Annotated in this window: 51 protein-coding genes and 4 pseudogenes; 36 read left to right on the top strand and 19 right to left on the bottom strand. The window is 64.3% G+C overall.

The annotated features are described in order from the left end of the window. Positions 1–331: 331 nt before the first annotated feature. Together ACFX5Q_RS30930 and ACFX5Q_RS30925 are read right to left on the bottom strand one after the other, a co-directional pair. Positions 332–656: pseudogene (locus ACFX5Q_RS30930) on the bottom strand (transcriptional regulator); the annotation flags it as partial. A gap of 30 nt (positions 657–686) precedes the next feature. Next, a complete protein-coding gene (locus tag ACFX5Q_RS30925; RefSeq protein ID WP_404283975.1) occupies positions 687–1,157 on the bottom strand; it encodes an Lrp/AsnC family transcriptional regulator in 471 nt (156 codons plus the stop codon). Between the two features lie 99 nt (positions 1,158–1,256). Between ACFX5Q_RS30925 and ACFX5Q_RS30920 the strand changes: the two genes are divergently transcribed. Continuing rightward, a complete protein-coding gene (locus tag ACFX5Q_RS30920) occupies positions 1,257–2,453 on the top strand; it encodes a diaminopropionate ammonia-lyase (RefSeq protein ID WP_404283973.1) in 1,197 nt (398 codons plus the stop codon). Between the two features lie 12 nt (positions 2,454–2,465). Then, the gene (locus tag ACFX5Q_RS30915; protein WP_404283971.1) at positions 2,466–3,620 is read left to right on the top strand and encodes a M20 aminoacylase family protein; all 1,155 of its coding nucleotides are present in this window, start codon (positions 2,466–2,468) and stop codon (positions 3,618–3,620) included. A gap of 231 nt (positions 3,621–3,851) precedes the next feature. On the opposite strand, the gene ACFX5Q_RS30910 is transcribed toward ACFX5Q_RS30915, so the two are convergent. Further along, on the bottom strand, positions 3,852–4,520 hold the full coding sequence (locus ACFX5Q_RS30910; protein WP_404283969.1) for a GntR family transcriptional regulator: 669 nt from the start codon (positions 4,518–4,520) through the stop codon (positions 3,852–3,854). Between the two features lie 285 nt (positions 4,521–4,805). Here ACFX5Q_RS30910 and ACFX5Q_RS30905 point away from each other — a divergent pair, with 285 nt between their 5' ends. From ACFX5Q_RS30905 to ACFX5Q_RS30875, 7 genes are all read left to right on the top strand, one after another. Then, positions 4,806–6,500, top strand: coding sequence for an IlvD/Edd family dehydratase (locus ACFX5Q_RS30905; protein WP_404283967.1), 1,695 nt, complete (start codon positions 4,806–4,808; stop codon positions 6,498–6,500). Beyond that, on the top strand, positions 6,497–7,423 hold the full coding sequence (locus ACFX5Q_RS30900; protein ID WP_404283966.1) for an amidohydrolase family protein: 927 nt from the start codon (positions 6,497–6,499) through the stop codon (positions 7,421–7,423). The genes ACFX5Q_RS30905 and ACFX5Q_RS30900 overlap by 4 nt, the downstream gene beginning before the upstream one ends. Continuing rightward, positions 7,420–8,343, top strand: coding sequence for a dihydrodipicolinate synthase family protein (locus ACFX5Q_RS30895; RefSeq protein ID WP_404283964.1), 924 nt, complete (start codon positions 7,420–7,422; stop codon positions 8,341–8,343). The genes ACFX5Q_RS30900 and ACFX5Q_RS30895 overlap by 4 nt, the downstream gene beginning before the upstream one ends. A 116-nt stretch (positions 8,344–8,459) precedes the next feature. Then, positions 8,460–9,425 carry a substrate-binding domain-containing protein gene (locus tag ACFX5Q_RS30890; protein ID WP_404283963.1) on the top strand — a complete coding sequence of 322 codons (966 nt, stop codon included), beginning with the start codon at positions 8,460–8,462 and terminating at the stop codon, positions 9,423–9,425. Between the two features lie 15 nt (positions 9,426–9,440). Beyond that, positions 9,441–11,375, top strand: a complete 1,935-nt coding sequence (locus tag ACFX5Q_RS30885) for a sugar ABC transporter ATP-binding protein (RefSeq protein ID WP_404283961.1) — start codon at positions 9,441–9,443, stop codon at positions 11,373–11,375. 32 nt (positions 11,376–11,407) lie between these two features. Continuing rightward, positions 11,408–12,397, top strand: coding sequence for an ABC transporter permease (locus ACFX5Q_RS30880; RefSeq protein ID WP_404283959.1), 990 nt, complete (start codon positions 11,408–11,410; stop codon positions 12,395–12,397). A 46-nt stretch (positions 12,398–12,443) separates the two neighbouring features. Next, positions 12,444–13,436: a Gfo/Idh/MocA family protein gene (locus tag ACFX5Q_RS30875; protein ID WP_404283957.1), complete on the top strand. Its 993-nt coding sequence runs from the start codon at positions 12,444–12,446 to the stop codon at positions 13,434–13,436. A gap of 125 nt (positions 13,437–13,561) precedes the next feature. Here the strand turns inward: ACFX5Q_RS30875 and ACFX5Q_RS30870 are convergent. Both ACFX5Q_RS30870 and ACFX5Q_RS30865 read right to left on the bottom strand, forming a co-directional pair. After that, a pseudogene (locus ACFX5Q_RS30870) lies at positions 13,562–13,663 on the bottom strand (ATP-dependent DNA ligase); the annotation flags it as partial. Positions 13,664–13,852: 189 nt separating this feature from the next. Continuing rightward, positions 13,853–14,278 carry a hypothetical protein gene (locus ACFX5Q_RS30865; protein ID WP_404283956.1) on the bottom strand — a complete coding sequence of 142 codons (426 nt, stop codon included), beginning with the start codon at positions 14,276–14,278 and terminating at the stop codon, positions 13,853–13,855. A gap of 547 nt (positions 14,279–14,825) precedes the next feature. Here ACFX5Q_RS30865 and ACFX5Q_RS30860 point away from each other — a divergent pair. From ACFX5Q_RS30860 to ACFX5Q_RS30825, 8 genes and pseudogenes are all read left to right on the top strand, one after another. After that, positions 14,826–14,975 carry a hypothetical protein gene (locus ACFX5Q_RS30860; protein ID WP_404283954.1) on the top strand — a complete coding sequence of 50 codons (150 nt, stop codon included), beginning with the start codon at positions 14,826–14,828 and terminating at the stop codon, positions 14,973–14,975. Positions 14,976–15,992: 1,017 nt separating this feature from the next. Beyond that, a complete protein-coding gene (locus ACFX5Q_RS30855) occupies positions 15,993–16,241 on the top strand; it encodes a hypothetical protein (RefSeq protein ID WP_404283953.1) in 249 nt (82 codons plus the stop codon). 432 nt (positions 16,242–16,673) lie between these two features. Further along, a complete protein-coding gene (locus tag ACFX5Q_RS30850) occupies positions 16,674–16,970 on the top strand; it encodes a DUF1330 domain-containing protein (protein ID WP_404283951.1) in 297 nt (98 codons plus the stop codon). 184 nt (positions 16,971–17,154) lie between these two features. Beyond that, positions 17,155–19,254: an EAL domain-containing protein gene (locus ACFX5Q_RS30845; protein ID WP_404283949.1), complete on the top strand. Its 2,100-nt coding sequence runs from the start codon at positions 17,155–17,157 to the stop codon at positions 19,252–19,254. A 186-nt stretch (positions 19,255–19,440) separates the two neighbouring features. After that, positions 19,441–20,309: pseudogene (locus ACFX5Q_RS30840) on the top strand (MBL fold metallo-hydrolase); the annotation flags it as partial. Positions 20,310–20,311: 2 nt separating this feature from the next. Beyond that, a complete protein-coding gene (bigR, locus tag ACFX5Q_RS30835; RefSeq protein ID WP_192180030.1) occupies positions 20,312–20,644 on the top strand; it encodes a sulfite-sensing transcriptional repressor BigR in 333 nt (110 codons plus the stop codon). Next, a complete protein-coding gene (locus tag ACFX5Q_RS30830; protein WP_404283946.1) occupies positions 20,641–21,048 on the top strand; it encodes a YeeE/YedE family protein in 408 nt (135 codons plus the stop codon). Before bigR ends, ACFX5Q_RS30830 begins: the two co-directional genes overlap by 4 nt. Then, positions 21,045–21,470 (top strand): annotated as a pseudogene (locus ACFX5Q_RS30825) (DUF6691 family protein); the annotation flags it as partial. The gene ACFX5Q_RS30830 and the pseudogene ACFX5Q_RS30825, both read left to right, overlap by 4 nt. Positions 21,471–21,475: 5 nt before the next feature. Here the strand turns inward: ACFX5Q_RS30825 and ACFX5Q_RS30820 are convergent. From ACFX5Q_RS30820 to ACFX5Q_RS30810, 3 genes are all read right to left on the bottom strand, one after another. Continuing rightward, on the bottom strand, positions 21,476–21,877 hold the full coding sequence (locus ACFX5Q_RS30820) for a DUF5071 domain-containing protein (RefSeq protein ID WP_404283944.1): 402 nt from the start codon (positions 21,875–21,877) through the stop codon (positions 21,476–21,478). A gap of 40 nt (positions 21,878–21,917) precedes the next feature. Beyond that, positions 21,918–22,325 carry a type II toxin-antitoxin system HigA family antitoxin gene (locus tag ACFX5Q_RS30815; RefSeq protein WP_404283942.1) on the bottom strand — a complete coding sequence of 136 codons (408 nt, stop codon included), beginning with the start codon at positions 22,323–22,325 and terminating at the stop codon, positions 21,918–21,920. Between the two features lie 227 nt (positions 22,326–22,552). After that, positions 22,553–22,738 (bottom strand): hypothetical protein, encoded by a 186-nt coding sequence (locus tag ACFX5Q_RS30810; protein ID WP_404283940.1) that lies wholly within the window; start codon positions 22,736–22,738, stop codon positions 22,553–22,555. 279 nt (positions 22,739–23,017) lie between these two features. Between ACFX5Q_RS30810 and ACFX5Q_RS30805 the strand changes: the two genes are divergently transcribed. Next, positions 23,018–23,377 (top strand): SPW repeat protein, encoded by a 360-nt coding sequence (locus ACFX5Q_RS30805; protein ID WP_404283938.1) that lies wholly within the window; start codon positions 23,018–23,020, stop codon positions 23,375–23,377. A 332-nt stretch (positions 23,378–23,709) separates the two neighbouring features. Here ACFX5Q_RS30805 and ACFX5Q_RS30800 read toward each other — a convergent pair whose 3' ends face one another. Continuing rightward, positions 23,710–24,180, bottom strand: a complete 471-nt coding sequence (locus ACFX5Q_RS30800) for an Lrp/AsnC family transcriptional regulator (protein WP_404283936.1) — start codon at positions 24,178–24,180, stop codon at positions 23,710–23,712. Between the two features lie 149 nt (positions 24,181–24,329). Between ACFX5Q_RS30800 and ACFX5Q_RS30795 the strand changes: the two genes are divergently transcribed. Together ACFX5Q_RS30795 and ACFX5Q_RS30790 are read left to right on the top strand one after the other, a co-directional pair. Continuing rightward, the gene (locus ACFX5Q_RS30795) at positions 24,330–25,082 is read left to right on the top strand and encodes a tryptophan 2,3-dioxygenase family protein (protein ID WP_404283934.1); all 753 of its coding nucleotides are present in this window, start codon (positions 24,330–24,332) and stop codon (positions 25,080–25,082) included. Positions 25,083–25,375: 293 nt separating this feature from the next. Then, positions 25,376–25,798, top strand: coding sequence for a DoxX family protein (locus ACFX5Q_RS30790; RefSeq protein ID WP_404283932.1), 423 nt, complete (start codon positions 25,376–25,378; stop codon positions 25,796–25,798). Between the two features lie 23 nt (positions 25,799–25,821). Here the strand turns inward: ACFX5Q_RS30790 and ACFX5Q_RS30785 are convergent, their stop codons facing one another. Further along, complete coding sequence (locus tag ACFX5Q_RS30785) at positions 25,822–26,127, bottom strand: hypothetical protein (protein WP_404283931.1); 306 nt, start codon at positions 26,125–26,127, stop codon at positions 25,822–25,824. 97 nt (positions 26,128–26,224) lie between these two features. Next, positions 26,225–26,494 carry a hypothetical protein gene (locus tag ACFX5Q_RS30780; protein ID WP_404283929.1) on the bottom strand — a complete coding sequence of 90 codons (270 nt, stop codon included), beginning with the start codon at positions 26,492–26,494 and terminating at the stop codon, positions 26,225–26,227. Between the two features lie 512 nt (positions 26,495–27,006). On the opposite strand from ACFX5Q_RS30780, the gene ACFX5Q_RS30775 reads away from it, so the two are divergent. The 5 genes from ACFX5Q_RS30775 (at position 27,007) to ACFX5Q_RS30755 (ending at position 30,036) form a co-directional block, all read left to right on the top strand. Beyond that, on the top strand, positions 27,007–27,462 hold the full coding sequence (locus ACFX5Q_RS30775) for a hypothetical protein (protein ID WP_404283928.1): 456 nt from the start codon (positions 27,007–27,009) through the stop codon (positions 27,460–27,462). Then, a complete protein-coding gene (locus ACFX5Q_RS30770) occupies positions 27,455–27,883 on the top strand; it encodes a hypothetical protein (RefSeq protein ID WP_404283926.1) in 429 nt (142 codons plus the stop codon). The genes ACFX5Q_RS30775 and ACFX5Q_RS30770 overlap by 8 nt, the downstream gene beginning before the upstream one ends. Positions 27,884–27,944: 61 nt before the next feature. Beyond that, positions 27,945–28,313 (top strand): terminase large subunit domain-containing protein, encoded by a 369-nt coding sequence (locus tag ACFX5Q_RS30765; RefSeq protein WP_404283925.1) that lies wholly within the window; start codon positions 27,945–27,947, stop codon positions 28,311–28,313. 285 nt (positions 28,314–28,598) lie between these two features. Beyond that, positions 28,599–28,961: a hypothetical protein gene (locus ACFX5Q_RS30760; RefSeq protein WP_404283923.1), complete on the top strand. Its 363-nt coding sequence runs from the start codon at positions 28,599–28,601 to the stop codon at positions 28,959–28,961. A gap of 319 nt (positions 28,962–29,280) precedes the next feature. Then, the gene (locus ACFX5Q_RS30755) at positions 29,281–30,036 is read left to right on the top strand and encodes a terminase large subunit domain-containing protein (RefSeq protein WP_404283921.1); all 756 of its coding nucleotides are present in this window, start codon (positions 29,281–29,283) and stop codon (positions 30,034–30,036) included. Positions 30,037–30,121: 85 nt separating this feature from the next. Here ACFX5Q_RS30755 and ACFX5Q_RS30750 read toward each other — a convergent pair whose 3' ends face one another. Together ACFX5Q_RS30750 and ACFX5Q_RS30745 are read right to left on the bottom strand one after the other, a co-directional pair. Further along, positions 30,122–30,598, bottom strand: a complete 477-nt coding sequence (locus ACFX5Q_RS30750; protein WP_404283919.1) for a hypothetical protein — start codon at positions 30,596–30,598, stop codon at positions 30,122–30,124. A gap of 165 nt (positions 30,599–30,763) precedes the next feature. Then, positions 30,764–31,135, bottom strand: coding sequence for a nuclear transport factor 2 family protein (locus ACFX5Q_RS30745; RefSeq protein ID WP_404283917.1), 372 nt, complete (start codon positions 31,133–31,135; stop codon positions 30,764–30,766). A 148-nt stretch (positions 31,136–31,283) separates the two neighbouring features. On the opposite strand from ACFX5Q_RS30745, the gene ACFX5Q_RS30740 reads away from it, so the two are divergent. Both ACFX5Q_RS30740 and ACFX5Q_RS30735 read left to right on the top strand, forming a co-directional pair. Next, positions 31,284–31,820, top strand: coding sequence for a hypothetical protein (locus ACFX5Q_RS30740; RefSeq protein ID WP_404283916.1), 537 nt, complete (start codon positions 31,284–31,286; stop codon positions 31,818–31,820). Then, positions 31,762–31,956 carry a hypothetical protein gene (locus tag ACFX5Q_RS30735; protein ID WP_404283978.1) on the top strand — a complete coding sequence of 65 codons (195 nt, stop codon included), beginning with the start codon at positions 31,762–31,764 and terminating at the stop codon, positions 31,954–31,956. The genes ACFX5Q_RS30740 and ACFX5Q_RS30735 overlap by 59 nt, the downstream gene beginning before the upstream one ends. 550 nt (positions 31,957–32,506) lie before the next feature. Here ACFX5Q_RS30735 and ACFX5Q_RS30730 read toward each other — a convergent pair. Next, on the bottom strand, positions 32,507–33,166 hold the full coding sequence (locus ACFX5Q_RS30730; RefSeq protein WP_404283914.1) for a methyltransferase domain-containing protein: 660 nt from the start codon (positions 33,164–33,166) through the stop codon (positions 32,507–32,509). Between the two features lie 64 nt (positions 33,167–33,230). Here ACFX5Q_RS30730 and ACFX5Q_RS30725 point away from each other — a divergent pair, with 64 nt between their 5' ends. Both ACFX5Q_RS30725 and ACFX5Q_RS30720 read left to right on the top strand, forming a co-directional pair. Then, positions 33,231–35,021 (top strand): portal protein, encoded by a 1,791-nt coding sequence (locus ACFX5Q_RS30725; protein ID WP_404283912.1) that lies wholly within the window; start codon positions 33,231–33,233, stop codon positions 35,019–35,021. Beyond that, on the top strand, positions 35,018–35,338 hold the full coding sequence (locus ACFX5Q_RS30720; protein WP_404283910.1) for a hypothetical protein: 321 nt from the start codon (positions 35,018–35,020) through the stop codon (positions 35,336–35,338). Before ACFX5Q_RS30725 ends, ACFX5Q_RS30720 begins: the two co-directional genes overlap by 4 nt. 25 nt (positions 35,339–35,363) lie before the next feature. Here ACFX5Q_RS30720 and ACFX5Q_RS30715 read toward each other — a convergent pair whose 3' ends face one another. The 4 genes from ACFX5Q_RS30715 to ACFX5Q_RS30700 form a co-directional block, all read right to left on the bottom strand. Next, the gene (locus ACFX5Q_RS30715; protein ID WP_404283909.1) at positions 35,364–35,666 is read right to left on the bottom strand and encodes a hypothetical protein; all 303 of its coding nucleotides are present in this window, start codon (positions 35,664–35,666) and stop codon (positions 35,364–35,366) included. A 286-nt stretch (positions 35,667–35,952) separates the two neighbouring features. After that, positions 35,953–36,270: a YMGG-like glycine zipper-containing protein gene (locus ACFX5Q_RS30710; RefSeq protein ID WP_006200557.1), complete on the bottom strand. Its 318-nt coding sequence runs from the start codon at positions 36,268–36,270 to the stop codon at positions 35,953–35,955. Between the two features lie 203 nt (positions 36,271–36,473). Beyond that, a complete protein-coding gene (locus ACFX5Q_RS30705) occupies positions 36,474–36,875 on the bottom strand; it encodes a type II toxin-antitoxin system HicB family antitoxin (protein ID WP_404283907.1) in 402 nt (133 codons plus the stop codon). Positions 36,876–36,879: 4 nt separating this feature from the next. Beyond that, complete coding sequence (locus tag ACFX5Q_RS30700; RefSeq protein WP_404283905.1) at positions 36,880–37,068, bottom strand: type II toxin-antitoxin system HicA family toxin; 189 nt, start codon at positions 37,066–37,068, stop codon at positions 36,880–36,882. A 92-nt stretch (positions 37,069–37,160) separates the two neighbouring features. Here ACFX5Q_RS30700 and ACFX5Q_RS30695 point away from each other — a divergent pair, with 92 nt between their 5' ends. The 7 genes from ACFX5Q_RS30695 (at position 37,161) to ACFX5Q_RS30665 (ending at position 44,241) form a co-directional block, all read left to right on the top strand. Beyond that, the gene (locus ACFX5Q_RS30695; protein ID WP_404283903.1) at positions 37,161–37,853 is read left to right on the top strand and encodes a hypothetical protein; all 693 of its coding nucleotides are present in this window, start codon (positions 37,161–37,163) and stop codon (positions 37,851–37,853) included. 131 nt (positions 37,854–37,984) lie between these two features. Beyond that, the gene (locus tag ACFX5Q_RS30690; protein ID WP_404283901.1) at positions 37,985–38,890 is read left to right on the top strand and encodes a hypothetical protein; all 906 of its coding nucleotides are present in this window, start codon (positions 37,985–37,987) and stop codon (positions 38,888–38,890) included. 48 nt (positions 38,891–38,938) lie between these two features. Then, positions 38,939–39,928, top strand: coding sequence for a Coat protein (locus ACFX5Q_RS30685; RefSeq protein ID WP_404283900.1), 990 nt, complete (start codon positions 38,939–38,941; stop codon positions 39,926–39,928). 129 nt (positions 39,929–40,057) lie between these two features. Then, complete coding sequence (locus tag ACFX5Q_RS30680) at positions 40,058–40,357, top strand: hypothetical protein (RefSeq protein WP_404283898.1); 300 nt, start codon at positions 40,058–40,060, stop codon at positions 40,355–40,357. A 436-nt stretch (positions 40,358–40,793) separates the two neighbouring features. Next, complete coding sequence (locus ACFX5Q_RS30675) at positions 40,794–40,922, top strand: hypothetical protein (protein ID WP_404283896.1); 129 nt, start codon at positions 40,794–40,796, stop codon at positions 40,920–40,922. A gap of 254 nt (positions 40,923–41,176) precedes the next feature. Then, positions 41,177–41,776: a hypothetical protein gene (locus ACFX5Q_RS30670; RefSeq protein ID WP_404283895.1), complete on the top strand. Its 600-nt coding sequence runs from the start codon at positions 41,177–41,179 to the stop codon at positions 41,774–41,776. Beyond that, on the top strand, positions 41,776–44,241 hold the full coding sequence (locus ACFX5Q_RS30665; RefSeq protein WP_404283894.1) for a hypothetical protein: 2,466 nt from the start codon (positions 41,776–41,778) through the stop codon (positions 44,239–44,241). Before ACFX5Q_RS30670 ends, ACFX5Q_RS30665 begins: the two co-directional genes overlap by 1 nt. Positions 44,242–45,207: 966 nt before the next feature. Here the strand turns inward: ACFX5Q_RS30665 and ACFX5Q_RS30660 are convergent. Continuing rightward, positions 45,208–45,667: GFA family protein (locus ACFX5Q_RS30660; RefSeq protein WP_404283893.1), on the bottom strand; the 460-nt coding region annotated here is incomplete at its 5' end.

Below are 45,667 nucleotides of genomic sequence, written 5' to 3'. Positions count from 1 at the left end.
CAACGTCTCCAGACGCGTCGACGGCGTGAACTTGAAAAATGCGCTTGGCCAGATCAAGGCCCACGGTGGTAATCTGCATGGCGGATGGCTCCTTAGCTCGGGTTGCCTGACAGCAAACCCACTGTGGCACTGTGATGCCGGGAGCGGGAGCCATCCACCTCATCTGCTTTCAGCACCAGACGAAGCTGATTCTCTACGGCCGACATGCGGCGCAAAGCGGCCAACGCGGTGCCGCAGTCGAATGTCTGCTTTCGGGCAACGGTCAGCAACGTCGTTGCGGCCAAGATGGAGGTCGAACCAGTCGTTCGGAATGATTGGGTCTTGACCCACCTTACGCAGCGCGCTTGGGTTCCAACGCGAACGGGCTGAGGCCGAGCCAGGTCTGCATCTTCCTGCCGATGGCCTGGTCGCCGGTCAAGGCGACCTTCGCACCGGCCTTCTCGACCGTCGTCAGCCCCATCCAGATCGCCGTCATCGTGTGCAGGTCGGTCGAGACATAGAGGTCAACCTCGAAGCCCGGATCGTACCAGCACAGGTCGACCTCGCCATGCTTCTCGACGATCAGCCACCACGAGCGTTTGGACGCCGGTAGCTCCTGATACAGAAACTGTATCACGGTCCGTCCCTCGGGCAGGGGGCGAGGGGTTCAGATTGCGGGAGATTGGCAGCTCCGACGCGCCGCCACCTCACACCGGCACTTCCAGCCCGACCTTCACCCGGTCCATGGCGACGAAGGTGCGGAAGCGTTTGACGTTGTTGTTCTCGAAGAACAGCCGCCGGGTCAGCGCCTCATAGTCGGCCATCGTCGCGACGGTGATGACGAGGATGAAGTCGGCATCTCCCGTCACATAGTAGCATTGCTGCACCTCGGGCACGGCGATGAAGCTGCGCTTGGCGGCGTCGATCAGCTCGGCCCGTTCGCTCTCCACCTCCACCTCGACGAACAGTGTGATCGGATGGCCGACCTTGGCCGGGTCGACCAGCGCGACATTGGCGCGGATGATGCCGGTTTCCTCCATGCGCTTGATGCGCCTTTGCACGGCCGGCGCCGACAAATTGACCGCTTCGCCGATGACCCGCTGCGGCGTCGTGTTGTCCTTCTGCAGGATGGCGAGGATGGCGCGGTCGAAGCTGTCGAGGCTTTGCGAAGCGGGCATGGCGACATCCAGACGAAACAAACTTGCAATCAGATGGTCGAAACAGAGCGCAATTCTCATCCGCCTTGCAATAGATTTCAGCGCTCAAGGGAATAGACCATGCTGCTGCTCAACCGCCGTCCTGAACATCGCCAGCCGCTGGTGGCGGCCGACGCCTCTGCGCTCGGCCTTGCCGGGGCCACCGAGGCCGAGCGTTTCCTCTGCCTGCGCGAGAACCATGCCGAAACGCCGCTGCATGCGCTGCCGGCGCTGGCCGCCGAACTCGGCGTCGGCTCGCTGCACGTCAAGGATGAAGGTTTGCGGCTCGGGCTCGGCAGCTTCAAGGCGCTGGGCGGCTCCTATGCCGTCATCCGGCTGGTGCTGGAGGAGGCTTCAAAACGGCTCGGCCGGACTGTCGACGTCACTGAGCTGAATGAAGCCGACGTGCGCGCCATTGCCGCCGGCATGACCTTCGTCTGCGCAACCGACGGCAATCACGGCCGCTCGGTGGCGCAGGGTGCCGGCCTGGTCGGTGCCCGCTCGGTGGTCTTCGTCCACTCCGGCGTCAGCGCCGAACGTGTAGCGGCAATCGCGCGCTTCGGCGCCGAGATGGTGCGGGTCGACGGTGGCTATGACCATTCGGTGAGGCAAGCCGCCGAGATCGCCGCCGCGCGCGGCTGGACCGTCGTCTCCGACACATCCTGGCCGGGCTATGAGCGCATTCCCGGCCTGGTCATGCAGGGCTACACGGTGATCGTGCGCGAGGCGCTGCGGCACCTGCCCAAGCCACCCACCCATGTCTTCCTGCAGGCCGGCGTCGGCGGTTTCGCTGCGGCCCTAGCAGGCCATCTCGCCGTCGTGCTCGGCGAGGACAGGCCGACGGTGACGGTGGTCGAGCCCGCGCGGGCGGCCTGCATCTACGCCACCGCCGAGGCCGGTCGTCCGGTGAAAATCCCGCATGATGAGCCGACCGTGATGGCGATGCTCGAATGCTACGAGGCTTCGCCGGTTGCCTGGCGCGTGCTGTCCAGGGTCGGTGATGCCTTCATGACGGTCGAGGAGGACGACGCGGTGGCGGTGATGAACCGGCTGGCGCGGCCCTCTGGGGACGATCCGGCGATCGTCTCCGGCGAGAGCGGCGGGGCAGGGCTCGCCGGGCTTATCCGCGCCGCGGCGTCGCGCGACACGCGGGCAGCCCTCGGCCTCGATGCAGGTTCCCGCGTGCTGGTTATCAACACCGAAGGCGCCACCGATCCCGGCCGCTATGCCGAGCTGGTCGGCATGGCGCCAGAGGATGTCCTGCTGCAGACTGCGTGAAGGCGGATGACCATGGCCGAACTCGATCAGGAAAACCTCCATCGCGACATGACCGCATGGCGGCATGAATTGCACGCCCATCCCGAATTCGGCTTCGAGGAGAAGCGCACCGCGGCCTTCGTCGCGCAAAAGCTGCGCGAGTTCGGGCTGGAGGTCGCCGAGGGGGTCGGCGGCACCGGCGTCGTCGGCACGCTGACCAAGGGCAGCGGCAACCGCGCGATCGCGCTGCGTGCCGACATGGATGCCTTGCGCATCGCCGAACAGGGCACGATGACCTACCGCTCGCAGACCCCTGGTACCATGCATGCCTGCGGCCATGACGGCCACACGTCGATGCTGCTGGGTGCTGCCAAACTGCTGGCCGGCGAAGGCGGCTTCGACGGTACGGTGCGCTTCATCTTCCAGCCGGCCGAGGAGTGGGGCAGGGGCGCGCTCGCCATGCTGGACGATGGCCTCATCGAGCGCTTCCCCTTCGAGGAGATTTTTGGCCTGCACAACATGCCGGGCCTGCCGGTCGGCCATTTCGAGACCCGCGCCGGGCCGATCATGTCGGCGGAGGACAATTTCGAGATCGTGCTGAAAGGCGTCGGCGGCCATGCGGCGCGGCCGCATTCCGGCAGCGAGACACTGGTCGCCGCCTGCGCTTTGGTCACCGCCCTGCAGACCATCGTCTCGCGCCGGCTGAGCCCGGCCGATATCGGCGTCGTCTCGGTGACCGAGCTGATCACCGACGGCACCCGCAACGCGCTGCCCGGGCTGGCCCGCATCCTCGGTGACGCCAGGAGTTTCCGGCCCGAAGTCAGCGCCGCGATCGAGAAGCAGATGCGCAAGATCGCCGAAGGCACCGCGCTGGCGCACAATGTTTCGGCCGCGGTCACCTACACGCGCGAATTCGTGCCGCTGGTCAACGATGCCGCACTGGTCGACGAGGCCTTCGTGGCGGCCAGGAGCGTGCTCGCCGGCGATGCCGTAGGCGTCGCGGCGGAGCCGATGACCGGCTCGGAAGACTTCGCCCGCTTCCTGACCCATGTGCCGGGCTGCTTCGTCTTCCTCGGCAACGGCGATAGCGCGCCGCTGCATAATCCGGCCTACGACTTTAACGACCAGGGACTGCTGCATGGCGCGCGTTTCCACGCGGCGGTGGTTAGGAGGCGGCTGCCGGGGTGAGGTCGTAGCCGGCGAGCCGAGAGGCCGAAATGTCGGCGCTTGAACACCCCCCTCTGTCCTGCCGGACATCTCCCCCTCAAGGGGGGAGATTAGATTTCACTTCGGCTTTCGCCAATCTCAAGCACTGCAGGAAGGCCGGAGCTGCCAATCTCCCCCCTTGAGGGGGAGATGTCCGGCAGGACAGAGGGGGGCGCGAAGGAACGCGACACAGGGTGAGTGGCCCCAAGACTCCTAAATCCCATCGCCCGTCTTCTCGATCTCCTGCAGATAAAAGACCTTGCTCGGCTGCAGATGGTCGACGCAGAGCTGGGCCAGCACCCAATTGTCCTTGCGCTTCATCGCCTCGATCATGAACCAGTGGTGCTGGCGCGAGACTTCGAGCTTGTCGCGATCGGCCAGCGAATTCGCCCGCACCGGCAGGCTGAGCCGCATGTAGTGGTCGATCGACGACACCAGATAGTCATTGCCGCAGGCCGAGAACATGGTCAGGTGGAACCGGTCATTGGCCTCATGGATGCCGCGCAGATAGTGGGCGTCGACATGGGCGCTGTAGACCCGGTGGATCTCCATCAGCTCCGCGATCAAGGCATCGCTGGCCGGCAGCGGGATCATCAGCGCTGCCTGGCGCTGCAACAGTTCGCGCACCTCGTAGATCTGCCGCACCTCGTCCGGCGACAGGCGCCTGACCATCGCGCCCTTGTTGCGCTCGCGGGTGACGACGCCGAGTTTTTCCAGCTGGTAGAGCGCCTGGCGGATTGTGTGGCGCGAGACCGGGAAGCGGGCGAGCAGCACGTCCTCGACCAGCCGCGTGCCGGGCGCCAGCTTTCCGAAGATGATGTCTTCCTCCAGCGCCTTAACGACGTCGGCTTCCTTGCCGCCATAGTCTGCCATGTTGAGCATTGTGTCGTCCTCGCGCCGTCTTGTGGGCCACTCTAGCCGCAGACCGAGCCTTCCCGCAACTTGCAGCAAGGGCTTCACATAATCGATAATATGTGCGCATAGGCAAGGGATATTGCCTGATTTGGCGTATCTGGTAGAAATCGGAAGCAAGGATTATTGACAATAATGGCCGCTTGCCTATGGTGCGACGTCAGCGGTGGCCCTCGCTCCGGCGACGCGGTCCCGATGTCTGCGCAAATTTGAGTCCACAGGTGTCGATTGGTCTATCGCGGCCTCAGAAAGGGAGTGACCAGCTACGGCGACGCGGCCTTTTCGCTGTTTCTGCGCAAGGCCTTCATCAAGGCCGCCGGCTACTCCGACGATGCGCTGGACCGGCCGATCGTCGGCATCGTCAACACCGCCAGCGACTACAATCCCTGCCACGGCAATGCGCCGCAGCTGATCGAGGCGGTCAAGCGCGGCGTCATGCTGTCGGGTGCGCTGCCGATGGTGTTCCCGACCATCTCGATCCACGAATCCTTCGCCCACCCGACCTCGATGGTGCTGCGCAATCTGATGGCGATGGACACCGAGGAGATGATCCGGGCGCAGCCGATGGATGCTGTCGTGGTCGTCGGCGGTTGCGACAAGACCTTGCCGGCGCAGATCATGGGCGCGATCAGCGCCGACCTGCCGACGGTCGTGGTTCCGGTCGGGCCGATGGTGGTCGGCCATCACAAGGGCGAGACGCTCGGCGCCTGCACCGACTGCCGCCGGCTCTGGTCGGGGCATCGCGCCGGCGAGATCGACGCCGCCGAGATCGATCTGGTCAACGGCCGGCTGGCCCCGTCCGTCGGCACCTGCATGGTGATGGGCACCGCCAGCACCATGGCCATCATCGCCGAGACCATCGGCCTCACCGTGTCCTTTGGCGCCTCGATTCCGGCGCCGCTGGCCGAGCGGGTCCGTTCGGCCGAAGCATCGGGCCGGGTCGCCGCCGCGCTTGCCGTCAGCGGCAGGCCGTTTCCCAGCGAACTCGTCACCCCGGCAGCACTGCGCAACGCCATGGTCGTCATGCAGGCTATCGGCGGCTCGACCAACGGCATCATCCATCTCGCCGCGATCGCCGGCCGGGCAGGGTACGCGATCGATCTTGCCGAGTTCGACCGGATCGGCCGCGAGGTTCCAGTGCTGGTCGACCTGAAGCCTTCGGGCGAGCACTACATGGAGCATTTCCACGAGGCGGGCGGCGTGCCGCGCCTGCTCGCCGAACTCACCGGCTTCCTCGATCTCACGGTGCCCGTCATCGGCGGCGGCACGCTTGCCGACAGGGTGATGAAGCGCGAGCACATGCACGACCAGCATGTCATCCGGCCGCTCGGCCGGCCGTTGAAAGCGCAAGGCGCCATGGCCGTGCTGTCGGGCAATCTCTGCCCGCGCGGCGCCGTCATCAAGCATTCGGCGGCGTCGCCCGCGCTGATGCAGCACACCGGCCGCGCCGTGGTTTTCGAATCGGTCGCCGACCTTGCCGAGCGCATCGACGATCCCGATCTCGACGTCGCCGCCGACGATGTGCTGGTGCTGCGCAATGCCGGGCCGAAGGGCGCGCCCGGCATGCCGGAGGCCGGCTACATTCCGATCCCGAAGAAGCTCGCCGCCGAAGGCGTCAAGGACATGGTCCGTCTGTCGGATGCGCGCATGAGCGGCACCGCCTTCGGCACCGTCATCCTGCATGTATCGCCGGAAGCCGCCGCGGGCGGTCCGCTCGCTTTGGTGCGCGACGGCGATCGGATCAAGCTCGATGTCGCCGGGCGGCGCATCGACGTTCTCATCGACGACGCGGAACTGGCCAGGCGCGCCGCCGCGGCACGCCCCGCCGTCGAGCGGCCCGAACGCGGCTATGCCCAGCTCTACCATGACCACGTGCTGCAGGCCGACCAGGGCTGCGACTTCGATTTCCTCGTCGCCAGGCCGGCGCACGGCGAGGGGGCTGACGAATGAACGCGGAACGGCCCGGGATCAGGACGGAACCACGGCTCTGCCTGCCGCCGCTGACGCCGGTGCGGCGCGACGCCAACCGCCTGCCGCCGGGAACCTGCGACACCCACGCCCATGTCTTCGGGCCGGTCGCGCGCTTCCCGCTCGACCCTGGCCGCGGCTACACGCCTTCGCCGGTCACCATCATCGACTACCGCCGGGTCATGGACGCCTATGGCATCGAGCGCGCGGTGCTGGTGCACCCGAGCGTCTACGGCTTCGACAACAGCGTGCTGTTCGAAGCGTTGGAGACCATGCCCGACAGGCTGCGCGGCGTGGCGGTGATTTCGCCCAAGGCGCCCGAAACCTTGTTCGCCTCGGCGCACCGGCTCGGCGTGCGCGGCCTGCGCATCAATCCGCGCAATCCGGCCGGCCTGTCGATGAAGGATTTTCACGCTGTCGCCGAGCGCGTCAAGCCGTTTGGCTGGCACATCCAGCTGCAGGTCGACATCGAGGATTTTTCCGATCTCGGCCACGTCGTCGCCGCTGCGGACGTTCCCGTCATCATCGACCATTTCGGCTTCCCCGAGCTGGCGCGCGGCCCCGATGGCCGTGCCTTTGCCGAGCTGGTCGAACTGGCGGCCGCCGGAAAATGCATCGTCAAGATGTCGGCGCCGTATCGCGTCGCCCCGGATCGCTACGCCGCGCTCAAGCCTTTCGTCGAGCGCCTCGTCGACCGCGCACCGGCCGCGCTGATCTGGGCGCTCGACTGGCCGCACACCGAATGCTTCGAGGCGGTGCCCGACGACGGCGCCATTCTCGACCTCGTCTGGGACTGGCTGCCCTCGGAAGACCTGCGCCGGCAGGTGCTCGTCGACACGCCGCGAAACCTGTTCTGGGCAGACGGCGAGCCCGCTTCAACCAAAGCCTCCGGATCCAAAGCATGAAGACCCTGAAAGGCGTCATTGCCGCCACGCCCACGCCGCTCAATGCCGACCTGTCGATCGACACCGACCGCCTGATCGGCCATTGCCGCTGGCTGCTCGGCGACGGCGGCTGCGACGGCATCAATTTGCTCGGCACCACCGGTGAGGCGACCTCGTTCTCGGTCGAGCAGCGCATCGCCGCGATGCGGGCGGTGGCGCAATCAGGCGTTCCGCTGCAGCGCATGATGGTCGGCACAGGCGCCTCGGCGCTGGCCGACGCGGTGGCGCTGACCAGGGCCGCGCGGGAGCTGGGTTTCGCGGGAGCGCTGCTTCTGCCGCCCTTCTACTACAAGGGCATCGATGCCGAGAGCCTGGCCAATCATGTCGGCGAGGTGATCGCCAATGCCGGCCCGTTCGGCCTGAAGATCTACCTCTACCACATCCCGCAAAACACCGGCGTGCCCTTCGCCGCCGAAGCCATTGCACGGCTGCGCGAGCGCTATCCCGACATCGTCGTTGGCCTCAAGGATTCTTCCGGCGACATCGCCTTTTCGCGCTCCTTGGCCGTGCAGTTTCCGGGCTTCGACGTCTTTCCCAGTTCCGAAGGCAGCCTGACCGAATGGAAGAGCTCGCGCTTTGCCGGCTGCATCTCGGCCACCACCAACGTCACCGGCGCGCTGTCGCAGATCGCCTGGTCGGATCCCGACAGCGAGAAGGGCCGCCAGGCGGCGGCTTCGGCGATGGCCATTCGCGGCGTGCTCGGCGGCTTCCCGCTGATGGCGAGCGTCAAGGCGGCATTGGCCGCAATGACCGGCGATGGCGGCTGGGAGCGGCTGATGCCGCCGCTGCGCCGCCTGTCGCCGGCCGAGCGGGCAGAACTGTTTTCGCGGCTGGGCAAGACCGATTTCGCCGCACAGCACGCGCCGGCCACGACCGGCTGAGACACGGAGTCTACGGAGCAGAAAAGGGAGGTCCGTCGGAGGAGTTCGAAAATCCAGCGCGCCGGCCGGACCTCGGGCGCGCATCGCAGGAAAAACATCAACGGAGGAGAACGGAAATGAAAAGACGTACATTCATCGCACTCGCCGCGGCAGCGGCGGCAGCAACGACCATCAGTGTTTCGCCCGTCTTCGCGCAATCGAAGGAGATCGTCTACCTCGCGCCTGCGCTCGACGTGCCGTTCTGGCGCACCGTGGCCAAGGGCGTCGAGGCCGGCGCCAAGGAAGGCGGCTACTCCTTCCAGGCGCTGGAAGCACAGAACAACGCGCAGAAGCAGCTCACCAATGCGCAGGACGCGATCACCCGCGGCGTCGCCGGCATCGTGATTTCGCCGACCGATTCCTCGACCGCGCCGAGCGTCCTGAAGCTCGCCGCCGCCGCCAAGATCCCGGTCGTCATTTGCGACATCGGCACCACCGAAGGCGAATATGTCTCCTTCATCGCCTCCGACAACACGGCCGGCGCCAAGGGTGTCGGCGAGGCGGTTGCCGCAGCGGCGAAAGCCAAGGGCATGAAGGAAGCGCCCTACGGCATGATCACCATATCGCTCGCCCGCATCAACGGCCAGAAGCGCACCGACGGCTTCCGCTCGGCGATGGAGGCAGGCGGCTACGGCAAGGAGATCGCGCTGCAGCAGATGCAGGCCTACACGGCCGACGAATCCTTCAAGTTCGCGCAGGACATGCTGACCGGCAATCCGAACCTGAAGGCGATGTTCATCGAGGCCGACACGCCGGCCATGGGCGCGCTGCGCGCCATCAAGGCCAGCAACCGCTCCGGCGACATCATCGTCGGCGCCTTTGACGGCATTCCCGAATTCGTCGATCTCCTGAAGAGCGGCGAACTGACGGCGGCCGGCATGCAGCAGCCCTGGCTGATGGGCGAGACCGCCGCCAAGTCGCTGACCGAGCACCTTGCCGGCAAGACGCCGCCGAAGGAGGTCCTGGTGCCGGTGATGATCGCCACCAGCACCAACATCGAAGAGCTGCTTCCCGAAGCCAAGAAGAACGTCTTCGGCGAGTAGCATCGGCAAGTTCCAATGCCGCGCCGGGACGGTCCGGCGCGGCTTTCCAGCGAAGGCAAGATGCAGGCGGCAGCAGCGAAAGAAACCCTGTTCACGGCAAGCGGCGTCGAGAAATCGTTCGGCCGCACCCGTGCGCTCGCCGATGCCTCGATCACGCTGAGGCGCGGTGAAATCCACGCTCTGCTCGGCGCCAACGGCGCCGGTAAGTCGACGCTTTCGCGCGTCATCTGCGGCCAGATCCGCCCGGATGCAGGCGACATCGCCTATAGGGGCAAGCCGTTTTCGATCCGCCGCGCCCGCGACGCCATCGATGCCGGCATTTCGCTGGTGATGCAGGAAACAAGTCTCGCCCCCGATTTGTCGGTGGTCGAGAACATTTTTCTCCCCGAGTTGGGCCGGCCCGGCCTGCCCAAGTTCGGCGAGATGCGACGGAAAGCCGAGGACATACTCTCCCGCCTCGGCCAGCGCGCGCAGTTGCCGCTCGACGGCGACGTGCGCGCGCTCTCCGCCGCGCAGCGCCAGCTGGTCGAGATCGCCAAGGCGCTGGCGCTGGAATCCGACCTCATCATCTTCGACGAACCGACGGCGTCGCTCAGCCCCGGCGAGGTCGAGCGGCTGTTCGACATCATGGTCAAGCTGCGCGACGAGGGCAGGGCCCTGGCCTTCGTCTCGCACCGGCTGGAGGAAGTGTTCGCCGTCACCGACAAGGTCACGGTGCTCAGGGAAGGCCGCACCGTCGCCGCCGACGTCGCCACCGCGAAGCTGACCCAGACCGAACTGATCCGCCACATGGTCGGCAGGGAGCTCAGCCAGATCTATAGCGAGCGGGCACCGAGCGCGCATGCCGAAAAGCCCGTCGTGCTCGAAGTCGAGAACCTGAGAAGCGTACCGCTGGTCCGCGACGTCTCCTTCAGCCTGCACCGCGGCGAGATCGTCGGCCTCGGCGGCCTGGTGGGCGCCGGGCGCTCGGAGACGCTGGAGGCAATCTTCGGGCTGAGGAGACGCGACGGCGGCTCGGTGCGCCTCAACGGCAAGCCGTTTGCGCCGCGCAAGCCGGCGCAGTCGATCCGCGCCGGTATCGGCTTCGTGCCGGAGGACCGCCGCCGCCAGAGCATCGTGCCGGACCTGAGCGTGCGGGAAAACCTTCTGCTCGCCCATCTCGGCGCCCATCGCGGCTTCGGGCTCGCCTATCGGCGGCGCGACGAGAAGGTGAGCGAATTGCTCGCCATGCTCGGCCTGCCGGCGGACCGGCTGCTCGACGCCAGCATGCTGAACTTTTCCGGCGGCATGCAGCAGAAGATCATCATAGCCCGCTGGCTGATGCTCGATCCCGAGGTGATCCTGCTCGACGAGCCGACCAAGGGCGTCGACATCGGCACGCGCTCCTCGATCTACGCCATGCTGCGCGCCATCGCCGACCGCGGCGTCGCGGTGCTGATCGTCTCCTCCGACTTCGACGAATTGCTCGGCATCTGCGAGCGCGTCGTCGTCATCAGCGACGGCATGTCGATCGCCGACATGCCGAGTGCTGTGCTGGACGAGGAGAAGCTGACGCTGTTGGCGGCACCCCGCACCTCGATGGAGCGCAACGTGCGCTTCCTGCGCGACCTCGCCGCCACCTATCGCGGCGCCGCCTTCTGGGGGCTGATCGAGGACGAGAAATTGTTTTGCCTGAAGGTCGCCGTCGCCGATCAACGTGCCGCGCCCGGCTTCGGCGACGGCGCTGCAGTGGATTTTGGAGAAACGCGGATTCCGGCGGCACTCGCCGCCGCGAAATCGCAATTCGTCGCCGAGGCCGACGGCGGCCTGAACACCTTGATCGTCGATGTCGCGGGCTCGCGCGGCCATGCCATGGGCGCGGCCGGCCTTGTTCTGCCGCACGACACTGAGCCGCCCGACGCCGGCCAACTGGCTGCCGTCATCAAGGCCCACTACGCCGCCCATGACTGATGCCGCTGATGACTGACAAGGAACGACCCGCAATGGCCGCGAATGAAACGATCGGCACCGCCTATGCGTCGCCACCGCCACGCCAGGCGCTCAAATGGCTGACCGCACGGCTGGAAGTCAGGATGCTGCTGCTCGCCATCCTGATCGCGGTGACGCTGTCGTTCGCCTCGCCCTATTTCCTGACCACCATCAACGTGCTGAACCTGCTCGACCAGTCGGTGGTCGTCGGCATCGTCGCCATCGGCATGACCTTCGTCATCCTCACCGGCGGCATCGATCTTTCCGTCGGTGCGGTGGCGGGGCTCACTGGCATCATCTTCGGCATCGTCGTGCCTGACCTCGGCCTGCCGGTCGGCGCGCTGGTAGGGATCGTCGCCGGCGGCTTGATCGGTCTCGTCTCCGGCGTGCTGATCAGCTATTTCGGCCTCGCCGCCTTCGTCGTCACGCTCGGCATGATGTCGATCGGCCGCAGCCTCTGCTACATCTTTTCCGGCGGCATCTCGATCTCGAACATCCCGGAATCGCTGAGCGACTTCGTCTACACCAAGGTCGCCTTCATCCCGATGAACGTCTTCGTCCTGCTCGTGCTCTACCTGCTGGCCTATCTCTATCTCGGCTACACCAAGGGCGGCCGAACCATCTATGCCATCGGCTCGAATGCCGAGGCCGCGCGCACCGCCGGCCTCAATGTCGTCGGCTACGCCATCCTGCCCTATGTCGTCTCCGGCGCGCTGTCGGCCGTCTCGGCGCTGCTCCTGGCCGGCAAGATCCTGTCGGTCGATCCGCTGGCCGGCAATCTGCTGGAGCTCGATGCGATTGCCGCCGTTGTCATCGGCGGCGCCAGCCTGTTCGGCGGGCGCGGCTCGATCATCGGCACGCTGATCGGCGTCTTCATCATGGTGATGATCCGCAACGGCCTCAATCTGCTGGGCGTCTCGCCGTTCTGGCAGGGCTCGGCGATCGGCGCCATCATCATCGCCGCCGTGCTGGTGGAAAGGCTGGTGAGCCGCCGGGGCGCCTGATGACGTCAGTGCCCTCCAGCGCCGCCTGCATCCGCCAGGAGCCGGCATGACCCTGCGCATTGGCATGATCGGCGCCGGCTGGGTGACGCGCCACCACCTCGATGCATATCGCGCCCTGGCCGGCAGGGCCGTCGTGGTCGCCATCGCCGACCCGTCTGCCGAGGCGCGCAACACCCGCGCGGCCGAGTACGGCATTGCGGGCATCCATGCCGACGCCGCAGCGATGATCGCGGCCGAAAAACTCGATGCCGTCGACATCGCCTCGCCGCGTGAGTTCCATGCCACCCATGTTCGGCTGGCGGCGCGAGCGGGGCTGGCGATCCTTTGCCAGAAGCCGCTGGCGCCGAGCTTTGCCGAAGCGGAAGCGCTGGTGGCCGAGATTGGCGGCCGCGTTCCGTTCATGGTGCATGAGAACTGGCGCTTCCGGCCGCATTACCGGCAGATCAGGCGCTGGCTGGACGAGACCGGCATCGGCCGTCCGGTGCAGGCACAGATGAGCGTGCTGAGCAGTGGCCTGGTGCCGGACGCAGATGGCCAGCTTCCGGCACTGCGGCGCCAGCCGATGCTGGCTGCGCTCGACCAGATGCTGGTCAAGGAAATCCTGATCCACCACATCGACACGCTGCGCTTCCTGTTCGGTGAACTCAGCCTGCGCTCCGCCGCCGTTGGCCGGCTGAGCGATGCGGTGATCGGCGATGACCACGCGCTGCTGTCGATGGTCGCCAGCGATGGAACACCGGTCACCCTGCAAGGCAATCTCCATGCACGCGGCTATCCCGGCGAGGTCTTCGACCGGCTTGAGATCTTCTGCGAACGCGGCCGCATCCTGCTCGAGCGCGACCGGCTGACGCTCGACGGCGAACGATCCGAATCCGTGTCGGTCGATCTGGCAGCGAACTACGCCGCCTCCTATCGCGACACGATCGCCTGCTTTATCGACGGACTGGCGGCGGGCCGCATCCTCGAAAGCAGCCCCGCCGACAATCTCGGCACGCTGCGCCTGGTCGACGAAGCCTATCGCTGGCGGCTCCCGGCCTGAGCCCCCAGCAAGGCGATGACGTGGCGTTACACGCGTCGGTTTCCGTGCCAGGCGCCGTGATGCAACCATGCGCGCCGAGGGCACCTTTGGCCCGCTCGGCGGTGGCAGCGCGACAAAAACCAGCTCTCGTCTCGGAAGTCCCGCAGCGATGCGTGACGCAGGTCTTCCTCGCCCCGCAAACGCTTCACACGGCCTATCAGACCCGGCTTGACCCATTGCGTGACCTCATTCGGAGGTGCGAACGATCGACGAGGAAAGCGAGACCACGAAAGCAGCTAGGCACAGTTCCGCGATCACACCATACGTCCAGGCGGTCTATCTGTTGCGGCGGCGGACTTGATTGACCGCCTGGCCGGCGCCTTTACCCCAAAGCCCCCCGCCCAACGGGCGCCGGCCATCTTCCTTGGCAACTTGGCTTATGCAACCTTCAGGTTTATCACCCGCATCACTGCGACCACTGTTCCGTTGTTCGTAGCAGCCTCCTTCGTGCTACCCTTGCCGCAACTCCACACATCGCCTTCCTTGGCCGTGAACTGCATGTCCCCGGCCGTGACCTGCAGTTCGCCTTCAGTGACCGTGCAAACCATGTCGTCCGCCATGACGTCCCCCAGCGGGCTAGTTCCCTTCGGCTGGTAGACGACGTCTTGCATGGCGATGGTCTTGTACCCCTTGATATGGGAGTCCCGTGTTCCCAGTTCGACGAGCCGAACACCGGGGAAAATCTCTTTGCCATCAGTCGGACCGTAGGTCTTGGCCGCTGCCGGAGTCGGTAATGCGACCAATAGCGGGGCCGACAACGAGGTGGCACCAAGGGCGAGAGCACTACGTCGATTCATCTTCATAACATCCTCCCTGAGTTAGTCCGCCCACCCCTGGGCGAACCTGATATTTTACGCGCTCGAGCAGCCAGATAGTCAAAACACAATTGAGCAGGCCCATTCCGCCCCCGACAGCGGGTGGCTGTAGAGGCCACCGCCTCTTGTTCGGCGTCACGGCTTGGCTGGTGAAAGACAGAGTTCGGTCATCGCGGCCCGCCTCTCGACAGGGCTGGCAATGGAACACTTTGATCAGATCCCAGTGTGTGCATCCGTGGTCGTCACCAGGCGACCGGCGAGAGCCGGCAGTCGAGCACTATTTTCTTGCGCGCTCGCCATACGTTTCGACTCTGGCTCATCCGATTGGATGCCTAGGAAGAACCGAACACAGCCGTTTTGCCAAGTTAGCGGTAATGCATGGCCGGACTACAATCTTTCCAGCCGGCGAACCGTTGCTGGTTAGGCCCGGCGGCCGACCCCGAGCCCGCGAGCCCTCCCGGCCGTTGGGCGGCTCGGTCGCCGAGCCTCAAGCCTCGCCAGCGCGCGTTTCGGCGGCCAAAGTGCCGGAGAACGCATGATCGCTATCTGGACCAATGCCGGAACAATCATCGTGTTCGATCCCGAAGTCGGCACTGCATCTGGCCGTTCCGAGCATGAAGCATGGAAAGAGATCGAGCGCCGCAAGGCGATGAAGCAGGAAGGGCGAGCAGTCCTACAGTGCTGAAGCGCAGGTTCAGAGCGCGGACACTACTGGGACGGATGCAGCTTTCATTCAATGGCGCGGGACAGGGCCGGTAAGCTGAGGCCTGATGGCCCGGTCTGCTTCGTTGGGTTGCCACAGAATTTGCAGGCCGGGCCGCGCCCCCCGGCGGTCTCGATAGCCGGAGCCCCGAAAGAAATTGCTCCTTATTCGGCGGTTAGACAAATCACGGTTGATTGCGCCATGGAGAGGGCGGGAAACCCGCGTCTCTCCTTGTACGGGGAGACGCGGGCCAGGTTGCCACCTGTTGCACGTCACCAGCGGTGAAATGCAACCGGACACAACCATTAACCATCGCTAATGTCTAGGCCGGGATTCCGCGATCGAGAAGGAGCAGCGGGGACCGGGTGGGGGCTTGGGGTAGGTCCCCGCTGCCTTGAGCTGCCTTCGCAGGGTGCAGTGGCAGCACAACCAAATAGGTGACTGAGCAATGAAAGAACTAATGACAGGGGAGCCGTTTTGAACGTCCTGTCAGTCCTCTTACACCGGCCAATGCCGGGGCCGGCGTCTCAAGGAGTGCGGCCGGGGGACGGACCTTCAAGACGTTGCGACTTCCGTAACCCCAACCGCACACCCGGCCTGACGTACGTGCCCACCCAATTGACCCCAGCGTCAAGCGACAGATCAATAGTAGCCGATGTAGATCGCCCCCAAATCGGCCGCTCGAGCTAGCGCGGATAGACAATTCGGGTCAGCGAGGTTCGACGAGGAGAAAAAAGAAGGTCGGAATATCCGTGCCGCCGCCAGCGCGCGTCCTTGCCGGCCCTGTAGGCAGCTGACTTCAGTCCCAACTGCACCGCCGAGTGAACTAGGGCACTCAGTCGTAATTGAGTGATTTCTAATATATCTATAAGTTAGTGCGCGCGGGGGGCTTCTTCCTATCCCGCAAATGGCCGGTGCGGTGCGATAGATCTAGCAACGAGCGCCCGACCGCACCGGCCATTTCATTCCTTTGTGCAGAGTGTACCTAGGAGGACAACCATGTCCGGTAAGCCAGCAGTCTTTCCAGCACTCGATCACTTGCCGACCCAAGCTCGAGAGCATGTTCCGCCGGCTCCTTTCGATATCGATACAGCGTTGGCAGCTCTAGCGGCGGCGGCTCCCGATCATCCCGACGGCCCGGACGAGCATTTTGCTCCCCATGCGACCGTTGAGCTACCTGATGCCGGGGGCGCCGGCCTTGAGCATGCGAGCCTGCCAGCTCACATTTCGGATTGGTGGCTCTTCTAAGCAAGCGCCATCTCGCCGCTCAAACGGAGCTGCGGCGAGCGCTTAAACGAATAGGCCTCCGCCAGAGGGGTACGGCGGAGGCCTATTCGTGGGCGCGGCTACATTCCTGAGAAATCGACCGCTTGCAGCTAAAATGCAGGATGACCTCGTTAGTTCCAGACAATTTTAACGATTGGGTTGGCAGGCCGAGCTATGCACCGGCACGACGGCGGCGCGATGCGCACTCATTGACCGCGTTGCAAACAATTTTAATAATTTAGCTGTAGCTAATAAAACCCACTATAATGCGCAATCAGCCGGCAACCTTCTACCCCCGTTTGCTGGTTAGGCCTGGCGGCCGATCGAGCCCCCCTCACCCGGCCGCTGGGCCGCCCTGCTTGGCCGGCCTCTGGCGCAGTTCGGAAGACGATTTAGAGAAGGGAGGGCAAGGGGATGGCTGCCTATCTGATTGCAGATGTCGATGTCACCGACGCTGCCACGTTCGATGAATACAAGCGCGAGGTCCCGGCGACCGAAGCGCGCCATGGCGGGCGATATCTCGCGCGCGGCGGCGCAACCCGAGTACTCGAAGGCGATTGGGATCCGCATCGGCTGGTCATCGTCGAATTCCCCGACATGGCCGCGCTCACTGCCTGGTACGATTCTCCGGAGTACGAGCGCCTGAAGGAAATCCGCTTCCGCAGCGCCAGGACACGCATCATAGCGATCGAGGGAATGCCGGCGGCTTAGGGCTTCACCCTGGGTTCCTTGCCCACGCTTGGCGGCGCGCAATCTCCCCTCTTGAGACCTTTTGAGGGGAGATGTCGCCAACTTGGGCAAGACGACCGGCGCAAGGCTCCCGCTAGCGCCCCGGTAACGGATTCTTCTCTGCTTTTGTGCACATTGTCGGCGACAGGGTGGGCAAAAACCGGGCATGGCAGACGACAAGGCACGCAATGATGAGTTCTGGGCGCTGGCGCTCGAGCGCGCCCATCTCGGCGTCTGGGACTGGGATCTCAAGAGTGGCGCCTGCTATTATTCGCCGACCTGGTCGAAGATGCTCGGCTATGACGAGGGCGAGCTTGCCGACGCGGCCGACCTCTGGCTGCAGTTGACGCATCCCGACGATCGCGAGCGCGCGAAGGCCAGCGGCGACCGCCACATTGCCGGCCTGACCCCCTCTATCGAGACCGAATTGCGCCTCAAGCACAAGGACGGCCACTGGGTCTGGGTGCTGGATCGCGGCGGCATTGTCGAGCACGATGCAGACGACCGGCCCGTCAGGTTGATGGGCGTGCAGACCGACATCACCAGGCAGAAGGAGGCGGAAGCCGCGCTCGAGCAGGTCAATGTCCGCTTCCGGCTGGCGCTCGCCGCCAGCGGCACCGGCATCTGGCACCATGATATCGGCACCCACAAGAGCTATTGGGATGCCCGCACCAGGGAGATCTTCGGCCTCGTCGCCGACACCGATGAGGTGACGGCCGACCTCTGGCACACCTATTTGCACCCGGACGACAAGGACGCCACCGAGCGCGCCCACCAGGTGCCTCTCGGCTCGGACACGGTCATTGCTTCGCAATACCGCATCGTCAAGCGTGACGGCGAGATCCGCCATGTGGAATCCTTGGTGCGCTTCATCGCCACCGGTGCGGCGGGCCAGATCCTCGGCACCGTGCGCGACATCACCGAGGACAAGAAGCGCGCGCAGGAACTGGCCTATGCCGCCAACCACGATGCGCTGACCGGGCTCTTGAACCGCGCCGCCTTCGACAGGCTGCTGGCCGGCCATATCGCCACGGCGCGCCGGCTGCCGCTGGCGGTGTTCTATGTCGATCTCGACTACTTCAAGGCGCTCAACGATTACGCCGGCCATGCCGCCGGCGATCTCGCGCTGAAGGGCGTCGCCGGCGGCATCGTCGGCTGCCTGCCGCCATCCGCGCATGCCGCGCGCCTGGGCGGCGACGAGTTCGCGCTGCTGGTGCCGAATTGCGACCAATTGCAGGCCGAGCGGCTGGCCGCCGCCATTCTTGCGGCCGTGCGCGACGCCGACCTTGGAGTGGCGGCGACGTCGCGCAGGCTCGCGGCAAGCGTCGGCATTGCCTTCGTCGCCGACCACAACACCACCGTGGCCGATGCGCTGGCCTGCGCCGACGATGCCTGCTACGCAGCCAAGGCCGCCGGCCGCAACCGTTTCGCGGTGTTTTCGCCGGAGACGGCGTCAGGCTCAGGCGGGCTCAACGCGGCGCGGCTCGCCGCCGACCTGGTCGACGCGATGGAGGACGGCAGGCTGAAGCTGTTCGGCCAGCAGATCCATCTGCTCGGCAAGCCCTGGCAGGAGAGCCGCCATGTCGAGGTGCTGGCGCGGCTGATCGGACGCAACGGCCGGATGATCCCGCCCGGCGAATTCATCCCGGTGGCCGAGCGCTTCGGCCTCGCTTCCAGGCTCGACCGCTGGATCATCAGGACGGCGCTCTCGCAGCACGGTCCGGCAATGCGGTCGGGCGCGATTTCGCTCGGCTTCAACCTGTCGGCGCAGACGCTGAGCGACCCGCTACTGTGGGACTTCGTCGACGCCGCCATCGCCGAGTCCGGCGCACCGCATTCGGGCATCGGCTTCGAGATCACCGAGACCGCCGCCGTCACCAATTTCGACGCCGCCGAACAGTTCGTGCGCAAGGCGCGCGAGCGCCGCTGCCGCGTCAGCCTCGACGATTTCGGCGCCGGCATGAGCTCGTTCGAATATCTCCGGCGCTTTCCCGTCGACGCCATCAAGATCGACGGCTCCTTCATAGAGAACATCGCCCAGAACAATTTTGACCGCGAGATCGTCTCGGCGATATCAGGCATCGCCAGAAGCCTCGGCTGCTCCGTGGTCGCCGAGAAGATCGAGCAGCAAGCCGCGCTCGAAATCCTCGAAGGCATGGGCGTCGCCTACGGCCAGGGCTTTCTGCTGCACCGGCCCGAGCCGCTGGAAACGATTGTTTCTCGAGCGACGGCTCAGGTGGTTCTGCCGGAGCGGCGGCAGGCGTAACCTCCTTTTGTCGGCTTTCTCGAACGTTCCATGGTGCTGACACCGGATGCGCGGTGACGTGCGACGCCTGTTGACTCTCAGTCATTATACAATATATGCAATTGTATATTGAGAAGAGAAAGGGCGGCCATGCAGCCAGTCAGGATCGCCAACAATCTCCCGGTCGTGGGACAGCCACCGCCTGCGCGGCCTACTGTCTGGGGTCTGTTCGATCCGCGCAGCTCGAGCATCCAGTATGTCGTCTCCGACCCGGCGACGAGGCGCTGCGCCATCGTCGATCCGGTTCTCGATTTCGACGAAAAATCCGGCGCGACAGACACCGGCAATGCCGATGCCATCCTTGCCTATGTCGCGGACAATGGCCTGACGGTCGAATGGATCCTCGACACTCACCCCCACGCCGATCATTTCTCGGCCGCCTCCTACCTGAAGGGCAGGACGGGCGCGCCGACCGCGATTGGCGCCCGCGTTGTCGATGTCCAGCGTCTCTGGAAAGGCATCTACAACTGGCCCACGCTGCCGGCCGACGGCTCGCAATGGGACCGGCTGTTTGCCGATGGCGATCGCTTCAAGGTCGGCTCGATCGACGCGCATGTGCTGTTCTCGCCGGGCCATACGCTGGCCTCCATAACCTATGTGATCGGTGACGCGGCCTTCGTGCACGACACGCTGTTCATGCCGGACAGCGGCACGGCGCGGGCGGATTTTCCCGGCGGCAGCGCGAAGGTTCTGTGGGGATCGATCCAACGGATTCTTTCGCTGCCGGACGGGACGCGCCTGTTCACCGCCATGACTACCAGCCGGGCGGCCGCGAGCCGCGTTGGGAAAGCACGGTGGCCGAGCAGAAGCGCTCGAACCCGCATATCGCCGGGATCGACGAGGCGGCCTTCGTTGCGCTTCGCCAGACGCGCGACAAGACACTGCCGATGCCCAAGCTCATCCTGCACGCGCTGCAGGTGAACTTGCGCGGCGGGCGCCTGCCGGAACCGGAAGACAATGGCCGGCGCTACTTGAAATTCCCGCTCGATGCGCTTGCCGGCGCGGCATGGGGCTGATCATGACGATGCCAGCCAAAGCCGCGATGACTCGCGCCGACATGGAAGGCAGGGCAGGGGAGGTCGCCGGCCTGCTGCGGACCCTGTCGCACCCCGCCCGGCTGATGATCGTCTGCACGCTGGTCGAAGGCGAGTACGCCGTCGGCCAGCTCGAAGAGGAACTCGGCATCCACCAGCCGACGCTGTCGCAGCAACTCACCGTGCTGCGCGACGCCGGCATCGTCGAGACGCGGCGCGAGGCCAAGCAGATCTTCTATCGCCTGACGGAAGCCAAGGCCGCGCGCCTCGTCGAGGCTCTTTACACGATCTTCTGCGCCGAAGCGGTGACGCCATGATGCATTATTGGCCTGCGCTTTTCGGCGGCATGCTGATCGGCCTCTCGGCCAGCCTGCTGCTGCTCCTCAATGGCCGCGTCGCCGGCATCAGCGGTATCGTCGGCCGGCTGCTGCTGGCGCGCGCCGCGACGAACGCGGCCTTTGTCATCGGCCTGCTCCTCGGTCCGCTGCTGTTCCTCGCCGGCTTCGGCCACTGGCCGTCGGTGACCATCATCGCCTCGCTGCCGATGATCGCCGCCGCCGGCCTGCTGGTCGGGTTCGGCTCGCGCATGGGCTCCGGCTGCACCAGCGGCCATGGGGTCGCCGGTCTCGCCCGCCTTTCGCCGCGCTCCTTCGTTGCCGTGCTGAGCTTTCTGTCGGCCGGGATCGCGACCGTTACCTTGATGAGGATCGCCGGACTGTGAATCTCCAGACTTTGCGTTTTCTTGCCGCCCTGGTCTCCGGCGGGGTCTTCGGTTTCGGCCTGTCGCTTTCCGGCATGCTCGATCCCGCCCGCGTCCGCGGCTTCCTCGATGTCGCGGGCGACTGGGACCCGAGCCTCGCCTTCGTGCTCGCCGGGGCCGTCGCCGTGGCGATTCTGGGCACGTTGCTGTCCAGGCGCATGAAGCGGCCGGTTTTCGACCGGGCATTCCATCTGCCGCCGGATACCGGCATCGATCGGCGGCTGGTCCTCGGCTCGGCCCTGTTCGGCATCGGCTGGGGCATGGCCGGTTTCTGCCCCGGCCCTGCGCTGGCCAGCCTGACGCTCGGGCTCGCGCCTGCTTTCCTGTTTGTCGCCTCTATGGTCGTCGGGATGACTGTCTACGACCGCCTCGTCGCCGACCGCAAGGATCAGGCGGGCTCGCGGAAATTTCCATTGAGGATATCGCGTGCAGCGTTACGAACGCCCTCTTTGGAGGAGCCATTGGCCGCGAGATGCTCAAGCTCATCCGTCAGGCAGTCGGCGAGGGCAGGAGAGTAGGCAACGACGCTGACGAGTATCCAGTATATCCAGATGTCGTCGTTACCACGCAGGATCTCGCGCAGATACGGCGCGAGCGGTGGACCGATGCCGGCCAGAAGCGGCTGCAACGCTTGCGCTACGGGCCAATTGATGTCCTGAAGCCATTCGAGAAGCTGCGGCAGGATCGGCTCGATTGCTGGATAGCCGAGCGCCTTCAGGGCGGAGGCCTTGTCGGTATCGAGCTTGTCGACTGGCACCAGATCCGCCAAGTTTTGTTCAGACGAGTTCACCGGGCAATCCTACCGTCGGCATCGGAGCAAACAGGTCGACCTAACGCCCTCTTGCAGCCGCGCCGGCCTTTTTCGCCTCTCCATCACCTGCAAGATGGTAAGGCTGGATAAGTACCTCCGCGGGGATGCGCCAGTGCTTGTGAATCCGGTGCGCCATGTCCATCGTCAGCAAGCGCTTCCTGTTCAGGATTTCCGAGGCCCGGGACGCCGATCCGATGATCTCGGCGAGGGCCAGTTGCTTGAGCCCCGCCATTTCCATGTGGGCGCGAATGGCCGTAACCGGGTCGAGTGTCTCGATCGGGTAGTGCCTGGCCTCATAGGCCTCGACCAGATCGGCCAGCACGTCGAAGCGATCGCCATCGGGAGAGCCGACCTCGGGCTCGTTCTCGAAGTATACGAAATCCACATTCGCACCGAATTGGGCCTTGATGTCCGCAGGGTCCTCCACTCGACCTTGTCGACCACCTGATACCAGGCAGTCAGCGCCCCTCTCGACTGGGGATGTCTGGTCCAGAAGGCGACAAGGGTCTTTCTGCTGACGATCTGCACGCTTGCCTATAGCAAATTCCCAATATGGGAACAAAGGGGTAAGTTCCCAAAACGGGAAACTGTTGCGGCTTTGGCGGGTGCTATGGGCTTCTGCGGCCCGTCCAGCGCGGGCACCTCGCGCGGAAACTATTTCTTCCGCTGGCCGCCGGACGACGTCGCCATGCTCAGCGGGCTCTGGGCCTCGCGCATCATCTTCAGCGCCTCGTCCCGGGTCAGGCCGCATTTGCGGGCAAAGTAGGTCGCCTCATAGGCTTCCGCCGGCGAAGGGGCGGATAGGCTGGAGACTGCCGTTCTGGGTTTCTTCTTGGCCATCGTACTGCCAATGCTGAATCACTTTAGTCAGCTAATATAGCGTCTTTGTTTGCCAATGCAAAATTCGGAGATTGCGAGGCGCCGGTGGTGGGCGGGGCCATCCGGCGGGCCCGTAGGCGCCCGGCGCCCGGCGCCCTCTGGCACCGCCGGAGCTCCGCTGGATATTGGCGCCGGGGCCGCGCCCTTGAAGGCCCATTGAAGCGTAATTATATCAATGACTAAGCGTGCGGTGCACGCGAAACGTAGTGCCGTTTGTCAAGCTTCTCTATGGAGGTTGTCATGGCAATGAAACTGATGGAAGGAAGAAAGGGCCAGGATTGGATCAATCTGGTCCTTGCGATCTGCCTGTTCATCTCACCCTGGATCATTGGCTTTACCGCTGAAACCACGCCTGCGTGGAATGCCTGGATTGCCGGCTTCGTGCTCGGCGGCCTGGCCCTCGCGACGCTTTCGGCGTTTGCCGAATGGGAAGAGTGGGCGAACCTCGTTATCGGGCTTTGGCTGATCGTTTCGCCTTGGCTGCTTGGCTTCGCGGCCAGCACTAACGTGATGGCGACCCATGTCGTCCTCGGCGTGCTGGTGGCTGCCGCGTCGGCCTGGGCGGTCTGGGACTTCCGCCACCCGCACGCGCATGCGTGACCGGTGACGGCAGGCTAGGCGGGGGCCCGGCGCGGAAGCGGCGGGCTCCTTTGGATTATTGGGCACAGGGCTGGACCGGAGCGGCTTCACGAATTGCTGCAACCGGAAACCGTTTCGTGCATTCTTGGGAATGGCCTCGATGCTCCACTCCGACAACCCGGCAAAATGCTGCTCCTACTGCGGCGGGCGAGACCATGACTACGAGGACTGCCCGAAGCGCAAGGCCGACGCCGAGAAGGAAGCGCCCAAACCGCGGGAGCCGCAGCCGGCCGATGGCAGATCTTCGCGGAACTGAGCACGCAATCCCATGCCGTCGCTGGCCCGCCAGCCACCTACCTCCTCAGCGCATGCCCGACCGCATCGGCGAACGAAATGTCGCCCTTGATCTCGCGCATCGCCATCGAGGTGATCGTGCGGCGCACGCCGGGCAGGCGGCTGAGCTCTTCGCGCAGCATCCTGTCCAGCGCCATCATGTCGACGGTCACGATCTGCAGCAGATAGTCGGCCTCGCCTGTCGTGGCGTGGCAGCGGCGGATCAGCGGATGTCTTTTCACCGCCGCCTCGAAGGCGTCCGACACTTCGAAGTCGATCGACACCTGGATGAAGGCCTCGATGCCGAAGCCGATGCGCGCCGGGTCGATCTGCGTGGTGTAGCCGCGGATGATGCCGGCGTCCTCCAGCGCCTTGACCCGCTTCCAGCACGGCGTCTTGCTTAAGCCCACCTCGTCGGCAAGCACGGCAAAGGAGATTCGCGCATCCCGCTCCAACGCCGCGACGATCCTTCGGTCGAGGGCATCCAGCATCAATCGTTCTCCTAATTTCCAGAACAGACGATCATCGTACTCCATTTCCTCTTATTTGGATAACAGAAAGGAACAATGTTCGAGCCGAAAGCTTCTATCATGGCGACCTGAACCGACCCCGAGCCGGAGGCCGGGCAGGGGAGAACACCATGCACAAGCCCGATTATCACGCCCGCATCGAAGCGCCGGAGATGCGCGACTACGGCGTCTACCTGCAATGCGACAAGCTTCTGCAATGCCAGAAGCCGCTGGCCGAAATGGTCAATGCCGACGAGCTGCAGTTCCAGATCGTGCACCAGGTCGAGGAGCTGTGGATGAAGCTCATCGCCTACACGCTGGTCGATGTCCTCGACTATCTGGAGAAACAGGAAACCCACCGCATCGTCACGCTGATGGGCAGGGTGCACCGTCTCATGCGCATGATGACGGCGCAGCTCGACCTGCTCGAAACCATGTCGCCCAAGGAGTACCAGCAGATCCGCCTGCAGCTCGGCAATGGCAGCGGCCAGGAATCGCCGGGCTTCAAGCTGCTTTTGCGCCTGCCGCCGGACCTCTGGCGGGCCTTCAAGGCTTCATACCTCGACGGCCGCGGGCTGGCGGTCGAGGATGTCTACGATGCCCATTACGACCATGGTGACTCCTACGTCGTCGCCGAGGCGCTGATCGAGTTCGACGAGCTGTTCCAGAAATTCCGCGCCAACCACCTCTACCTCATCCACCGCTCGATCGGGCTCGGCTCGAAATCGCTGAAGGGCCGGCCGGTGGAAATGCTGGAAGGCGGCGCCCGCCACCGCTTCTTCCCTGAGCTCTGGGACATACGCTGCGACATGACCGACCGCTGGGGCGCGGAGTATGGCAGGGTGAGGGACTCAATCAGCCACCCGGAGGCGAAGGCGGGGTAGGGAGTTTTTTTCCTTCTCCCCTTGTGGGAGAAGGTGGATCGGCGCGCAGCGCCGAGACGGATGAGGGGTGTTGGACGGAGTATGGCGGTGCCAAGCTGGAGCACCCCTCATCCGACCTCGCTTCGCGAGGCCACCTTCTCCCACAAGGGGAGAAGGGAAGGCGTAGCGCCAGGCGGCCACCATTCCCGCAAAAGCTTGCCACTCCTCCTGCCGAAACTATTTCACCCGTGATGTCGGAACCGCCGCCCATCGCCCGTCCTTGGGACGGGAACCGCACCAACCCGGAGGACATCATGGAAACCGTTCAAACGCCGTGGCAGACCGCTGCCATTCTCGTCGCCCGCCTGATCTTCGCCGCCATGTTCGCGATGGGGGTGGCCTTCAAGTTCATGGACATGGGCATGACCGCCGGCTACATCGCCGCCGCCGGCTTCCCGTTCCCGCTGTTTCTGGCCTGGTGCGCCGCGATCCTCGAAACGCTGCTGGTGATCGCCTTCCTGACCGGCGCGTTCCTGACCCCGGCAGCGCTGATCGGCGCGGTTTACGTGGTCTTCCTCGGCTTTGCCTTCCACGGCCCGTCGCATTGGGTCGGCAACCAGGCCGAGTTCGGCGCCTTCATGTCCCACTTCCCGTTCGCCGCCGGCCTGCTCTTCGCCGCCGCGCATGGACCGGGCAACGTGCTGGCGCTGCGGCAGGGCTGGCCGGGCAGGGCGTGAGGAGCCCGCATCGGAAAGGGGCCTCACATCTGGTCGTTATAAGGTTCCTTCATCTGGCCGACCATGCGCGCCAGTTTCGAGAAGGACGGCATGTCCGCCTCCGGCTGGCACCGGTTGGCCAGCTCCAGCAGCCGGATCGGGAAGTTGACGGCATCGCGGCTCGACGCCGACATGCCCCCGGAACGTTCCTCTCCGGTTTCACTGGCTTCGGCGCGGCGCAAGGCGATGTCGATCTCCTCGACCGACAGCACGCCTTTGCGGACCAGCACCTGGTTGATCGAAGCGACGGCCATCAGCAGGCCCTCAAGTTGCAGATTGGCGACGTTCATGGCGGTTCCTCTCATTGGTCAGGCTTCAACGCGCGAAGGCCTGATACGATCCGGAGCGGCGCGGATCGGCTGTCTGCCGGCCAATGCGTCTTGCGCCTTACGGCTCCATCCAGCGTTGGCCATATTCGGCCCATAGCGCCCTTATCTCACGGCCGCCCAGCGGCGGCGTCGAGCGGTCGCCATAAGCGATGGCGGCGGCGCTGAGGTCGTACTGGCCGTCGGCCTGGACGATGAAGCGGATCGCCTGGCCGAGCGGCTTCGAGTGGAAGATCGGATCCGCCTGGCCCGTGCCAAGGCTGCGGACGCCCGAAATGGTTGCTGGCTGATGCCGCATCCTGAAGACGGATGCCATGGCAGGTTTGTCCATGCCGCTCTCCCCGAGTCCCCGGCGGAATGATTCCATAAGCGCCGGCTAATGGCCAGACGAGGAGAAAAGCTTGTTGTGAATACCGGGCCGGTGAAGGTTGCGGCGCCGCGGCGAACGCAATGGAGGCGGATAGGAAAAAATACCTTGCCGGGTGACGGCAGCTATGCTACTATCTTGTCCATGGTGCTGATTTGCGCCAACGACCCGCCGCCGAGGCGGGTTTTTGTTTTCTGGTTTCCTTCGAACGAAAGTGCATCTGGCCAGTAATCAACGCTGGCGGGACAGCGCCCCCCTCTGTCCTGCCGGACATCTCCCCCTCAAGGGGGGAGATCGGATGTCGCCTTGGTTTCGCAAATCACCGGCGCTCATCCTCCGGCAAGTGAGATGCGGGCGGCGAAGCTGCCAATCTCCCCCCTTGAGGGGGAGATGTCCGGCAGGACAGAGGGGGGCGCGAAGGAACGCCATCCATCGCCGCTAAGCCGACGACACATTCCACCACCCGCGAGACGCCCATGCCACGCTACGCAACCATCATCACCGACGATGACGGCCAGGAAATCGTCAGCGCCATCGGCGAATTCGAGGCCGCGCCGCAGGCACGCGTCGGCCGTTTCGAGGCCGTTCCCGCCGGCGTGCTGATCGGCATGGTTCGCGGCGGTCCGGTCGATGCTATCGGCGGGTTTGGTTTTCCACCGGGGTCGCAGGGCGCGGGCGACAGGGCCGTCGGCGTCGCCGCGATCCAGAAGGCCAAGGCCGGCCTGGCAAGAGCCGATGCCGTTCAGCCCAAGGCCGCACCGGCGACGACATCGGCCACCGCAAAACCCGAGACGGCCAGGCCCGCGCGCAAACCCGCAAAGGCCAAGGGGCGCCGCAAGCCCGGCAAGGCCAAGGCGGCGCGGGCGAGGCAGGCGAACGCGGTGGAGCAGCCGGCGGGCAGGGCAGGGCTCGACGGGGCGACGCATGGCTGACGCCACGCCGCGTCGGCAGCGCAAGCCGAAAGCAACCGCCGTCTCGTCCCGCCCGAAGCGCCCCAAAAAGACGCTGGGCGATGATTTCGTCGCGGCCGTGCGCGCCGATTTCAAGAGCCATGGCGCCGGCGTCATCGCTGCGGTGCGGGCCGACAAGCCCGACCAGTATCTGAAGATCGTGCTGTCGGTGCTGCCCAAGGATTTGCATGTCAACATCAACGAACTGGACGCACTGAGCGATGACGAGATCCGGAGCCGAATCCGCGGCCTCGAAGCCGTCCTCAAGCCTTTCCTCGAGACCCCGGGCCTCGAAAAACCGGGCCCCGAAAGGCCAGGCCTCGAAAAGCCGGGCAGCACTGATCGCGGCGCGCAGGGACTATCTGGCGCTGCTGAAGGAGCTGGACCGCCGGCGCCGCACTAACCAGCTGGCCGCCTACCGGCCCTATCCAAGGCAGGCCGAGTTCCATGCCGCGGGCGCGGAGATGCAGGCGGCCTGGGGCACCGGCATGATCCCGGCCGACGCCATCGTCCACACCACCATGGGACGCGGCGCGCCGGGTGCGCTCGACAGCGTCGTGGTGCGCTGGGGCGGCGGCGGCGATGTCCAGGCCGGCGAGAGCGTGCTGTCGTTCAAGAGCTACGAGAAGGGCCACGAAAAGTGGCAGGGCGAAACGCTCGACGGCGTCTGGTTCGACGAGGAGCCGCCGCTCGATGTCTACTCCGAGGGGCTCACCCGTACCAACGCGACAGGCGGGATAACGATCGTGACGTTCACGCCGCTCTTGGGCATGTCGGATGTAGTGCTTTTGTTTTTGTCGGCCGAGGAGGTGGAGGGGATGGGCAAGCGGTGACGGACTTGGCGCGGTCTTCCCTTCTCCCCTTGTGGGAGAAGGTGGATCGGCGTGCAGCGCCGAGACGGATGAGGGGTGTTGGAGGGATCGCCGACGGTGCCAAGCTGGAGCACCCCTCATCCGACCTCGCTTCGCGAGGCCACCTTCTCCCGCAAGGGGAGAAGGGAAGAACCGCCGCGCTCGAACGGAAGCGCCCGGAAACCGCGCTGAAACCATGATCTGCAATGCCGCTTGGATTGCAACCGTGGGGCGAGTAGTTTCCGGCGCGACCGTCGGAGGCCAGACATGCACGGACATGACTTGCGGAAGCTGCTCCTGCTTTGCGGGCTCATCGGTCTCGCCGCCTGCACCGAAAAAGACTGGCGCGCTGCGGCGATCGCCAAGGCCGAAGACGAGGTCCGTGACCAGGTGAACGATCCGGTGGCCCAGTTCAGCCATGTCCAGGTCACCGGCAACAGTTCGACCGGGCAGACCTGCGGCTACGTCATGGCCAAGAGCGGCATCTTCACGAAAGGCGGGCACTTCATCATCTATATCGATGGATCCGCACCGCGTATCGAGAGCGGCATGGGTCGGCGTTCCTGGTCGAAGCAGGAGTTCGACATTCAGTGGCAGAATGACTGCCTCAAGGAAGGCTACAAATCCTGAGCGGACATAGCAGAACTTGGGTTCCTCGCCCCGCGCGAAGCGGGGAGCAACAACGTCACGTCTGCCGCGCTGCCCCTCATCCGCATGCCGGCACCTTCTCCCCGTATAGTGACGGGGAGAAGGGGCTTGCCGCAACCTTGGCGCCCCGTCCACAACGCTGGTGACTGGCGAAACCGTCGATGAGAGCGCCCCTCTCCCCGTCACTATACGGGGAGAGGATGCCGGCAGGCAGGTGAGGGGTGGCGCCAACGCAGGCGGAAATCATGTGCAAAAACAATGCGCTACAGCCGCATCCTGAATCGATCCGTGCGGAGAAACAATGACCCGTCACGTCACCTTCATGACCATCGACGATGCCGAGCACTATTCGCCCGAGCAGCGTGCCGCGATCGTCGCTGCCTATCCCGCGCATGAGCGCGAGGCGCGCGCCAAGGGCATTCCGGTGCTGGGTTCCGGCCGTATCTTTCCGGTGGCCGAGCAGCTGATCGCCTGCGAGCCGTTCCGCCTGCCACGCTATTGGCCGCGGCTCGGCGCACTGGATTTCGGCTGGGACCATCCGTCGGCCGCCGTCGAACTCGCCTGGGATACGGAGGCCGATGTCGTCTATGTCACCAAGGCGGCCCGCGCCGCGCAGCAGACGCCGGCCATGCAGGCGCTGACCTTGAAACCGTGGGGCGAATGGCTGCCCTTCGCCTGGCCGCGCGACGGCCGCCGCGAGACGCTGGAGGGCGCCGGCGTGGCGCTGGCCAAACAATATGCCGCGCACGGGCTGAACATGCTGTCGCGCCACGCCCAGTTCGCCGACGGCTCGGTCTCGGTTGAGGCCGGGCTGATGGAGATGCTCGACCGCATGCAATCCGGCCGCTTCAAGGTGTTTTCGACGCTGCTGCCCTGGTTCGAGGAATTCCGCCTCTACCACCGCAAGGACGGCCAGGTGGTGAAGCTGCGCGACGATCTGATGGCCGCGACGCGTTATGGCGTGATGATGCTGCGGGAGGCTGTGGTCGATCCTGCGGAGTACAGGGCGGCGAGGCGGGCGGCGGGGCAGAGCGATCCCCTGGGGGCGTTTCGGTAGTCTCGCCTTGGTAGTGGGTCAGTTTGAAATCTGACGCTGCGCTTTTTGCCGGGCGCCGTTCTTCGCTCAGATCTGAGCATATTTGTCAGTTCTTCGGCATTTGGGGTGGCACAAGTTGAACGTATGGCGTCGTCGGTTCCTCATTAGGGTGACTGCGGCTCGGGGCCGGCTTCCCGGATTTGCCGAGCGACCTAATGTATTGATAGAGCGATTGCATATCGCTCTCCTCCATCGCTCGAAGATTGTACCAAGGCATCGGTGGAAGCGTTCTAATGCGCTTCAGCATCCCTACGAATCCGCGCTCGCTCATTACCGCAGCATCTCTCCGAAGATTGGTCGCATAGGTCGTGCCCCAGGGACCGCGCCAACCGACCGAGTTGCCCATTAAAGCCTTTTCAGGATCAATCTTGCCTTCTGTTTCGCTGTAGCCTTCGGTATGGCAATCGTGACACCCGCCGATGATTGATACCTGCAACCCTCGTTCGACCGATACTTCGCTTTGAGCGAAGGCTGCAGGCATCGTGAGGCCGGCTAATAGGAAAAACAGGCTTGTGACGCGCATCCTTCCCTCCCATGCGTTCCGCTTAAGCATATATGAGCCAACGTCCGAAGGCGAAGGCCCGCGTCAAGGCCCTCAAATTTCAAACTGATGAACTACCCTTGTACGGGCCGCGCACATCGCCGCCAATCTTGCTGCGATGTCGCGAATTGACCCCATCGCCAACTCTTACTCCACTATCTTCCAGTAAGAATCCTTGCGGATCACCTTGCCGTCGCGAAACGTGTAGAAGTCGCAACCCCGGACCTCCTTCTTCACGCCCTCGCGGGTGGTGCCGGTGAGGGTCCATTTCGACATGCCGGTGTCGGCAGCCTCGTCCACAAAATGCTCGCCATTGCCGTAGTGGACATCGGGCAAGCCTTCGAAGCGTGTTGCCAGCGCCGCTCGTACATTTGGTTTACCCTCGAAACGAGAGCCCCAGGGCTTGCTGCCCCTCGGCATCTCGAGGACGCAGTCGTCGGCGAAGTGCGCCATGATGCGATCGAGATCGTGGGCGTTGAAGGCTTCGCATAGCTCGGTCAGTGTCGATCGAATGTCCATTCGCCCATCCTCCGTTCAGTCGCATGTTTCTGTTCGTGCGCGTTCGACGTCCGAAGTTAGCTCACCGGCGATTGCGCCGGTCAAGGCCGCGGGACCCCGAGGCTCCGCTCCCGAAGCGAGGCGCATCCCTATGGCTCTGGCCCTTTGCATGACCCTCCGCATCATCCCTGCCACGCTGCGCGACCTCTCCTACATCGCCGCCAATTTGCGCCCCGAGGATCGCGCCGAGATCGACTGCCAGTTGGACCACTGGTCGCCGGCGCTGCTGGCGCTGACGGCGCTGCAGGGGTTTGCCTATGTCGCCGAACTCGACGGCAATCCGGAAGCTGGCTTCGGCGCCGCCGAACAGCGCAGCGGGTTGTGGATCGCCTGGAGCTGGGGCACGCGCCGCATGAAGCGCTGCGTGCCTGGCATCACGCGGTTTTTTCACGACGTGCTCGGACCACAGGTTGCGGCGCGCGGCGCCTGGCGGGTCGAGGCGAGGGCGCTGGCTGAAAACGAATTGGCGCTGCGCTGGCTCGGCCGGCTCGGCGCCACGCAACGCTGCCTCCTGCCGGGCTACGGCAGGAACGGCGAGGACTTTTTTCTCTACGACTGGACAAGAACCTCTCAACGCGGGGAAAGCCATGTGCCTCTTTCAAAAGCCACCGGAACTGAAGCCGCTGCCGCCGACACCGACGGCTGAGGACAAGGATGTGCAGGCGCGCGAAGCCGCCTTGCGGGCTGAGCTCGAACAGCGCCAGGGCAGCTTGAGCACGGTGAAAACCGACCTTGCGCCCGGCGATCTCACGGGACGGCGCCGCGTGCTGCTGGGAGTGTGACGCGATGACCGCGATGAAGCGCAGTTTCAGAAAGCGCGTGCTGGCGTGGTGGTACTGGCGGCGGCATGCGCGGTTAGTGAAGCGGCGGGGGTGAGGGCTCTTCCTTCTCCCCTTGTGGGAGAAGGTGGATCGGCGCGCAGCGCCGAGACGGATGAGGGGTGTTGGAAGGAATGAGGCGTTGAAAGATCGAGGAATTTTAAGCGCTTGGTTCTCCAACGCAGCGATCCTTCCAGCACCCCTCATCCGACCGAGCTTCGCTCGGCCACCTTCTCCCACAAGGGGAGAAGGGAAAGCGCACCCCTACATCTGCCCGTCCAGCCACTCGCGCAGGGCCTTGTCTTCCTCGCTTTCGGCAACAGGCGGGGTGCGCCGCCTCCAGACGTACCAGAGGGCGGCGAGCACGCCGGCGGCCCACAGGCCGGCGAACAGGTTTCCGATGAAGTCGATCTGACGATCCTCCCAAGCCGGGCAATATTAGCACGGCCTGATTGAAGAGGACAGATTGACGTCGTTTCCCCGGCTGCGGCTGCCTGCCGCGCCCGAGGCCGGATCAGCTTGGTTTGCGGGCGAAGGCCCAGACCATCAGCGGGTATTCCTCGTCATTGCTGAGGTCGCGCCACAGGCCGTAGGCGCGCACCGGCCCGCCGATATGGGCTCTTGCGCAGGCCTTGTTGCCCCAGCCATGGACCTTGATGTTCGCTTCGGGGAAACCACCCTCGACCATAAGCTGCTTGAGGCCGGCCGGCGTCCAGCGATTGTAGTCGTGCGGCCTGGCATGCACGCGGAACAGGAACGGTGTGGCCACCATCGCCCAGCCGCCCGGCCGGGTCATGGCGTGGATGTTTTCGGCCGCCGCCAGCGGCCGCTGCACATGTTCCAGCACCTGGTCGGCGATGACGATGGAATACTGCTCCTCGGTGCGGTCCTTGCAGATGTCGAAGTCGGGGAAATCGACCGACGTGTAGTTGGGGCAAATCGCCTTCCAGTAGCGGTTCCAGCCCGGCGAGATCTCGATCACATCGGAGGATTTGCGGCCGCCCGCCCGCAGGAACTCGGTGAATGCCTCGATCTGGCGGATGCGCAGCCAGTTGCGCGAATCATAGCCGATCAGCCGCTTCACGGCGCGTTTGCTTTGGTTTTTCAGGGTACCGGCAAGGCTTGTCGTCACATCGACCTCCTCCAATGCCCCGCCGCGCTGCCTCCTTAACATCGCAAAGCGCAAGAAATTTGACTGCTCGCAAGCAAGTGAACGACAGCGAAGAAAGATTGCCAACATGAGCGATTCCCGTGCCCGCGATATCCTGTCGCGCCAGGCCGAACTCGAGAGCGAACGCGCCGAATACGAGCACGTCTGGGAGGCCGTCTCCGAATTCTGCGATCCCGATGCGCCCGATGTCTGGAGCGGCCGTCGCCAGTCAGGCTGGGGCTCGCAGGCCGAGCGGCACGAGCGGCGCGGCGCCCGTGTCTATGCCAACACCATCAACTCGGCCGCCAACCGGCTGGCCGCCGGGCTCGAAAGCCTGATCATCCCGCAGTCGGAAAAATGGCACGGACTGACCACCGCCGAGATGAACGACGAGGAGACCGACGAGGAGAAGGAATGGGCGGAAGCCTTGCGCGATTTCCTGTTCTCATTGCGCTATTCCGCCAATTCGAACTTCGTGCCGGCAACGCAGGCCTGCCTGCGCAACGTCGTGCGCTACGGCCCGGCCTATCTCTATGCCGAGGAAGGCTTTGGCGGCACGCTGATCCGCTATGCCTCCATCCCCGTGGTCGAGGGTTATCTCGCGCGCAACCGCTGGGGCCAGGTCGACACGTTTCACCGCCGCTATGAGCGCACCGCGAGACAGGCAGCACAGCTGCTCGGCTACGAAAAACTGCCGGCGCGCATCAAGATGCTGGTCGACGACCCCGCCAAATGCGACGAGAAGATCTCGCTGATCCAGTGCATAAAGCCGCGCGACGAGCGCCGCATGTACCGCAGCGGCGGCGCCTACCAGTATCTCGATCAGGCCTTCGCTTCCTGGCACGTCATCGAGGACGAGGAGGAGATCGTCAGGGAAAGCGGGTTTCGCACCTTCCCGGTATCGTGCTTCAACTGGCGCCGCTACGAGGGCGACGCCTACGGCATCTCGCCGGCCATCGAGGCGTTGACCACCGTGCGCGAGGAGAACGCCGTGCGCCGCTCGGGGCTTCGTGCGCTGCAGCAGATCACCGATCCGGCGACCGCCTCGAAAGCCCGGCTCGACTACGTGCCGGTGCTCAATCCCGGCGAGAACCATCCCGGCCTGATCGACGACAATGGCCGGCCGCTGATCGCGCCGATCTCAACCGGCCAGAACCCGACCTATGCCTTCAACTATGCGGCAAGCCGGGCCGAGGAAATCCGCGACATGATGTTCGTCAACCTGTTCCAGACATTGGTGCAGAACCCGCAGATGAGCGCGACCGAGGCGCTGATCCGCCAGGAGGAAAAGGGCGCGCTGCTCGGCCCCTCCGGCTCGATCATCCAGGCCGGTTTTGCCACCAATCTCGATCGCGAGCTCGGCATTCTGGAGGACAAGGGCCTCTACGACGAGGACAGCCGCTTCCTGCCGCCGGCGAGCCTCGCCGGCAAGGCGGTGCGGCCGACCTTCACCGGCCCGCTCGATGTGCTGAGGCGCTCGGCGGAAGCCCGCGATACCATCCAGGTGGTGACGACGGCCATGCAGATGGCACAGTTCGATCCCGGCATCATGGACAATATCGACGCCGACGAGGCGCTGAAGATCGTGCAGAGCGCCGGCCGCAGCCCGCAGCGCATTTTTCGCCGCAGGCAAGAAGTGGCCGGTCTGCGTGGCGCGAGAGCCAAGGCACAACAGGCGCAGGCCGGCATGGCGGCGATCGCCACCGCCGGCAAGGTCGCCAAGGACGCCGTGCCCGCCGCGGTCCAGGCGCGCGACAGCGGCCTGCTCGACAGCCTGCAAGGGCTGATGGGCGGGCAAGGGGCGCCGGTCGACGCAACGCGCGGTCAGGCGATGGCGGCGGCTGGCGCTGGTGGTCCTAACGCGGCAGGCGGCGCATGACCCGGAAACGCTTTGCCCATTCCACGCAGGCCGGCGGCCCGGCCAGGGCACGAGACGCGCTGGCCAAGGCCTATCTCAGGGTCTTCTCCGGCGAGGACGGCGAGATGGTGCTGGCCGATCTCGCGGCAGTGACCGGCTACTACCGGCGCCCGTCCTACGGCGAGTGGATGGCACGGACCAAAACACCGAACGGCTTCGAGCTGCACAGCGCCTTGAGCAACGCACGGGCAGAGGTGGTGCAGCACATCATGGGGTTCTTGACGCTGGACGAGGCGCAGCTTGTGGCGCTGGAGAAGGCGGCGAGGGCGGAGGGGTAGGTGAGGAGGCGATGTTGCCCTATGGCTAAAATTTGCTCAAATCCACAGTGATGCGCATCGGGCTGGTTTTGACACCCGGCGGCCAACATCTCTGGACCGATTTCAAAAGTTGCCGGGCGGCTTCCGCCGCCGCTTCCGAATGAGGTTCGTAGGATACAACGGCAATCGACTTGACCTTGCCGGCCTTGTCCAGTGTCACCTCGAAAACGGCTTTGAGGTGATTGTCGACAGCGGTCACTGGCAAGACCAGGCAACCGCTGATCTGGTCGACACTGACTGCCTCTTTGGCGTGCGCGGAAACCGAACAAAGAACCAGCAGCGAGGTCATCAAAAATCGCATCGTCGCCCCCTTGGAGCAGAGACGATAGCGTCGATCGCGGATCAGGGTAAGGGCGCCGGCGGTCGCTCTTCCTTCTCCCCCTGTGGGAGAAGGTGGATCGGCGCGCAGCGCCGAAACGGATGAGGGGTGCTGGAAGAAACGAGGCGTTGGCGATCATTTCGCCTTGCGTCCTGTTTGGATAAAGGGTGCCAGCCAAGCTGGAGCACCCCTCATCCGACCTCGCTTCGCGAGGCCACCTTCTCCCACAAGGGGAGAAGGGAAGAGCAAAGCCGCCTCAATAGTCGCCGTTGTAATACCGGTCGTCGCAAGGCGCGGTGTAGATGCGGCCGTAGCGGTCCTGGTAGCGGCAGAGCTGTTCGCCGCGCCGCTGCGGCGTGGTGGCGCTGCCGACGACCGCGCCCAAAAGGGCGCCGCCGGCCGCACCGATCACCGTGCTCTTGGTGTTGCCGCCAATCGCCTGGCCGACGAGAGCGCCGCCGGCACCGCCCAGCAGCGCGCCCGTGGTGGCTCTCTGCTGCCCCTCGGTCTGCGTCTCGCAGCCTGCCAGCGCCGCGGTCATGAGCACGGCCAAAATGGCTTTCTTGATGATCATCTGAAGGTCTCCTTTGAAGACGTGGAATTGGCGTTTTGGATCAATGCCTTGCCAAGTGCTGTCGCATTGCGGCGGAACGGCGGCACCGTTGCTCACGAAATGAGACATGGTTTCTCGGCTCTTGAAGATCATGGTCGCCAAACCGGAAACACCCTGAGCGAACAGCACGATAACGCCTTGGCTTGAATCAGGTTGCGAGCCCGCTACGCTGCTTCGGTCCGCATCGCCTTTTTTGCGGCCGCGGTCAGAAATCCGGAGCGGCTGTAGCCGTGGCGTTCCGCGTACTGATCGATCTGGTGAAGGACGTCCTCCGGAATGGTGACGTTGACGCGCACCACCTTCGTCGCATCGGTCTTCAAGGCGACCAGTATGGCGACGCCCGTCAGATTGTCCTTGTTGGACATCACCTCTTCCAGGGAGGAGGGCTCGGGAATGGCTTCGCCGTCCTCGACAAGGCCCTCGACGTGGAAGGCCAGTGCCTCCTCCGCCATGCCGCGTGCGTCGTCCAGGCTGGTGCCGGCCGTGACCACGCCCGGAAAGTCCGGGAAGGATACGCCGAAGTCGCTGTCCGCTTCCTTGTGGATCAGTCCGATATAGTGACGCATTTTTCTACCTCAGCTTCAGACCGGATTGCTTTTCTATACTCTTCAATGTGCCGATCGGGATGTCGCGCTTGGGATGCGGGACCGTCACTCGGCCGGGTTTCGACCTGTGCTTGAACTGAGCGTGACTGCCCTTCCGAGCCACCTCGAACCAGCCATCAGCCAACAGTCTGTCGATGACATCGGCGCTCTTCATGTTGTGTATCGATACACACAATACAAGAGCGCGTCCATAGGCATGCCGACAGTCTTCCCGCCCTGAATTCCACCCAAAAATGGAGAAATGCCATGACCCGAGGTCTTCCCCGCACACTTGTCCGTGCCGCCGCCCGCGAGGCCGGCCTTGCCCCGCCCAGGCTCGGCCTCAAGGCCGTGACCACAGGGCAGGGCGGCGCTTACCGCACCGTCTTTACCTTCGCCGCGATGCAGGTGCCGGTCACCGATGCGCTGGCCTATGCTGCCCAAAAGATCTTCGACTTCGCCGACGGCAAGGTGCGCATCAAGGGCGGCACGGCGCGGCTGCAGTTCGCCGTGCTGACTGCCCGCGCCTCGACCATCAACGACAATGCGGCGCTCACCTGGGGCATAGGTTCGGCGGCGGCGTCGAGCGCGACGCTCGCCGGCACCATGGTCAATGTGCTGGCATCCACCGGCCGCACGCTGGATGGGGCAGGTGCTGCTTTGTCCACGGCTTCGACCGCCGACATCGCGGCTGCAGCGACGCTCGACGGCACGGCTACGCCAGTCGACCTCTATCTCAACCTTGCCTTCGCCACCGGCACCGACATCGACGCCGACGGCACGATCGCGGTGACCGGCACGATCACGCTGCTGTGGGAGAACTGGGGGATAACGCGTAAGCGCCGGAACTGCCGATCTCCCCCCAAGTGGGGGAGATGCCCGGCAGGGCAGAGGGGGGCGCTGTCCCGCCGGCCTTTCCGTCGGTTTTGCTTGAGCTCTCCGGGAAGCTGGAGGGCATGAAATAAGCTGAACGCTCGTGTTCCTTCGCGCCCCCCTCTGGCCTGCCGGCCATCTCTCCCACGAGGGGGGAGATTGGCAGTTCCGCCGCCGGCGCTCCACCACGCTTGAACCCCAACACAAAGGAACATCTCATGACAGATCTGGCAGACGCCGGGTCCGTGACCATGCGGCCGGCGGGCAACCCAGTACGGCCACCGGCAGGCGGGGACAACGGGTCCGCCCCGCCTACGGCCAAAAGTTGGTTTGACGGTCTTTCCGAAGGCAACCGCAAGCTCGCTGAAACCAAGGGCTGGACCAAGCCTGAAAGCCTCGATCGGGTTTTCACATCCTATGCGGAGCTGGAGCGGCAGCAGGGCGAAAGCCTGCGCATTCCGGCCGCGGACGCCTCAAGGGAAGACTGGGACAGGTTCCATGCCCGGCTGCCCGAAGCGATGCGTCCGCTCACCTCGTCCGAGAAGGTCGAATACAGGCGCCCGGAGGGGTTGCCCGAAAACTTCGCCTATTCGGACGAGCTCGCCAGTGCCTCCAAGGTCTGGGCGGTCGAAGCCGGTGCTTCGCCCAAGATCGCGCAGGCCTATCACGACAAGTTCGTCGGCTACATGGCCGAGCAGGCCGTGCGCCAGGAGATCGCGCTTGCCCGCTCGGTCGAGGCCACCCATGACGAACTGGTCAGGGACTGGGGGCCGACCGACAGCGACGGCTTTCGCCAAAAACTCGAGGTCGCCAACCGAGCGATGAAGAAGCTCGGCCTGGTCGACGCCTACAAGGCAAAGCGCATCCTTCTGCCTGACGGGGCGTTGACCGATCCGCAGATCGCCAGGGCCTTCCAGGCCATCGGCGAAGCGATGTTTACCGAAGACACGATCGACGGCGGCGCGGCCTTGCGGGGAGGCAATCCCTTCAGGCGCAACGCCGCCGGCGACCGCAACATTTCGGCGATTTCAGCCCTCGTCAAAAGCGACCCAGCCCGCGCCCGGCGGCTGGCACGCGAGGCCGGCGAAAACCCGGACCTGTGGATGCCGAGCAATCCTCTCTGACTCTGAGAGGTCAACCGCCAATCAACCAAACCTGAAGGAAGAGAAAAAATGGCAGACGCCTATACCCGTATCGCGGACGCGATCGTTCCGTCCGTCTATGCGCAATACTCGTTCGAGGAGCATGTCCAGTCGCTCGAGATCTACCAGGCCGGGATCCTGTTTTCCGACCCGGCCATCGCTTCGAAACTGTCGATGGGCGGCCGCTCCGTCGACATGCCCGGCTGGAAGGACCTCGGCAACGATCCGTCCGAGCCGGTCAATGACGATCCGGCCGATTCCATCGAGATGAAGAAGATCGGCTCGCGCCGCGAGGTCGCCGCCCGCAATGTCCGCGCCCAGGCGTGGGGCGTTCCGGACCTGACCTCGATCCTGGCCGGCGACGATCCGCAAAAGCTGATCGTCAAGCGCCAGACCGAATACTGGCAGCGCGCCAACAAGCTGACCTTGCTCGGCATCCTGAAGGGCGTCGTCGCCGACAACATCGCCAACGACGCCGGCGACCTGGTGCGCGTCACCGGCGCTTCCATCGTCGATACCGACATCATCGAGGCCGCCTATCTGATGGGCGACCGCGCCGACAAGTTCAAGACGATCTGGATGCATTCCAAGCAGATGAAGGCGCTGAAGCTCGCCGACCTCATCGACTATGTGCCGTCGTCCGAACAGGGCGGGCCGCTCATCCCCTACTATATGGGGCTGCGCTGCGTGGTCGACGACGACATCCCGGTCGCGGCCGGCGTCTACACCGCCTTCATGTTCAAGGACAAGGCGATCCTGTGGAACGAGCTTCCCGTCAACACCGAAGGCGGGCCGCTGGAATTCGACCGCAAGCCGCGCCAGGGCCATGGCGGCGGCGTCACCGAAATGGTCGGCCGCCGGCACTTTGTTCCGCACGTGCCGGGCACCCGCTTCCTCGACGCCTCCTCGGCCGGCGAATTCGCCACCGATGCCGAACTGGCGCTGGCGGCGAACTGGGACCGCACCGCGTCGAGCGTCAAGAATATGACGTTCATCGCGCTGAAGACCAGCGAGGCCTGAGCGCGCGGAGGAGAGGGGCGGGGGCTCAGCGCCCGCCCCATGACCAAAAGCGTCGAATTGTATTTGGTTGGGTAACTGTTCCTTGCTATCGAGGCGGATAGAGAACTGGAAGTTTCGGGTAGCACGACAATGAATACTTTCAGCAGCTGGTTGTTCCTGGTCATCATGACCGTCGGTTCACTTTCGTTGCCCTTCAACTGGTATGGAGGCAATCTGCTGGACGCGGACATAAAAGCTGGACGCGTCAAGCGTTACTCGCTCTATGCCAACTCCAATTTCGCGAAATACGACGCCTTGAAGCGCCGTGCAGATCAAGGTGACCGTCTTGCTTGGTGGTCGCTCCTTTTGGCTGGCCTCGGGCTCGTACTGGGTATCCTGATGGTCTTGGCGATGTTCTCCAGTCCCATCTGGCGGAAGTGGGTATTCTGACAGGCCGGAGGCTGCTACCCACAGCTGAACACTGAAGCCGTGTTCGAAGGCTGACGCGATCGCTCCGGACAGCTCTATCGTTTTGCACAAGAAAAAGGCGGACCCGGGGGACAGTGGGTCCGCCTTTGCTTGCCGACGGGCTTCGGGGGGGAAGTTGGGTGCCGGCAAACATTCCGATAGCTGGATCAGCACGCGTTGGAGGCTTACTGGGCTTCGGAAACGGAAGTGTGAGCGCGTTTCGCGTTCCGCACAATTAGCCCGATAGGCCTTAGCTCGATAGGCTTAGGACCATCCTGCGGCCTATGTTGCGGGCTTCACAGTCAACGGCACCAATCGGTTACACAAAGGAGCGAGCATATACCTGTGGTGGCAGGGGGTAATCGTGGAGATGACTTACAAATCAGTTCAGGAACTGCTCAGAGAAGCAGGAATTGTCATGAGCAAGAAAGGTGAAATCCACCGCATAAACTTCTTTGGTGGGCTGGAAGACACCGCGCTCTACACGACAAGCTTGGAGGACGCCCTGGACAGGGGGCTGAGGATGGCGAGGCCGCGACGTTCGTGAGTCGAGCTGTGCTGATCCGATAGATCGAAAGGGTACCGATTCCGACCTAGGAATCCATCGCCATCATTGGCGTAATCCTCTCGGGCACGTCTTCGCGCCCCTTGTCCTGCCGGCAGCTTGCCGCCGGCTCCGCTTGCCCACACGCCCCAAAAGTTCCCAGCCGCTTCGCAGCGGCTTTTTTCATGCCCGGAGACACCATGACCCTTGCTCGACGCATTGCCCCCATTCTGGTCACTTGGACGGGGCGCTGACCCATGGCCATCACCCCGCTCGACATCGCCAACATGGCGCTCGCCGTGCTCGACGAGGCGCCGATCGATTCACTCGACCAGGACGTCAAGGCGGCGCGCCTGCTCAACCTGCATTTCGACCTGACGCGCGAAGCCGAACTGACCAAACACGCCTGGGTGTTCGCCATCCTGTCGGCAAGCGTTCCCGGGTCGGATACCGGGAGCGGCGGCTGTACCTTGAATGTCGCCTATGAACTGCCGGCCGATTGCCTGCGCCCGCTGCCGCCGACCCACAATGGCGAACCGGACGGCGTGCCGGTTTCCTGGCGCCAGGAGGCTGGGATCATCTATTCCGATCGGCCCGGCCCGCTCGCCATCCGCTACATCGCCAACCTCACCGACCCGAACGATTGGGACGCGCTGTTCACCGAAGTGCTGGTGGCGGCCCTTGCCGTCAAGATCGCGCATCCGCTGACCCACAAGGCCGGCATGATCGACATCGCCCGCTCGGCCTATGACCGCGCGCTCGACGCAGCCTTTTCGGCCAACGCCATCCAGCGCGGCGGCCGCGCCTACACCGCGTCCTGGGCGATCCAGCGCGGCGACAGCAGGTACGCACGCTGATGGCGACACTCTATCCAGTCCAGGACGTCTTCACCCGCGGCGAGATCTCGCCGCGTCTGCACGCGCGCGCCTCGCTCGATCTCTATCGCGCTGCACTGTCGAAGTGCGAAAACTTCGTCACGCTGCCGCATGGCGGCATCCGCAAGCGCGGCGGCAGCTATTTCGTCGGCGAGGTGAAGAATTCGGCCGTGAGGACGCGTGCCGTCCCCTTCATCTTCAGCGCCGACCAGGCCTACTGCCTGGAGTTCGGCAACCTCTATATCCGCGTCTATGCCTATGGCGCCCGCGTCGGCACGGTGGAAGTGGCCTCGCCCTACCTCGAGGCCGACCTGTTCGACCTCGCCTATGTGCAGTCGGCCGACCAGATGTGGATCAGCCACAAGGATTATCCGCTCAAGGTTCTCACCCGCACCGCGCACACGACCTGGACGCTGGAGGACTACGAGTTTGATGACGGACCTTATGACGAAATCAACGATACCGGGACGACATTGACACCGGCATCCTACGGCTCGTTCGTGCCGAAGATGACCGGCTTGGCGGCTCCAGGCGGTACGGTGTCCAGCTCCACCGGGGCGGCTGATGCGTGGGTACTGTTCGACAAAAGCAGCAAAACGGTCAGCAACGTGACAGGCGGCACCGGGGCATGGGTTCAGTACAGGCTCGCTGGCAGCGCTAGGAAGGTTTGCAATGCCTACTGGCTGCAGGCGACAGGCGCCGCGGGCGCAGCCACGGACATGCCCACGCAATGGGAGGTTCAGGGCTCGAATGATGGCGTGAACTGGGTAACCATCGATGCGCGGCAGGGCGAAACCGGCTGGAGCGCCTCCGAGCGCCGCTACTTCGAATTCTTCAACAAGGCCGCGTTCGAATATCTGCGATGGGACTTTGAGGGCGGCGGCGGCGCCGACAGTGCAAACACGTCATTGGCGGAATTTGCTCCCAACGAAGACGGTGCTCTGATGACGCCGTTCAACCTGACAGCCTCCTCCATCCTCGGCATCAACGGCGATGCCGGGTTCCAGACAAGCGATGTCGGACGGGCCATCCGGCTCTATGCATCCGACGGGCGCTGGCGCTGGGCCAAGATCGCGGCGCGCATCAGCACCACGGTCGTCACGATCCGCCTCTATGGCCACGCGCTTCCCGACCTGAACCAGATCTCACGCTGGCGGCTAGGCACTTTCGTCGCCGGCAAATATGTCGAGAGCGGCTCGCTCTACGAGGAGCGGCTGGCCTTCAGCCGAAGGTTCTCGGTCTATGCCTCGGCCACCGGTGACTTCAACAATTTCGCCACGGGCGAGGAAGACGACGACGCGCTCGAATTCATTCAGGCCGGCGGCGGCCAGGCCAACGACATCGTCTGGATCGCCGAGTCCGATGGCGCGCTGCTGATCGGGACGCTTGGCGGGGTGCGGGCTCTTTCCGGCTCCGGCATCGACGAGGCATTGACCCCGTCATCCTTCAAGAACCGGCGCTCGCGCACCTTCGGCTGCGCCGGCATCCGCCCGGTCGATGCCGGCCAGTCCTTCCTCTATGTCACGCGCTCGCGCTGCTCGATCGCCGAGCTGACGCAGACCTCGGCCGGCAGGTTCTCGTCCGAAGACATCGGCCAGATCTCGGAGCATATCGCCAAGCAAGGGGTGGTCGAACTCGCCTTCCAGACCGACCCCGACCCGATGCTGTGGTTTCCGCTCGAGAATGGCGAGCTTGGCGGCTACACGCACCAGCCAAGCCAGGAGGTGCGCGGCATGCACCGCCATCGCTTCGGCGGTGCCTTCGCCGGCTCCACCTGGGCGGTCGTCGAAAGCGCCGTGGCGACGCCCGGCCAGAACGGCGTCGACGACATCTGGCTGGTCGTCAAGCGCACCATCGCCGGTGTCACCAAACGCTATATCGAGATCATGACGCCGCCCTTCGAGTATGGTGCGCTGGAAGACGCCTTCCAGGTCGATTGCGGGCTGACCTATGCGGGCACCGCCGTCAATGTCGTCTCGGGCCTTGGCCATCTCAACGGCCAGTCGGTCGACGTGCTGGCGTCGGGCAAGGTCTACCGCAACCTCACCGTGGCCGCCGGCCAGGTGACGCTGCCCGGCGGCGCCACCGCGACGAAATGGCAGGTCGGACTTCCCTGTCAGGCGCAAGCCGACACGCTGGAACTCGACGTCGGCGGCCAGGACGGCTCGATCGTCGGCCGCCGCAAGAAGGTGGCCAAAGTGATCCTGTCGCTGCTCGAGACCGACACCACGGGGCTCCAAGTGCAGTCCCTGATCCGCGGCCGCTGGGAGGCGGTGAGGATGCCCTCGATCGTCGCGCCGGACGGCAAGGCCAATCTCTTCACCGGCAATGTCGAGGTGCCGATCGACGACAGCTGGGAAGGGCAGGGCAGGGTCAGGATCCGCCACGTCAACCCGACGCCCTGCACGATCAGGGCATTCACACCGGTGTTCGACGCGGAGCCGTAAGGATCAAAACTCAATCAGCAGGCGGTCGCCAATGCCCGGAATGGGTGGAAAGCGGTCGCTTAGTTCGGCGAAGAGGGGGAGTGGGCCACTCTTAGCGTTTCGGTGGGCCTTGGTAGAGATACCAGAGCGGCAACGCTACGAGTGCGCATGAAACTGCGATCAGCAGAAACCAATAGAGGTACGGGTCTTGGGTCCGATCCAAGACTTGCAGGCCGCCGCCATGCTTTGGGATGGTGGCTTTCCCCGCCCATAGCCAGAAGGCAACGAATGCGCCACCAACCAGCATCTCTGCGATCAAAATGCCCCTGACGATTGGTGAGTGCCGAGTGCTTCCGGCCATTTAGGTGCCCCCTTGTAAGCGGCTAGTGCGTACCCTGCGGGATCATTCTTTCGGCGAAGGTTTTCAATCGTGGCTCGCAATCCATCACCAAAGCTTAGCATGCGCTGATTGCATCAGAGTTAAGTGGGCGGATAAGTTCGGATGGCGGCAATGGGTGGAAAGGCGACCTCCCACTATGGGCACATTCTCGAAACGATTCACTCAGCATCGGTGAGTTATGAATCGCACTGTCGAGAGAGGCGTGATCAATGAGTAGCTCTCAAATGGAAAAATATGTCTGGGCCTCTGTCCTATATTACACCGTGCACGTGGTTGCATCTGTGTTTATTGTAGCTGCTTTTATGAGCAACCTTGGTGGTCTGTGGGGCTTGGCTGCAATATTCGCCTATATTGCGCTGATTAGATCTCTCAATAGATGGCGTCTCAGAAGACATCCACGAAGTGCCTATCAGGTAGAATTGGCCAAACGGAGACTGGACAACTAGTCAACGTCCGCAACGGGTCGAACTCGGTCGTTCAGAGTGATTGAGTTTTGACCCTAGTGGTCAGAATCTGACGTTTGGTACCGGATTCGGAAGTCCCTCAAGGTGGGGAGTGGCCGTTGCCATTTAGCCCGCTGGGGCGTGTCAGCCTTCGATCTGCCGACCGCTCAACGCGTTCAACTCTTCAGCCCTTTGTGGCGGGAATTCCGCGAAACGAGTCCAATCATCAGCGGTGTCGAACCACGGTATATGGTCCTTGAACCAAACATGCACGGTCCAGATATCCGCGACAGGAAGGGCTTCAGGCGCATCAAAACTGCCTACTAGCAAACTGGTTTCGTGCACTCGATGGAAGCCGATTGAGCTTCCGCAGACCGCACAAAAGCTACGCTCTACGTCCCTTGACGAACGATAACGGGTTGGCTCGGCGGCAAGCCATGTCACCGTACCGGCGGGGAAGCCGACCCACGTGCCGATCGGCGATCCGGTATGTTTGCGACACCTATTGCAGTGGCAATGACAGAGCCACAAAGGCTCGGCATTGGTTTTGTAGCGCACGTTGCCACACAAACAGCCTCCAGTGAGCGACATCCCGGTTCCTCCA

It is taken from the genome of Mesorhizobium sp. IMUNJ 23033, assembly GCF_044778005.1.
Lineage (GTDB): Bacteria > Pseudomonadota > Alphaproteobacteria > Rhizobiales > Rhizobiaceae > Mesorhizobium > Mesorhizobium amorphae_A.
Note: the sequence above shows the minus strand (reverse complement) of the source record. Positions and strands in the feature narration are given on the sequence as shown.

Bases quoted from the DNA above. Each gene is read 5' to 3' on its own strand.
- ACFX5Q_RS30925 (WP_404283975.1), bottom strand. From the start codon at position 1,157: ATGCCCGCTTCGCAAAGCCTCGACAGCTTCGACCGCGCCATCCTCGCC.
- ACFX5Q_RS30920 (WP_404283973.1), top strand. From the start codon at position 1,257: ATGCTGCTGCTCAACCGCCGTCCTGAACATCGCCAGCCGCTGGTGGCG.
- ACFX5Q_RS30915 (WP_404283971.1), top strand. From the start codon at position 2,466: ATGGCCGAACTCGATCAGGAAAACCTCCATCGCGACATGACCGCATGG.
- ACFX5Q_RS30910 (WP_404283969.1), bottom strand. From the start codon at position 4,520: ATGCTCAACATGGCAGACTATGGCGGCAAGGAAGCCGACGTCGTTAAG.
- ACFX5Q_RS30900 (WP_404283966.1), top strand. From the start codon at position 6,497: ATGAACGCGGAACGGCCCGGGATCAGGACGGAACCACGGCTCTGCCTG.
- ACFX5Q_RS30895 (WP_404283964.1), top strand. From the start codon at position 7,420: ATGAAGACCCTGAAAGGCGTCATTGCCGCCACGCCCACGCCGCTCAAT.
- ACFX5Q_RS30890 (WP_404283963.1), top strand. From the start codon at position 8,460: ATGAAAAGACGTACATTCATCGCACTCGCCGCGGCAGCGGCGGCAGCA.
- ACFX5Q_RS30885 (WP_404283961.1), top strand. From the start codon at position 9,441: ATGCCGCGCCGGGACGGTCCGGCGCGGCTTTCCAGCGAAGGCAAGATG.
- ACFX5Q_RS30880 (WP_404283959.1), top strand. From the start codon at position 11,408: ATGGCCGCGAATGAAACGATCGGCACCGCCTATGCGTCGCCACCGCCA.
- ACFX5Q_RS30875 (WP_404283957.1), top strand. From the start codon at position 12,444: ATGACCCTGCGCATTGGCATGATCGGCGCCGGCTGGGTGACGCGCCAC.
- ACFX5Q_RS30865 (WP_404283956.1), bottom strand. From the start codon at position 14,278: ATGAAGATGAATCGACGTAGTGCTCTCGCCCTTGGTGCCACCTCGTTG.
- ACFX5Q_RS30860 (WP_404283954.1), top strand. From the start codon at position 14,826: ATGATCGCTATCTGGACCAATGCCGGAACAATCATCGTGTTCGATCCC.
- ACFX5Q_RS30855 (WP_404283953.1), top strand. From the start codon at position 15,993: ATGTCCGGTAAGCCAGCAGTCTTTCCAGCACTCGATCACTTGCCGACC.
- ACFX5Q_RS30850 (WP_404283951.1), top strand. From the start codon at position 16,674: ATGGCTGCCTATCTGATTGCAGATGTCGATGTCACCGACGCTGCCACG.
- ACFX5Q_RS30845 (WP_404283949.1), top strand. From the start codon at position 17,155: ATGGCAGACGACAAGGCACGCAATGATGAGTTCTGGGCGCTGGCGCTC.
- bigR (WP_192180030.1), top strand. From the start codon at position 20,312: ATGACGATGCCAGCCAAAGCCGCGATGACTCGCGCCGACATGGAAGGC.
- ACFX5Q_RS30830 (WP_404283946.1), top strand. From the start codon at position 20,641: ATGATGCATTATTGGCCTGCGCTTTTCGGCGGCATGCTGATCGGCCTC.
- ACFX5Q_RS30810 (WP_404283940.1), bottom strand. From the start codon at position 22,738: ATGGCCAAGAAGAAACCCAGAACGGCAGTCTCCAGCCTATCCGCCCCT.
- ACFX5Q_RS30805 (WP_404283938.1), top strand. From the start codon at position 23,018: ATGGCAATGAAACTGATGGAAGGAAGAAAGGGCCAGGATTGGATCAAT.
- ACFX5Q_RS30800 (WP_404283936.1), bottom strand. From the start codon at position 24,180: ATGCTGGATGCCCTCGACCGAAGGATCGTCGCGGCGTTGGAGCGGGAT.
- ACFX5Q_RS30795 (WP_404283934.1), top strand. From the start codon at position 24,330: ATGCACAAGCCCGATTATCACGCCCGCATCGAAGCGCCGGAGATGCGC.
- ACFX5Q_RS30790 (WP_404283932.1), top strand. From the start codon at position 25,376: ATGGAAACCGTTCAAACGCCGTGGCAGACCGCTGCCATTCTCGTCGCC.
- ACFX5Q_RS30785 (WP_404283931.1), bottom strand. From the start codon at position 26,127: ATGAACGTCGCCAATCTGCAACTTGAGGGCCTGCTGATGGCCGTCGCT.
- ACFX5Q_RS30780 (WP_404283929.1), bottom strand. From the start codon at position 26,494: ATGGACAAACCTGCCATGGCATCCGTCTTCAGGATGCGGCATCAGCCA.
- ACFX5Q_RS30775 (WP_404283928.1), top strand. From the start codon at position 27,007: ATGCCACGCTACGCAACCATCATCACCGACGATGACGGCCAGGAAATC.
- ACFX5Q_RS30770 (WP_404283926.1), top strand. From the start codon at position 27,455: ATGGCTGACGCCACGCCGCGTCGGCAGCGCAAGCCGAAAGCAACCGCC.
- ACFX5Q_RS30765 (WP_404283925.1), top strand. From the start codon at position 27,945: ATGCAGGCGGCCTGGGGCACCGGCATGATCCCGGCCGACGCCATCGTC.
- ACFX5Q_RS30760 (WP_404283923.1), top strand. From the start codon at position 28,599: ATGCACGGACATGACTTGCGGAAGCTGCTCCTGCTTTGCGGGCTCATC.
- ACFX5Q_RS30755 (WP_404283921.1), top strand. From the start codon at position 29,281: ATGACCCGTCACGTCACCTTCATGACCATCGACGATGCCGAGCACTAT.
- ACFX5Q_RS30750 (WP_404283919.1), bottom strand. From the start codon at position 30,598: ATGCGCGTCACAAGCCTGTTTTTCCTATTAGCCGGCCTCACGATGCCT.
- ACFX5Q_RS30745 (WP_404283917.1), bottom strand. From the start codon at position 31,135: ATGGACATTCGATCGACACTGACCGAGCTATGCGAAGCCTTCAACGCC.
- ACFX5Q_RS30740 (WP_404283916.1), top strand. From the start codon at position 31,284: ATGACCCTCCGCATCATCCCTGCCACGCTGCGCGACCTCTCCTACATC.
- ACFX5Q_RS30735 (WP_404283978.1), top strand. From the start codon at position 31,762: ATGTGCCTCTTTCAAAAGCCACCGGAACTGAAGCCGCTGCCGCCGACA.
- ACFX5Q_RS30730 (WP_404283914.1), bottom strand. From the start codon at position 33,166: ATGTTAAGGAGGCAGCGCGGCGGGGCATTGGAGGAGGTCGATGTGACG.
- ACFX5Q_RS30725 (WP_404283912.1), top strand. From the start codon at position 33,231: ATGAGCGATTCCCGTGCCCGCGATATCCTGTCGCGCCAGGCCGAACTC.
- ACFX5Q_RS30720 (WP_404283910.1), top strand. From the start codon at position 35,018: ATGACCCGGAAACGCTTTGCCCATTCCACGCAGGCCGGCGGCCCGGCC.
- ACFX5Q_RS30715 (WP_404283909.1), bottom strand. From the start codon at position 35,666: ATGACCTCGCTGCTGGTTCTTTGTTCGGTTTCCGCGCACGCCAAAGAG.
- ACFX5Q_RS30710 (WP_006200557.1), bottom strand. From the start codon at position 36,270: ATGATCATCAAGAAAGCCATTTTGGCCGTGCTCATGACCGCGGCGCTG.
- ACFX5Q_RS30705 (WP_404283907.1), bottom strand. From the start codon at position 36,875: ATGCGTCACTATATCGGACTGATCCACAAGGAAGCGGACAGCGACTTC.
- ACFX5Q_RS30700 (WP_404283905.1), bottom strand. From the start codon at position 37,068: ATGAAGAGCGCCGATGTCATCGACAGACTGTTGGCTGATGGCTGGTTC.
- ACFX5Q_RS30695 (WP_404283903.1), top strand. From the start codon at position 37,161: ATGACCCGAGGTCTTCCCCGCACACTTGTCCGTGCCGCCGCCCGCGAG.
- ACFX5Q_RS30690 (WP_404283901.1), top strand. From the start codon at position 37,985: ATGACAGATCTGGCAGACGCCGGGTCCGTGACCATGCGGCCGGCGGGC.
- ACFX5Q_RS30685 (WP_404283900.1), top strand. From the start codon at position 38,939: ATGGCAGACGCCTATACCCGTATCGCGGACGCGATCGTTCCGTCCGTC.
- ACFX5Q_RS30680 (WP_404283898.1), top strand. From the start codon at position 40,058: ATGAATACTTTCAGCAGCTGGTTGTTCCTGGTCATCATGACCGTCGGT.
- ACFX5Q_RS30675 (WP_404283896.1), top strand. From the start codon at position 40,794: ATGAGCAAGAAAGGTGAAATCCACCGCATAAACTTCTTTGGTGGGCTG.
- ACFX5Q_RS30670 (WP_404283895.1), top strand. From the start codon at position 41,177: ATGGCCATCACCCCGCTCGACATCGCCAACATGGCGCTCGCCGTGCTC.
- ACFX5Q_RS30665 (WP_404283894.1), top strand. From the start codon at position 41,776: ATGGCGACACTCTATCCAGTCCAGGACGTCTTCACCCGCGGCGAGATC.